Source organism: Maritalea mediterranea (genome assembly GCF_021568695.1).
Taxonomy (GTDB): domain Bacteria; phylum Pseudomonadota; class Alphaproteobacteria; order Rhizobiales; family Devosiaceae; genus Maritalea; species Maritalea mediterranea.
The window spans coordinates 377,063-423,513 of the sequence record NZ_JAKGTI010000003.1 but is presented as its reverse complement, the minus strand read 5'-3'; the positions used below and the strand labels follow the sequence as shown (position 1 = coordinate 423,513).

Genomic DNA, 46,451 nt, shown 5'->3' with positions numbered 1-46,451 from the left:
ACATCAGTCCAATGGCGTACGAAAAACTAGCGGCTTAAAAAGAGCATGGTCGTGTCCACTTTTTTAAGACAAGTCCAAATTTATTAGGACTTTAACCGGAGAGTTTTTAAATCTGCCTACTTTGCTTAATTATCATAATATTAGTTATATATAATATATAAAAGAAAAGTAGGCAGATTTAAAACCTGATTGTCCTACTCTCCCGGTTTCAGAAGATATTTGCCGGCAAGTTTGATTGCGCACCGCTATCAATTTCGCTCCACTAAACGCCATCAGCCTCGACAAATCAAAATAAACGCTCACCAGCGCACGTTTTTCATTCTTGCGCGCAAACAATTCATATTCTCACACGGAATGCGCCACAGCGCATTTATTTCGATCCTGGCGCTAATTCTGGCCGTATTCTCACGACAATTATCAGCCGCTCTCGTTTTCCCCACAATTTCATGCTCATTTTCGGCCTAAATTGAGATCCTTGGCTACGCACCGCCGCATTTTTTAAATCTGCCCACTTTTCTTTTATATAAGATATATAATAATAACTGATATTATTATCTTTAAGAAAATTTGGCGTGAATAATCGTCCGGTTAAGTTGCTCTTCAGCTTGATACCAACCAACCGGTTTACCTGCAAAGCAAATAACAAACAGTAAGCTCAAATAGGCGCCGCCAGCAAACGGTGGTGAAATGTCCTACCCCGGTTCAAAAATTTTTGCGAAGCGCCTGACAGCTTATTTATGGGCTTTCTAAGCGCCATCCAAAGGCGCTTAACGAAAATGCTTTATTCGCGTTGTTGGTTTGGGGCAACTGCCATATCGATTGATAACGGTTGGGCTCTTCCCAGCCCAAGGACGCCACCTGCAAAATATGTCCGACACTCTCAATCACACCACGGATTTGAACTGTTCGGCCATGGCTGTGCAAAACCTTGTTGGATCAACAATTGTCCAACATCCTGGCCATCTGAATTGTACATTTTGACAAGATCACGTCCATACCCACCTGTGCGGCCAGTATAATGGATGCGATAGCCAGTCTGCATGGCCTCAATCACCATCTGTGCGCCCTTTGCTGCGGCAACACGCTCTGCCGCACAACTTGCCTTATTATCGGTTTCAGCAGCATCAATATCCAAGAAGCGGAGTTTGCTGCCTTCTTCCCAAATCGTATCGCCATCCACAACGCAGGTAACTCTGCGCGCAGCCCTGTTGCCGCCGCTACACAAACCAACAGAAGGGCGGCTGGTTAATTCACAGGCCACGCCGTCGCTGTTCCCGTCATGGTGAGGCCAATAACCAGGCGCTCCTCGTTTGGTTTCAAAAAGACCAGCACTGGCAGCAGCATCACATCCGGCGGCAGCCAAAAAGTGCTTAACAGTTTGCGGCGGTGACCACCCCTTAGCGAACCACGAAACGGCAAAAAACGACACTGTCGCAATCATTGAAAAAATCAAGATGGTACGAACATCAACGAGTGACTTATCCGGCACACGGCTTGTGCGGCGATAGAGTTGTGGCATATCTAATCATAACCTGATCTGTCTGGAATTGCGCTAAATATGAGCAAACTCTAATCGGTCATTATCAATAAACCCTTTAGCTCCCTTCGGCAGATCTACCGTGACAAGTAGACCTTCACACGAGCCCAATTTGCTGGCACAATGCCTTCATACTTAAAACCAATTTTTTAGGAATGCTGGCATGGCAAATACTTTGCCGAGACGCTTATCGAAAAACCTGATGGAACTTCTTTACCTCATTGGAAGCGATGTAGAGCCCTATGAGATTTACATTCGCTCAGCAATGTCGCTTGGACGCCAACGCAAGGTACTGGCCCGCCTGCAAAGGCGATTTGGATTTCAATCGGTGAGCGACGTCAAAGCATTTTACAAATTGTACGCAGTTGAGATTTATACGCGCCTTCAGCAGTTAGATAGCTTTGCTATCGATCCTTGCGGTGGACCATTGAGGCGCGATGGCCACCCTGAACTCACCCAACAGGACCTTAAAGATATGGCGGTAATATTGCGAAAACTTTCGCATGCTGGCGCCAAATGACCTGAAAGCAACTACGTGAGTTCAGGGTGGTTTCAATTTTGCACGCTGCGTGTCGCACGTCCTTATGCGACTGAGGCACTCGCGGGCATGCGAATTGAATTTTGACAGTCGAAACTGCGCCTGATATTCTTAATTGGTCCAACCACAAATCATCCCCCTGATTTGGACATTGGACTTCTTTTAAGCCCGCTCGGAACCTCCCTCCCGTGCGGGTTTTTTTTGGGGATCTTTCGCGCCCCTCAAAACACAAACAAGCCAAGGTCTGAGGTCCTAATCCCAAACCTTGGCCCGTGGAGTAAAGATATGTGGTCATATCTTTGATCGCAATTTGCGGCAGGTTGGCTGGTCGTAACCCGCTGCAAGCGATCAGGCAAAAATGCCCACGGGATACTCTCATCAGTGACGCAAGTGTTCAAGTACCTATGAAATAAGCGCATGTTTATAAAGCTGGTTGCGAAATTGTTTTGTGCTTCAAAGAGCCTCCCAGCGTGTTCGAACGGCGGCTGCATTAACCTTACCAGCTATAAGAATAATTTTGTGCGCCACGCTGGATTGACAGGTCCAACCAATCTTGGTTTGTTAAGATTTTATTTATCAAATTTGGGGAATTTTCATGAAAAACATTTCAAGGTTTGTGGCTATCGGACTAACGGTATCTTTCCTCGCGGGCTGTGCATCCGCACCAAAGGATATTGAAGCCGCATATGTTTCACCAGTTCCATACCAATCAATGAGCTGCAATCAGTTGCGCACAGAAGCCGAGGCTGTTTCGGCGCGCGCTCAAAACGCGGCTGGCGTCCAAAAGAAGAAAGCAAACAACGATGCGGCTGCAACAGCAGTTAGTCTGGTCCTATTTTGGCCCGCAGCATTTTTAATTAAGGGGGATAGTGCAGCAGCGGCAGAGGTATCCCGACTGAAAGGCGAGATGAACGCGATCGAAACGGTTTCGAGACAAAAAAACTGCGGGATTGTTTTTAAACCAATAGCCTAAATGGTTACCTATTTGGATTGAGTGCTGGCCGGAAAGTGTTTCGGCCAGCTTCAATTGGCAGATACTCAAAATTAGCCAGCAATTGGATCAACACCCATTCTTAGGATGGCAGCTGAAATTAGAAGCGCGCTGCGATCATTGAGACTTACCAATGGGCGACGAGCTACAAAACGTCGACTGCACAGGAGATGAATGGCATGCAAAACAGCTTTTCGCCTGAAGTTATAAAGGAACTGGGATTCTACGTTTATAGATTAATTGACCCCAGAAATGGCGAAACATTTTACATCGGTAAAGGAAAGGGCAATCGCGTATTCCATCATATCGCGGGCGAGCTGGACACAAAAAACGAAGAGCTTAACGGCAAACAGACGAGAATATACGAAATCAAATTGATGGGATTAGAAGTGCAACATATTATCCAAAGGCACGGCATGGATGAGCCAACAGCTTTTGAAGTAGAAGCCGCACTTATGGACGCTTTTCCTGGCGCAACCAATATCGCCGGCGGCCATGGGAATTCGGATCGAGGCGCAGCCCATTCGGAAGAAATCATCCGTCGCTATAGTGCACCACTTGCGGAGCTAAATCACAAGATCGTTGAAATAACCGTCAATCGCCTCGCCACCGAAAGGTCAATTTATGATGCGACAAGATTTTGTTGGCGCGTAAGTCGAAATAGGGTTGAAAGTGCTGAACTTGTCTTGGCCATTGTTAATGGTCTGATTGTCGAGGTGTTCCAACCCTCTAGCTGGCTTGACGCAGTGCCCGAAAATTTTCCAAATTTTGAATTTAATGAAACCAACGAAGGTAGGCTCGGTTTTGTCGGCGAAATTGCTCCTGAAGACGTCAGGTCGCAATATATCCACAAGCGTGCTCCCAAACGCTCGAAAGGCGCGGCGAACCCAGTCCGCTATTGGAACATGTAATGAGTTTAAAACGAAGCTTTAAGTTCAATTGAAAAATCTTTGGGCGAACGTTGCCATGTAAGTTTTGTTTTGGCTATAACGATAAACCAACAGAGCAAACCCATTTACATCCTAACCGTAAACCCAAATAAAGGGGTGTCACCAATCAAAAAACGTGTTTGGGCGCCATCCACCGACTTGGTCTCGCTCATAAGGAGATGGCGACATTAGAGCTAGCACTAAGCCAAACAAAAAAATTCACCTTCGCCGCTGCAATTCTCTCCACCGATCGCAAACCAAAGGAAACCCACGCTCACGCCAAAACTCGCCACAGATTTCGCCGCTGGACATACCTCCATGCGCAAATCGTTCAACGAAGAAATTCGCACAAAATGCGAGACTGAACCCAGTTACCTCATAAAATGCATTTTCGAGAAGTCGATGAAGCTCGGGTTCACTGGATGGCAAACGATACCTCAGCAGATTTGAACGCAGGTTACGCCACAAATAGGGGTCTCCGCGTAGCCCCCACTGCTGGGGTTCCTCGTCAAATAGTTCACCAACCGATTTGAGCATCATTGGCATTACACCTTCTCATTGAGAAATCAACTTCCGTTCAAAATGGTCCTTTCGGCCCCATTTAGGCGTTCGCACAAACATCAGAATACACCTTCGCCAGAGCAATGAAGCGTACGCCTTTGTTTTTCGGCGTATCGATAATTTCGTCTGAATATGAGCAAAACAATGCCGTTAAATAGGTATCGCAAGTGCACAACTCCACAATGTTTTTTGAGGCGTTTCGCGCTCTCTGCAATTCAAGCATACGGCGTGTAATTTGATGGGCTTCGATAACTTGACGTGGTGAAATCTGTCGAACCAGTTCGTTAGGATGATCAAAGTCAAGCGTACGTAAAGCGTCCAAAAATGAGTGACTGTTTTTACCATTGTCTATAGCGCTAGTGCCGACACGAAATTGGCCAAAGTGTTTATCAAGAAACGCAGTCAACGCTTCAGGGTTGCTAAACCTATTCTGTCGATCTCGAAATTCGTCAATGCGTGACTTATTGGCCAAAATTAGGTTTGCAATAACATTGTCACCAGTCTTGGTGAGCATACCAAGTGAGGCGAGCGCAGATTTCTCATCGGCAGAGACCTGTCCGTTATTTGATTTATATCCGATATCGTGTTCAATCTCATTCCAAACGTGGGCCAACATACTCGTAACTTGAAGTTCACAACTATCATGCTTCAAGTTGGCATTATTGCCAACGAGATCGTTTTCTTTTAAACGAACTTGCAGATGGGATGCCCGATAGAAATTGTTTTCATTGTTTTTTATTCGTGGGTCATCTTCTTTGACCTCAAGTCCAAAATTTTTGTCTTTCGGGTGATGTGAAAAACAATCCCGAGCCAGATCCACAACCTTGTGCCGGTCATTCTCAATGTAGGTCATTACTCGAAGAGCCGCCAAGTCACCCATGGCTATAAACAAACCGCGCTTGGCCCTCAGCGCCTCGATTTTGTGTGAAAATATCTCTGGATGCGCGAGCCACTTTCTAAGCTTACCCTGAACGCTTTCTCTTGATTTAACGCGACCGGTGACACGCGACATGATCCCCTTTTTGGCCAACTCAAATTCTAGGCGTTCGGTGGCCACTCTGACAAGTTTCCCAATCCTGTCGGTTGCTCCGTCATACTCAGCCATACAATCATTAATTAATTCATTAAGTTCTTTTTCATTGAGGTCGGTCACATTCGCTCCAAAAATGCGGTGATGTAACTTAAAAAACTAGCGCGAAGACAAGATTGGTTGCAAGTGTCGCGAATTCAACTAGTTGATTTCCAGCCAACACGGTTGCACTTTGTATTGAAGCGCATCCGTCGAAAAACATTTTTCGCAGAATCCACAATTATGGAACCGACTTAAAAAACATCAATATTCAAGTGAAATATTCACTTTTTCGGGCGAAATCTGAGCTAGTTGGGCAATGTTAATTTTGGCTTCAGCAATGACCTCAGCGAGTGTTCTGCCAGTATAGGGCCCTGCTGTGGTCGTAGGATCAGCAGAGGGCGCTCCATCCCAATGACTTCCATCTTTAAGATAGCTGATCGGGGCATTTAAAGCTTTGGCCAATGCCACAAGATTCTCGGATCTTGGCTCTGTATTACCCTCTTCCCAGTTCCATACGCAGGTGGTGGTCACATCAATCATATTCGCGAGCGCCGTCTTTGAAAGCTTCATATTTTCACGAAGTGTACGCAGGCGGCCAGCAAACGAGAGAGCCTTGGACATCGATATTCTCCTTGGATTGTTTCCGTCAACGAGAATAACCATATAGAGAAAAATTAAATTTATCAAGTAAATTTATCAAGTTTTTTACTTAAGTGAATTTTAAGAATGCATTCCACTCTTTCATTTGCCCGGAGCGAGAGGGTTATAAACCAGATGATTGCATGGTGCTTAAATAAAGTTCACTCGACGCCACTCAATCAGCCTACTTGCGCATCTCAGGCGTTAATGCATATAGTTTTGTATTAGAAACCAACGGGTACCCCGCACAACCCGGCCTTAGTTTAATTTCGAGTTGATTTATGCGCTACTTGTCCGTACCACTTTTAATAATCAGCCTTTTTTTCATTGGTGCTCACTTGGCATATGCGGAGGGTTTTCGTGCAGCCAGCGATGAATGCATCATAATAATCGCTTCGCGCAAAAGCGCAGCTGAAACAAATGAGTTTCTCAGTGACCTGTCCAACAACTTCACTCCGCAGGTCTACTTAACAGACACAAACTGGTTAGCAATCACGGCCGGCGCCGTAAAAAAACACACGGCGCAAGCCAAAATAACGCGGTGGAAGAACGCTGGCCAAATTCCCATGGACAGCTTTTGCTCGAGCGGAAGATCCTTGATTGAAAAAGTCAGATTGAATGACGGAACAATCGATAAGGAATGGATTAACACCTATCTTTTCGCTGGTGTAGATTTCAGCATATTCAGTAAAAACGACTTACGCGCTCTTCAGGCAGCTTTGACACTGCATGGTGAATATGAAGGCCTAATAGACGGTGAATGGGGTCCACGTTCTCAAAGCGCCTTTGTAAGCTATGTAAACAATAATTACACCACGACACCCAGTCGCTTTCATATTGCGATGCTTGCGGCGGAGCTGGTTGATGAAATCGAAAAAGCCAACTGGACGCTACAAACCTTTCCTGAATCAAATCTAAGCCTACTTTTACCCAAGGGCATTGTTTCGCCGGAACGAGAGCCAGATTTTTACGCCTGGTCCAACCCCGACGAAACCTTAAGTATAATCGTAAGCCACGGCCATCCTCGTCTCACCGCCAGTATCCATAAAGAGATATTGAAAGATGCGCCGACGACACGACGCCCTATTTACAAAGTGCGAAACGAATATCGGTGGGTCACCGCAATTACATACGATGACGGCGGACGAGTTTATTTACGCTCTGACCGAAATGCAAAAAATTGGTCGAATGTGTTTTTATTTGCCACAGCTGAACATCGACACGATTTGGCTCTTATGGCGGCAAGCGTTTCAAATACAGATATATCGAATATTTACTTCAACGATGAAGGCTTTCTTTGGCAGCAAATTGAGTTTGCCATTTACGGCTCCGGTGAAAGCAAACCAGAGCAATCAGCAAAAGTTGCAGTTACAGACGAAAGCCCACGTTCATCAGGCACCGGTTTTTACATTAACGAGGCTGGGCAATTGCTCACCAACGAACATGTTGTTGAAAACTGCAGCGCTATTAGTGTGAACGCCTATAGCTATGAAATAACAGCTTTGTCGCCTGAGTTTGACCTGGCGGTTATTTCGCCCAAATTGAGTGCAGCTGACCCCACGAAGATTGCTCGTTTTTCACGTAACGAAGCAAAACTCAATAGCGATGTAACTGTCGCCGGTTTCCCGTATCTCGACCTTTTTCAAGATATCAGCATTACGAGAGGCGCCGTCTCCTCTCTTTCAGGAATACTTGGTGATCCGAGCCAGATACGAATTACGGCACCAGTTCAGTCAGGCAACTCAGGTGGACCGCTTTTGGACAAAGCAGGCAATGTGGTCGGGGTTATTGTTTCAAAGCTCAACGCACAGAAGGTTGCAGAAAATTTTGGCGATACACCGCAGAACGTCAATTTTGCCATCAACGCTGATGTTGCGAAATTCTTTTTGCGAAGCAACCAAATTCAGTTTCACGAAGCCAACAGTGCCGAAGCCCTCACCTCAACAGAAATTGCAGAGCTGGCATCTGAGTTTACTCATCCAATTTTGTGTTATTGAGCCGAGCCGCAAAAAGACCATTTCCGCCCCCCCCCTTTAAGCCCTTGTCTCGCTTTGACAACCCGCCTCTAAAGCATTCAATTGAGCAAATACCTCTCGGATTCAAGCTGGGAGCTTGCATATTCAAGTTCCCTCAGAATACTGGACCGATGGTCTTGATAGCCTTCAACAATCGCTGTTTCGGCTAATTCAAGATCGTTTTCCGCATCCCTTTTCAAACAGTCCAAATAGTACTCAACCTCGCTGACATAGTCATTATATTCGTCGACAGCTGCGTTAAAGGACTGAACATCGTAAACGTAAAATGTGGGGCTCGTTGGAGCAAAACAGTCTGGTTCCCAATCCATATAATAAGCCAGCGTAAAATAATCCAAAGATCCGGAACTCGAGGGACCTATGCTAAAAGCCAACATTAAAATACCGAACGCCCAAATATTAACTCTCAATTAAGTGTACCTCCCCATCCCGTCCAAATTCTGCATGACAAATTAAAGCGGCATAATGCCGCCGGCCGCTCAGAATCTTAGATTTTAGATTACATCATCACCGCATGCTGTCGAATTCAATCAAACTCACAAACCTTCGCATCCGCGCGCATTCCCATATCAGTCGAGCATATATCTAAGCTGTAACAATAATTTACAGCGAGTTGAATATGCTTAAATCACAACAAATCGTGGCCGATCGCGTCGCTGAACTCAAGCTTCAAGGCAAATCTCAAAAAGAGATCGCTTATGTGGCGGGTTTTCAAAATGCCAACATGATCGCAATGATCAAATCAGGCTCTACAAAAATAGCCCTGGAACGGGCACCAGACCTCGAAAAGGCACTTGAGCTACCCAAGGGTACAATAGGGCGCCAATTGCTCCTGGAGGAGCTTGGAAGCGATTTATATGACTATGTGCACGACGTGTTGGATACCAGCCTTTCATATCAAGAGCGTGAGATCATCAAAGCCGTACGTGAAGTCAAAGCCGCGCCCAAGTTTGACGATCGTGCCAAACGTATTTTGATCGAGCTTTTGAAATAACGGAATTGGGCTGCGATCGATATATGACGGTCGCAGTCCATCATCAATGCACGGGGACGCGCCTCCCCTAACCTGCCATGCCGAAGCTTTAAAGCCAAATAGCTATTTCTGTAAAACTGCATTTAGCTAAAAAGCTAAATGGCTATTAAGCTGTTTGATCCAAAAGCAATGCCGCGCCACGCCAAAACGCCGAGCACGTATGCCTGACGCCCCCGTGGAGACCAGCCTCATTCATTCGAAAAATTAGGAATGGCTGACGTTTGATCGGTCGGGATGCATCGACTTTCCGGTAGGGGTATAAATTGCGATCGGAGTTGATTTTATCGCGACCAATATTCCGGGCAACCCTCTTCAATTCGCTTTATAGCTAATTACAGATTTAGCTATTTGGCTGTAAATCTAAGCGAAGCCCTATGGAAAACCGCCCACAGCCAAGGGGATGCCGCTATCGTCCGCCACTTACCTAGCACCAATGCTCCTGCAACAGGACCTACACCGCACATTTAAAAGGCCGGAAATCACTTGCTGCGTCGACCGTTGTGGTATTCACTCAGAGGGCATCTTGGATCAACTGAAACGGACAATACAGCTGAGTGAGGCTTGGCATGGGCGAAAAACCTTGTTTTTCTGAAAAAATCATCGGGGGCCACGTTGTTGACCCACAGACCATGAATGACGTGGCGGTTTTCAGGCGGTCGGAACGCCAGCGACTATACGAACAACGCAAATGCATCTCGCCTGATGCGCGAAACGAAGCGTCAATTGAACTGTCTTCAGCTTTGGATAAGGTCATAGGCGATGTGAGCGGCCTGAAGATCGCGGCGAACTGGCCCATCCGGGGTGAATTTGATTTACGCGATTGGATGAGAGATTGTCACGTAAAAGGCGCAAGCATCGCCCTGCCCGTGGTCAAACAAAAAAATGCCCCCGTCGAATTTCATGAATGGCAGCCTGAGACTAAAATGAAACTTGGTCACTGGCGAATACCGGTGCCTTATAATGAACACCCGATTTCGCCAGATGTCGTTGTCGTCCCCCTGCTTGGTTTTGACAAAGCAAAATATAGGCTGGGAAACGGTGGCGGATATTATGACCGGACGTTGGCACAAATGGATGATCGAACGAAAGTGATCGGTGTGGGCTACACCCAATCTGCCATGGATACAATCTTTCCTATGCCTTGGGATATCGCCATGGATGTGATTGTGCTCGATGATGGTCAGGTATTTTGATTTGATCGCCCGGTGCAGCCTGGTTGAGATCAAAGCTGAACAGGAAAAGGCAATCTTTGAGGACGAGCTTCGGCTTCATCCCTCACCCTGACAGCAGCCCGTTCCAAAGACCATTTTCCAAATCCATAAAGCTACATTTAGCTAAATGTGCAAATACGCAACGCATGCCCAATGCGATACCGGGATAATTATTTGGCCAGCTGTTTGAGCATCGCAGCTTGTTTCATTCAAGATCGAGCAGGCTGAACCGCACAAATCTGCTCATTTCACAAAAATAGGAGTGGCTGACGTTTGAACGGTCGGGATGCACCGCTCGTCATAGGGGTAGATCGAGCGCGCCGATCTGATTTTGGGGTGACCGGAGATCTGGGTAGCTGAACACTCAAATAATTAGCTAATCAGCTAATTGCAGCTTTAGCTATTTAGCTAAAAATACAATCGAAGTCCTAGGAAAAACCGTACATCGCCAAGGGGATGCGGGCATTGCTGGTCAGACCCTTGGCGCCAAAGCTCCTCTAATCAAGCGAATCCGGCCTTGCGCAAAAAATATAGTCCAAATTCTCACTTTTTTGCCCTTGAAACCCAACGTGTTTGATACAATGTGCCAATTCTTCGACAAACACGAGGTGCGCATGACGTTTGCCCAAGTTAAAATTCCGATGCGGCTCCAAGACGGCATTGATGGCTTTGGAAATCAGCTTACACCGTTGAGCTACACAAAGATAACACCTGAACAAAATGGGCTGGATCGGAATTTAAACGCCGGCAAATTCATCGTTAAACCGGAGATTGATTTCAAAGATTATAGACGCACCACGGTCATTGATTTCGTTGACATCGTGATCGCCCCTCAAAAGGGCTCAGTGAATTACAAATCCATCCGCAAAAAGCTAAAAGACCTACTGCAAATTAGCCCACATGTTATTGAGCTCCCGCGTTCATCTTCAGGGCAAAGGTATTTCAGGGTGCGCATTCAGGATCTGAAACGAAAGCGCTACGATCAGCTTAATGAACTGTTTCAAACAAATCTTCCCCTAAATGAGCCGCCACGCTTAGGTACACTCGAACTTTCAATCGATTTTCGGCCCAAAAAGGTCTCTGATCAATCTTTTGTAAAGATGCACAGTGTGCTGGCCCGTCATTTTGTGCCTTATGGCAAGCACCTCACCGGAAGCGATGAGCGCATGAGGATTTATGTGCCAGAAGGACTGCATTGCGAGCAGCTTGCACGATTAAACAGGGGTCAGGAGGATCCATCGAACACGCTTAAGCTGCAGCAGACGCAGCAGAATATAAAGGACGGATACGCCCAACCTTACGCTGAAGAGATCATTCCTTTCGGCTCCACTGTTTATTATGGTCGCGAAGACCCGGACTATTATGCATGGCGCATCATGCACAAAAGGCTCGACAATCAGAATTGGCGTGGAGATGAGACCGAGCGAGAAAAGAAAGAAAAAGAACTGGCCATCAATAAGCAGCGCACGCGCATTGAGGTGACTGTTGGCGAGCTGGGTTTGAAAGAATTGGGCCTCACGCATTTTCATTCATTGAAAGGCTTCAATTTTCAAACGGCTTTCTCAAAGCTATTCAAATTCCAAGTGCCCATGTTTGATGAGATCACACCTGGACCACGAGAGCGACTGAGAAAGCTTTTACAGATGAACACCTCGGTTCGGCGCTACATGCATCAGGGTGTGTTCAGGTTGACGCATTATCCGGCTGAGGTTGATTTGAGATCGCGTTCGTTTCCGCGCCATGTTCCTAAATTGAAGCCTGCGTGTGTTGAGACTGTGAGTTATAGGGAGCTGGATCGAGCAATCGCTATTAGCTTAAGGTCAATAAAGAAGGCCTTTAAATAGGTATGTAAGTACTTAGTTACAGTTATTAGAGACAACAAACAGCGCCAAAAGCCGCAAATTCCCAGTGACTGCGGTTTTTGAGCCAGACAAGCCGCCCAGGCCATTCGAAAAAAGTGACAAATTGGCCGATCTCAGAGTTAATCAGTCGGTCATTTTCGGCCGAACAAGTTAACTGACATTTCGATTGCTCGCCAAAACATTGGCAATCAGCATTGCCCCTTCTTTTACATGTAAAAAATTGCATGTGATGAATTATTCAATGGGTGCACCCCGCTCAAGATCACAAAAGGACAAGAGCGCAAACATCCACCGCCCCACATCAATCCGCCAAGGGCTTGCAACAATCTGGCACTTTTGCGACAATTTCAAATCATATTTATATATCAGTCGGATAAACTTAAAAACGCGGCTTTTAATTATGGCTTCAAATCATTGCATCGTCTATGTCCTCACCAATGAGGCAATGCCAGGCTTCATTAAAATCGGCACAACCAGAAAGCCAATTCTAAACCGCATGCAACAGTTGTTTTCCAGCGGGGTGCCAGTACCTTTTAAATGCCACTACGCAGCGGTCGTCGAACAGCATTTGAACGTGGAGCGCCGCATCCACCGCGTCTTAAGCGTACAAAGGGTCAACGACAACCGGGAGTTCTTTGAGCTGGTTCCAGAAGCCGCCGCCGATATCATCAGATTGGTCGAAATTGAAGATGTGACACCGCAAGCTGATTATGTCGAAACGGAAGACGACACAACCGCCATCAAAAAGCTTGAACAACGGGCCGCCCAGTTCAACTTTAAAATGGTCGGCATCCCCAAAGAAACTATATTGCGCTTTAAGCTGGATGACGAGATAACCTGCCAGGTGATAGATAATCGCAGGGTTCGTTTTCTGGATCAGGAGACGAGTCTGTCCGCCGCGGTGCTGGCAGCGCAAAAACAACGCGGCATCAATTGGAAATCGGCGCAAGGTGCGCAATACTGGACGCATAATGGGCAAACTCTGGTTGAGCTTCGCCAGCAAGCAGAAAATGAAGATTAATTCATTCAAAAAGGTACCTTGGGCATGATGAGCATCGTTGAGACTGAAAAAAGACTTTGGAAAGCGGCCGACCAATTGCGCGCGAATTCCGGTCTACGCCCGTCAGAATACTCCCGCCCGGTGCTCGGCCTTTTGTTCTTAAAGTTTGCCGACACACGCTTTGCCAAAGTGGAAAAGCGCCTCAAGCCCAAGCCTGGCTCGCGGATAAAACCCGGGCGTGACGAATTTATCGCCAAAGGCGCAATTTACCTGGCGCCACAATCACGCTTTGAATGGCTGACCCAATTGCCTGAAGATGCAGATCTGGGCAAAGAGCTGAACAATGCGATGGAGCAAATTGAGCGAGACAATACTGATCTTGCCGATGCGCTGCCAAAATCATTTGCGGACATTCCCAAAGAAACGCTGTTGGAGCTGCTTAGATTGTTGGAGCCCCTCGATTTGAGCGGCGACTCTTTCGGGCAAATCTATGAATATTTTATGGGTGAGTTTGCCCGTGCCACCATGGAAAAAGGGGGCGAATTTTATACCCCGGCTTCAATTGTACGCCTGATCGTTGAAATCATCGAGCCCTATGAAGGTCGCGTATATGACCCTGCCTGCGGCTCGGGCGGTATGTTTGCCCATTCAGCAGACTTTGTCGCACGCCATCAACGCGAACCGAACAAAGCCCTTTCAATTCATGGTATTGAAAAAACCCGCGAAACCATGCGGCTGATGAAAATGAACCTCGCTATGCATGGCTTGAGCGGGCAAGTGCGCGAGGCGAATTCCTATTATGAAGACCCCTATGACAGCGTTGGCAAATTTGACTTTGTGATGGCCAACCCGCCCTTCAATGTGGCGGAGATCGACAAAGCCAAACTCAAAAAGGATGTTGCTGGCAAAGAAGTGGTGGATGCGCGCTTTCCCTTTGGGCTGCCCAAAGCCGATAATGGCAACTATTTGTGGATCAGCCTCTTCTACGGCGCCCTAAATGACACAGGTCGCGCGGGCTTTGTCATGGCAAATTCTGCATCCGACGCGCGAGGGTCCGAGGCGGACATTCGGCAAAAACTTATTGAAACGGGCGTTGTCGATGTCATCATCGCGGTGGGCCCTAACATGTTCACCACCGTCACCTTGCCATGCACCTTGTGGTTTTACGATAAGGGCAAAATTGGCACCCCGCGTGAAGACGAAGTGCTGTTTATCGATGCACGCAATATGTTTCGGCAAGTCACCCGCGCCTGGCGCGATTTTGAGGACTGGCAGATCGAGGCCCTGGCCAACATTGTCCGCCTCTGGCGCCATGACGAACCTGAACTTATTTGGGGGGCGCAGGAGTGGTTGAAAGAGCGCTTTGATGCCGAGGATGGAAATCGCTTGACCTATCGCGACGTTGCTGGCCTCTGCCGCGCGGTCAAGCGCAAAGAGATCGAAACCCAAGGCTGGTCACTCAATCCCGGTCGCTATGTTGGCGTAGCGGAAAAAGAAGATGATGGCGTTGATTTTCATGCTCGCCTGACGGAATTACAAGCGGAACTGGAGGAGCTAAATACTGACGCGGCACGGCTGCAGGACGTGATCGCGAAAAATGTGCGCGAGGTGTTGCAGTGAATAACTGGCCACGATTGATGGTTGGCGAAGTTTGCGATTCGATCGTGGACTGTAAAAATCGCACTGCCCCCAAAGAAGACTTTGAGACGCCATATAAAATGATCCGTACCACGAATGTTCGTGACGGTTGGGTTGATACGACAAATGTCAATTACGTGAACCGAGAGACATACGAAAAGTGGACATCGCGCCAAATTCCGATACGCGATGATGTTTTGCTTACCAGAGAAGCTCCACTGGGCGAAGTAGGCAAAATCCGCACTGACGAAAATCTATTTCTTGGCCAAAGAATAGTTTCCTATCGTGCAGATAGAAAGAAGATCGATCCGGATTTCCTTTTGTATTCATTTCTATGTGATGACGTACAGGGGCAAATTCGCGCTTTCGGCTCTGGTTCTACAGTTGAGCATATGCGTGTTCCCGATGCCAAACTAATAAAGATAGCGGTTCCTCCCCTCCCAATCCAAAAGCGGATTGCCGGGATATTGTCAGCCTATGATGATCTAATCGCGGTGAATGAACGCCGCATTGCCATTCTTGAAGAAATGGCCCGCCGCGTGTTTGAGGAGTGGTTTATCGGTACATCGGATGAAATGGTCGCGTCCGTCGATTTGATCGAGTTTGATCCAAAAGAAAAACTAAACAAGGGGAAACCAATACGATTTGTGCCTATGAGCTCCATCAGCGAAACTCATATGACAATTGGTGCGGTCCAGCGCAGAGCTTCGTCATCCGGCGCAAAATTCAGAAACGGCGATACATTGTTTGCCAGAATTACGCCATGCACTGAAAATGGAAAGACGGGTCACGTAATGGGCTTTGAACACAATGAAGTCGTATGTGGCTCCACAGAATTCATTGTCATGAGGGCACGTAGCGTGCCTCCAGCGTTTGTATATTGCTTGGCTAGGCATTCCGCTTTCAGAAAGCACGCTATTCAGAGCATGGGCGGTAGCGACGGTCGCCAGCGCGTAAAACGTAACGCGTTGGAACAATTTACGTTGGCAAAGCCTGATCCGCTGCAACTCCGAAAATTTGACGAATTCGCGTCCCCTGCTTTTCAGCAAATCTTGCAATTGGCAAAGCAAAACACCAACCTCCGCGCCACCCGCGACTTACTGATCCCCCGTCTGGTCTCTGGCGAAATCGATGTGTCAGAAGCGCCCAAGCCCGTAGCGGCGGAGTAAAGTAATGAGCGAGCCAACAGACATCCTTTATGAGCAGCTCACGCCAGATTATGGCGACGGCTTCTCTGAGGATGCGTTGGTGCAAAAGCCGGCGGTCGAGCTCTTTGCCGATTTGGGCTGGACCACGCTCAACCTGCAACGCGAATTTGAAGATGACACGCTGATGCAGGGCCGCAGCCTGCATCGCGAAAAATCTGAAACACAAGGCTGGTACCCGCGCGAATGGTGGCTGCCTGGGCGGCAGCGCAGCGCGCTAACAAAGCTCAACCCTGAACTGACCCAGGATGCGCTAGATCACGCCTATCGCGCAATTACCCGACCACGCCTCGGCCTCGCACCCTATGCCGCCAACCGCGATGTAATGATGTTATTGCGCGACGGTATCCCCGTTCCCACGCGCAACGCCCGCGGTGAAAGTGAAACCAAAACCGCCCGCGTCATCGATTGGCGCAACATCGAAGAGAACGATTTTTTGCTCGCAGAGGAAGTTTGGTTTGGCTCTGAAACACATTCGCGCCGCGCGGACCTTGTTGGCTTTGTAAATGGCATACCACTGCTATTCATTGAGCTTAAGGGCATGAACGTCAATGTGCAGCATGCCCATTCCGGCAATCTGAAAGACTATAAAGATGCCATCCCACATGTGTTTAATGGCAATGGATTTGTGTTGCTATCAAACGGCACAGACACGCGCATTGGCGCCTTTGACGCGCCCTGGCGCCACTTCCGCCAATGGAAGCGTTTAAGCGAGGATGAACCGGGCCAGGTCTCCTTAGAACGCGCCATCCGCGCCGCCTGCACACCTGCGGCCCTGCTCGACATGGTGGAAAACTTCACAGTCTTTCAGGATGAGAAGAGCGGCCTTATCAAAAAGGTCGCGCAAAACCACCAGATGATCGGCGTCAACCGCGCAATCGCCAATCTGGAAAATCGCCAAGACAATGGTGGTAAAATTGGTGTTTTTTGGCACACCCAAGGATCTGGCAAGTCACTTTCCATGGTGTTTTTTGCCCGCAAAGCCTTGCGCAAAATGCGCGGCGGCCTTTCCTTTATTGTTGTGACCGATCGCACCGAACTCGACGACCAAATCGCCCAAACCTTCGCCGAATGCGGCCTACTGGAGAAACGCACAGAAAGCGTGCAGGCGCAAACGCGCAAACATTTGCGTGAGCTATTGGAAGGCAATGAACGATTTATGTTCACGCTGATCCAAAAATTTGCCAGCGACGACCAGTTAGAGCCACTAGGCGTGTTATCCGAGCGCGACGACATTGTGGTGATTGTTGACGAAGCCCACCGATCTCAATATGCGACTTTCGCCGCAAATATGCGTTCGGCACTGCCTAACGCCAATTTCATTGGCTTTACCGGCACACCACTTATGGCGGGTGAGCAGAAGACCCGTGAGGTCTTCGGTGACTACGTCTCAGTTTATGACTTTGCCCAGTCCGTCAAGGATGGCGCCACCGTTCCTCTTTATTACGAAAATCGCATACCCGAGCTTCAACTCAAGGTCGACGATCTGGATCAAAAATTGGGCGAACTGCTGGACGATGTAGACCTGGATGAAGAGCAGGAAAAAGCGTTGGAGCGCCGCATGGGCAGGCGCTATCACATACTGACGAGAGACGACCGCTTGGATAAAATCGCAGCTGACGTGGTCAAACACTTTCCGGCCCGAGGCTTCCGCGGAAAAGGCATGTTTGTCGCACTGGATAAAGCAACAGCGGTCAGAATGTATGAAAAGGTACAGCATCATTGGGCATTGGAAATCAAGCGCCTGGAGGCTCTAAAGGAGCCATCAGAAGGCGACCTCGACAAGCTCAAATTTATGCGCGAGACCGACATGGCTGTGATGGTGAGCCAAAGCCAGAATGAAATTGCTGATCTGGAAAAATACGACATCGATATCCGGCCCTATCGCAAACGCATTCTCGATGAAAACCTCGATGACCGTTTCAAAGCTGACGAAGATCCGCTCCGCCTGATATTTGTTTGTGCCATGTGGATTACCGGCTTTGACGTGCCTACCTGCTCCACCATTTACCTCGACAAACCCATGCGCAACCATACGCTTATGCAAACAATCGCAAGGGCAAACCGCACAGCCGAAGGCAAATCTGCCGGGCTGATCGTCGACTATGTTGGTATATTCCGTAAGCTTCAAGAAGCTCTGGAGGTATATGTTACCCCTGAAATCGGCGACAAGACACCCATTGAAGATATCGGGGAGCTGATTAATAACCTTACAAACGCTTTGGACGAAGCCGAGAAGTTCGCATCATCACATCACGCAGACTTGGCAGCAATCCAAAAAACCAGAGGCTTTGACCGACAAGCAGCGATCAACAAAGCGCGTGACGCACTCAATCTGAACGACGATGTGGCCAAAACGTTCTTGGCACATGAAAAACATGTTTGGGGACTGTTTACGTCGGCGTTGCCCGATCCGCGCGCACAGGCTGAACAAGCCCGCGTCATGGTCCTACGGTTTCTTTCCAAGTGCCTCAAGGCTGACCGAGGACAAGTCGACATTTCAGACATTGAGTTGGCCATCCAGTCAATGCTGGACGATGTAATTGAAAGCGTGCAAATCACAACTGCAATCAGGGAAAACGACGACGAAACAGGCCGTGTAGATCTAAGCAAGCTCGACATTAATAAATTGCGCACTGATAAAAAAGATGAAGCCGTGCAGACCAGGGCGCAAAAACTGCGCACAGCTGTTGGCGCACAAGTGGCTGCGATGGCATCGCGCAACCCCATCCGTTCAACTCTGGTCGCCAGGTTTGAAGCTTTGGTGGCAGAGTACAATACCGGGAATATGGAAGCCGAAGAGTTTGTAAATCGTCTGCTTGAGTTCTTAAGCACACTGGATGACGAAGAGCGCCGCCATGTGCGTGAAGGATTGGCAGAAGAAGAATTAGCGATATTCGATCTACTGACCAACCCGGGTCCGGAATTGAGTGATGATGAACGGGAACTGGTGAAGAAGGTTGCCAGTGATGTTCTTCACAAGGTTAAGTCCGAGGTGGAGGCGCTTGACTGGCAGCTCCGTGAAAAAGCACGGGCCGCGGTGCGCGCAAAAATCCGAGAAGCACTGGACTTACTTCCAGCTGCCTACGAAGAAACCATTTGGAATCGAAAAGTCGAGCGCACTTATGATTGGATCATGCAAAGCGCCGACAATATCGATATGCAATAATCACCGGTCCGGTATAAGGTTTGGTCAAAACTGCGCCACAAGAAAACATGGTCTCAGCACATCAAAAACGATGACCAAACAAACCACACAACCCATTGATTTCATTGAAAAATGGTAGCGGGAGAGGGACTTGAACCCCCGACACGCGGATTATGATTCCGCTGCTCTAACCAACTGAGCTACCCCGCCCCGAAAGACATATCTAGAAAGATAGAACAAAGCTGTTTCGCTTTGCTGCCGGGGATATAATGCGGGGCGAGCCTTCATGTCAAGCTGCAATCGGCCAAGAAATTTGACATTTCTCAACTTATTTCCCACCCTCCCGCGGCGCGGTATGTTTCTGGAGGCAAAAAAGCGGTGCAACGCATTGAACCATCTTTTTCCTGCCGCATTATAGTTTAACATAACGATAGATTTTGCCAGCAAACTGAGGCCAATATGAAGAAAGAATTTGTACTCGCAACTGTCGCAGCATTCAGCCTTTCGGCCTGCACGACAACAGGGTGGGACTCCAATGCCGTAAAAGGTGGTGCAGGCGGCGCGGCTGCCGGTGCTGTCGCCGGCCTGGTCTATGCGTCGGTCGCCAATAAGGACGCCCGCACAGCCGCGCTGGTTGGGGCAGGTCTGGGCGCCCTCACCGGTGCCAGCGTTGGCGCTTACATGGATCGTCAGGAAGCGGAATTGCGCGCCAGCCTCTCCGACAGCGGCGTCACCGTGACCCGCCAGGGCAACCAGATCATCCTGAATATGCCCGCCAACATCACCTTCCAGACAGACCAGTCTAACGTAGAACCGCAATTCTACAGCTCCCTAAATTCAGTGGCGGCTGTCTTGCAGAAATACCCAAAGACACTGGTTGATGTTTATGGCCACACCGATTCCACTGGCTCTGACCAATATAACCTGGAGCTGTCCAACCGGCGCGCCATGTCCGTGGCCAATTATGTGTCGGGCCGCGGTGTAGACCCACGTCGCATCTATGTGACCGGCTACGGCGAGTCTCGCCCAATTGCCTCAAACGCCACAGAGAGTGGCCGGGCGCAAAACCGCCGGGTGGAAATCCAAATCTCACCATTAACCTAGCGGGTGAGCCTAATCGATTGATCAACGCCCTGCACCCCGCGTGCGGGGCGTTTTTTGTTGCGATCAGGCACGCCAAAGTACTGCGCGGCCCATCAGACGCGCAGATGCGGATGTGAGGCGATCAAGCATCTCCTCTTTGCGCTAAAAAAATGAGACCCTGATCGCCCCACATTATGGATTTTTGCCAAAAACAGACCGTTTTCGGGGTGCTGACCCAATAGCCCCTGCTCTTGCCCAAAAGGCAAAAGCAACCTTCGGTGTCCGGTAAAACCGACATCTGTCTCCGCGCGCCCCGCGTCCGAAAGCACGACCCATCTCTTCTTTTAAAGGATATCCCTTCGCTCCCCCTGCCCGTCAGCAGGCCGCAAAGCTTCAAAGAAGATGAAGACATCATATCATGGGCGGAAAGACCGCTGATAAGAAAAAGTTATGTGGCTGATTTTATTGGATTTTGGCTAAAAAAGTGGGAAATATCCTCCGTTTTTCCCTTATATATGCGGTGCCAAACCACCCCCGCTGCATGGACCCCGGATCAAGTCCGGGGCGGCCCTGGTGGCGTGGTTGTCTCGGTCACCAGCATAAAGGAAGAAGAGAGACGAGCACATCGGACTCGGCCAACTTTTGGCCGGGCCGTTGTAGGCCGGGGCGCAGCATTGAATGGTCGTGGAACCAAGCAGAGTTCGCCGCTCCATTGGCTTCTGTTGGAGGTCAATAATCGACTGATTACTGCAAGTGACAGCTTTGAGCCCATACCTACCGAATGTTGCTCAATACCCGGATGGCTGTTCTCAATTGTCAACTGCTTGCCATACCGGCAATCATTGCGCCAAGCGCGACAAGATGGACAAGCATGAGCGCCTTATCATTCCATAGTGCGCCGACGGCGAACCACCCCACAACACCAATGAGAAACAGGTAGAGGTTCCAAGGCGTCCAGCCAAATCCTGTCGCGGTGTATCCCATGATCTGAACGGCGGATGCGCCCCACTTAACCGAAAAGACAAGGCGTTCGCGCGGTGATACGAGGGCCACGGTATCAGACTGCACGGGTTAACCCTCCGTCGATGCGCAGGTTTTGTCCTGTCATGTAACCACCATCTTCTGAGGCGAGCCACGCAATGAGAGAAGACACTTCCGAAGCGAAACCGTAACGTCCCATGGGTATACGCGCCTTGCGGTCCTCGGTTTCAGGCAAGCTGTCGATGAAGCCAGGAAGGACATTGTTCATGCGAATGTTCTCTGACGCATATTTGTCCGAAAAGAGCTTCGTGAATGCGGCAAGCCCGGCGCGGAAGATACCTGACGTTGGAAAAATTGGGTCGGGTTCGAACGCCGCAAACGTTGAGATGTTGATGATTGCCCCGCCGCCAAGCGCCTGCATCGTAGGTGTGACAAGCCGGGTTGGACGGATTACGTTCATAAGGTAGACTTCCATCCCTTGATGCCAATCGTCGTCGCTGATTTCGAGCACTGGTCCTTTTGGTCCATGGCCCGCAGAGTTTACCAAGACATCGATGCGGCCCCATCGATCTTTCGCACCCTCGACTAAAGCGTTAAGCGCTTCACCATCAAGGTTGGAACCAGTTACGCCAAAGCCGCCAAGTTTGTTGCCAAGTTCTTCGCCCTTGCCGGAGGAGGATAGGATACCAACTTTGAACCCATCTTCCGCCAATTTGCGAGCCGCATCCGCACCCATGCCGCTGCCGCCTGCTGTAATCAATGCCACTTTTTCTACTGTCATTTTTGGTATCCTTTCGAGTTTCGGCCAATTATATAGTGTGGGAAATGAATAAATTCGATTGAGAGATTATGTTACATGACAATAGAAATACTATCGCAGGATGACTGAACTCCCGCCACTTAACAGTTTGCGTGCTTTTGATGCAGCGGGCCGTCGCCTCAGTTTCCGCTCCGCTGCCGAAGAATTAGGTGTCACGCAAGGCGCCGTTGCGCAACAAGTGCGCCAACTCGAAGCACATCTCAATGTGGTCTTGTTTGAACGGGTGCCGAAGGGGCTGAGGTTCACATCGGCTGGACGCAGCTTCCATAACCGTATCACTGCGGTTTTCGCAGATATTCGATCTGCAACAGCTGAACTTAAACCAGAGCCGGACAAAGTCGTTATCAGCGTCACGCCAACCTTTGCTGCAAAATGGCTGATCCCCAACCTACCAGAGTTCACGGCAGTTTGCCCAAATATCGATTTGCGGATTATGGCCACGGAAAAAGTTTCTAGCTTCCATAGCGACGGAATAGACCTCGCAGTACGCCAAGGATCTCCGCCGTTTGGCGCATCTTTGGATGCAATGCTTTTGTTCAAACAGTCGCTAATCGCAGTGGCCGCGCCCAAGTTTGCGGATAAAGGCGATAATCTTCTTGATTCAGAAACTCTCGCTAACGAGCCGAAAATCCATGACACTCACGATCTATGGCCAAGCTATCTTGCACATTTGGGTGTGCAGGACCAGACTACTCGGCACCTTCATCTGAACCAAACGTCGCTTGCGGTCGATGCAGCCATCGCAGGGCAAGGTGTAGCCTTGGTAAGCCGTTTTCTGGTGACTCATGACCTTGAAGCCGGACGTTTAGTCGAGGTTGGCGCAGCCTGGGACGCGGATAAAAATGACTTCTATGTCCTCATGCCGCGAACTGCCAAAAACAATGAGTCGGTGGCTAACGTCGTGGCTTGGCTCATGTCACGCTCTGCTGATGATATCTGAGAACGTTGATTGAATGCGGTAATTTGGATCATTCTCTCCAACGGCAGCAAGGTCCGCAAAGCTGCCATTGCCACCCCCCATCCACTTAACCTCCCAGTAACCACACCACTAGATTTACACAACGCTTTACCCAAATTTCAGACCAGCGCTTCACCCTGAATGATCAGCAAATGAGGGGTTTGGGAAGGTTAGGTGACGGTGGAGATATCGGTGTTCTTATCGTCAGTGATTGGTTTGGCCATCGTGCTGGCAGCGCTTGGATGTGGTTATCTTGCTGGGCGCAAGTTCACACGCGCGGACCGGTGCAAGTCTGAGATCGAGCGCCTCACGCAGGCGCTGGAGCTGGCGAAGGACGAAAATGCGGTGATGAAAATGATCGCGCGTCATGCGAGTGATGGGCTGCTCATTCAAGATATCAACGCTTATATTGAATGGTCCAACCCCGCCTATTCCCGTGTGACAGGATATAGTGCCGAAGAATTGCGGGGACGAAAGCCCCAAGAGCTGCTGTTGCCGCCCGAAAATGCAATGTCTGCCGAAAGCATTGCAGCGTTCAAATATGACATAGATTCTGGCATTCTCGACTCGGTGGAGACCGTTCGCAATGTGCGCAAAAACGGCGAATATTTCTGGAACCAGTTGAGCTTTGCCGTGGTCGAATATGAAGGCTCACGCGATCCGAAAATTATCGTCATTGCCCGCGATGTCACCGAGCAGATTGAACGCGAGGAAAGTTTGAAGCGCGCCAAAGAGGAATCTCAGTTCAGGGCGGAACATGATGTGCTCACCGGCCTGCCCAACCGCATGAAACTTGACAATTTCCTCTCTGATGCCCTGCAAGAGGCAGGCGCCGAAAACGGCGAAGTGGGCATTTTGCATATCGATCTGGATCACTTTAAGGAAGTGAACGACGTGCTCGGGCACGCGGCAGGCGACGCCGTTTTGGTGCACGCCGCCAATGTTATGAACACCCACACACGAAGTCACGATCTGGTTTCCCGGTTTGGCGGCGATGAGTTTATCATTGTTTGTCCTGGCGTTTCAGGTTTTCCGGTTCTTGAAAAAATGGCCAAGCGGATGATCGCTGATCTGCGCAAGCCAATCCCGTGGGACGATAAAAAAATTGTCCTCGGGTCGAGTATCGGCATTGCCTTGTCCAATGAAGGCACGCGGGAGAAGGAAGAGCTGATCAAGCAGGCCGACGCCGCGCTTTACGAAGTGAAAAATAGCGGTCGAAACGACTTCCTCTCCTACACCGATAAGATCGGGGAAATCGTGTCGCGCCGCACCGAGCTTTCCGCCTCATTATCTGAGGCGATTGCCAGCAATCAGCTTGGGGTTGTTTTGCAGCCGCAATTCGACCTTTCCACCAGAACAGTCACCGGCTTTGAGGCGCTCATACGGTGGCATCACCCGCAAAGGGGTTTGCTTGCAGCAAATGAATTCCTAGGTGTTGCTGAAAAGAATGGCCGTCTGGTGGAGGTGGATGCGATCGCCCGAAAGGGAGCGCTTGATGCGCTGTGTACATTACATGACGCCGGTTTTCCGAATTTGCGCATGTCGATGAACGTTTCTGCCCAAATGCTGAACCGGCCCGAATATGTTGACGAATTGAAGTGGGAAGTTGAACAGCGCGGCCTCAACCCCAAAAATCTCGCCATCGAGGTGCTCGAAACGATCCTGATTGAAAACAACGACAATGCAACAACACGGTCAATAAACGCGCTGTATGAGGCTGGGTTTGCCGTTGAGCTGGACGACTTTGGCACCGGTTATTCCGGGCTGACCAACCTGGCGCGGCTGAAAATCCACGGTGTTAAGGTTGACCGCGCGCTGGTGCAGGAGACACCCCACGATCAAACCGCACAAGTGATTGTGAAATCTGTTGTCAATCTTTGCAAGGATCTGAATTTAAATGTCATTGCTGAAGGCGTTGAATATCTTGAACAGGCTGATTTCCTGCACCAGATCGGCGGCTCGGTTATTCAAGGCTATGGCGTGGCGCGTCCGATGTCGTTAAATAAAGCAGTCCGGTGGCTGCGGACCAATGATATGAACACTGTGCTGACCGCATCAAGTGATCTTTATTCTTCCGTGAGTTGAGGGAAAGGACCTGGCGCAGCAGCGCCGCTTGAGGCTCAACAACACACTGTCCTTTATCCCTCCCCCTGAGGGGAGAGATAATTCAGGTTTAAGCCGCGGCGCTGATGGCGCGGTCGATCCAGCCGCCGCCCAACACTTGGCTGTGCGCGCTGTCGTCAGCGTAAAAGACGCAGGCCTGGCCGGGGGACACACCATGTTCACCGGCCACCAGCTCCACTTCCACTTCGCCATTTTTAACGCTCAAGCGAGCGGGCTGTGGCGGACGGGTAGAGCGCACTTTGGCCTCGATGTTGATCGGCCCCATCTCCTCAATATCATCAAGGCTGATGCCACCAAGCCAATTGACCTGCTTCAGTTTTACCGAACGGGTGGCCAATGCTTCATAAGGCCCGACAATCACGCGCTTGGTTTCCGGCTCCAGCTTGACCACATAAAGCGGTTCGCCGGCAGAAATGCCCAAACCCCGGCGTTGGCCGATGGTGAAGTGAATAATGCCTTTGTGCTCGCCGAGTACGCGGCCATCCAGATGCACAATCTCGCCCGGGTCAATGGCTTCGGGGCGCAGCTTTTGGATGATCTGCGCATAATTGCCATTGGGCACAAAGCAAATATCCTGGCTGTCGCTCTTTTCGGCCACCACCAAGCCCATATCGCGGGCAATGTCGCGCACTTCATCCTTGGTCATGCCGCCCAGAGGAAAGCGCAGATAATCGAGTTGCTCTTGCGTGGTGGCGAACAAAAAGTAACTTTGGTCGCGGCTGTGATCGATCGGACGATAAAGCGAATATTGCCCATTGCTTTGCCGCGATTGAATATAATGGCCGGTGACCAGCACATCTGCATTCAATTCGCGCGAAGCTGCCAGCAAATCCTGAAATTTCACGGTCTGATTGCATTTGACGCACGGGATCGGCGTTTCGCCACGCAAATAGCTGTCGGCAAAATCATCAATCACGCTTTCGCGGAACTTGCTTTCATAATCGAAGACATAATGGGGAATGCCCAAAGAGGCCGCCACCCGGCGGGCGTCGTGAATGTCCTGCCCGGCACAGCACGCGCCCTTGCGGTGAATCGCTTCGCCATGATCGTAAAGTTGCAAGGTGATGCCAATGACATCATAACCTTCGCGCGCCATAAGCCCGGCCACAACCGAACTGTCCACGCCGCCCGACATGGCCACCACAACGCGGGTGTCCTTGACGGGTTTATCAATACCCAGAGAATTCATTTTTCCATCCTAATTGGGGTTAAGGGCCAACGGATAAGCATGGGCTTTTAGCAGCCAGCGCGACCATATTCAATCATTTTGATGCCGCCGCCCGGCAAGAAATGCCCAATGGGACGGCCAATTCTGCCGCCGGGCAACAAGTGAACAAGTCGCCCAACCATCTAATTTTATTTTTATTTAATAATTTCATAGACTTATCGAAACAAGTAAAACTGGCCCATTATTTGCATCCAGACCTACGGATATCTCTATTTAAAGTGGGTACGGTCGTGCAAATTGGTCAACAACAAACATCAATGATTGATTTTCTCGGTGGCAAAATGAGCGCTGAAGCCTCTATGGAAGGTGAAGGCAGCTCTGGCTTCGAAGCGATTTTGGGCGCGCTTATGGGCGGCGACAAAAGCAATTTACGTGCCGCTGTGAGCCTGCAGGGTGAGCTTGGTCCGTTAAACGCCAATGGCGAGTTGGCGCTGGACACCGCAAAGATCAAGGCGGCACTTGAAAAGCTGAAAGAGGCATTAGAACCCCTCGCGGCTGCTTTTGATGCCTTGCTGGTGCCCGACCCGCAGCAGATCAACAAAGCCCAGGAGGCCTTTGCCGAATTGGCCGCCACCATCAACAACCACCCCAAACGCTATGATGTCGCCAGCACGCTGCCCATGGGCATGTTTGCCGACCAGTTTGGCGCCCTGCGCCAGGCGGAAGGCGACAAGGGACCCGGCAATCTGATGCAATTGGGCAAACTCCTGTCACGGTTGGACACGTTGCTGGGCGATTTTACGCCCCAAATGCCGGGCCAGAAAACCAGCGCCGGCCCCCAAGCAGCTGCTGGAGAGCTGGCCCCACTCCTCGTGGATAGCGAGCAGCCTATGTCGCAAAGCGACAATGCCAAGCTTTCGCTCAACATTCAGCAAATGATGGAGCGGCTGGACAAATTGTCAGAAAAGCTACCCGAACCGGCCCAGGCCGCAATAGCGAAGCTGATCGATAAGAAGACCGATCAACTGGCAGGCCTAAATGGCAACGCAGGCGATGGTGAAGCGAATGGCGACCCCATGGCCAAATTGCTGACTGGTGGTGAGATTGCCGGGACCAAAAAGGCGCTGCAAAACGGGTCCAGCTCTAATCTGATCAACGCCGCGCTTGAAAGCGGTGGCGGCGAACAAAAGGCAGAGTTTGGCCAAAGCCTGAAGGCGGCGGCAGAAAACAAACTGATGGCGGATCAGCGCTATACCAACCAGCAGGCCGCGGCCAACTTCGCCCAGTCTGCCAAGCTGGCCAGTGAGCTGGACACCACCGAGACCGCCACCGACAAGATTTTGAATCTCCAGCGCAGCGAGCAGCAACAACAGACCCATATCCAGATTGATCGAGCGGCCCATCAACAAGCGCCACAAAAGCAGATCAATCTACCCGCCATGGCGTTTGAAGTTGTACGGCAGATCCGCAATGGCGCCCAACGGTTTGAAATTCGCCTTGATCCCCCTGAAATGGGCAAGATTGATGTGCAGCTCGAAATGGATGGCAAGAATGTAACGGCGCGTTTGACAGTGGAACGCGCCGAAACGCTCGACCTCTTGCAACGCGACCAGCGCGCCCTTGAACGGGCCTTGCAACAGGCTGGTCTGAACACCGATAAGGCCAATCTGCAATTCTCGCTGAAAGACCAGAACGACGGCCAGGGTCAACAGCCCGGTCAGCAAGAGGATGGTCAACTTGCCGGACTGAACAGCGACAATGACGCCGAAGGCGCCACAACGGCCAACATTAATGACAACCCATCTCTGGTGTTGCGCGGCACAGCGCGACCGGATGGATTAAACCTTTGGGTTTAGGAGGATAATATGGTTTTACCCGCACAATCTGCTGCGGCAGGCGTCGGCAATGGGACAGGACAGTCAGAACTGGCCAGCTCACGCAAAACCATTGCTGAGAATTTCGACACCTTCTTGTCGATCCTGACCACGCAATTGAAAAACCAGAACCCGCTTGACCCGCTGGACACCAACCAGTTCACGTCGCAGATGGTGGAGTTCACCGGCGTTGAGCAGCAACTCAAAACCAATGAGTTTTTGGAAGCCCTGATCTCGACCAATCAGCAAAACATCTCCTCTCAAGCTGTGTCTTATATTGGCAAGCAGGTCACCGCTTTCTCTGATAAGGCAGACCTCAAAGATGGCAATGCGACTTGGACCTATGGCATGACGCGCGATGCGGCCGAGGCCACCATCACCATCAAAAACAGCGCTGGCGCGGTGGTCTTTACCGAAAAGGCCCCATTAGAATCAGGTGAAAATGATTACACTTGGGATGGCAAGACCAACGATGGCACCCTCGCCCCCGAGGGCAAATATTCCATCGCGATCGAGGCGTTGGACAGCAATGGCGGCAAAATTGACCACTACACCATGACAGCCGGAATGGTGGAGACGGTGGACTTTGCGGGCGGCGACCCCATTCTGGTCGTAAATGGGACAAAAGTGGAAATGTCTGCGGTGGCCAAGGTGGGCTTACCTGCATAACGATCGCCACCAAACCCGCTAAGTGAGCGCGTTTGCGGCATTTTTCTCAACTCTTAATCAAATCTGACCAAGGCCTTAGGCAAATTTTAAGAGCATCAGGCTAGTCTGGCTCTATTAGTTTTTGGTCAGGTTTGAGTAGTGAGTAAAATGACCGCACAGATGCGTCCTCGAGTAAAATATGTCATCGGGCCAGATGGCAGCCCGTTAACAATTGCCGATCTTCCCCCAACCGATACCAAGCGTTGGGTGATCCGTCGAAAAGCAGAAGTCGTTGCCGCGGTACGTGGTGGTTTGCTGAGTCTCGAAGAGGCCTGCACCCGCTACACCTTAAGCGTTGACGAATTTCTGAACTGGCAAGCCTCCATCGACAAGCATGGCTTGGCCGGTTTGCGCACCACTTGGGTGCAACATTATCGTGAATCTTAACACAGTGAGTTAAGCCCGGCAGATTTCGCCCGGCTGCTTAACGAACGCCTTAAAAAGCCCGCCATTTTTGGCGGGCTTTTTGTTGATAAATCCACTTTTTTCCCAAATTAATGCACTTTGCCCGAATGGTTAATACAATGTTTACCTTCTGCTAGGTAATTTTTGCCCAGTGGGGTTTTGCTTCAGTTCCCACCGAATCAGACATTTGTAATGCGGGTGGTATAGTGAATAGTTTTTCAGCGATTTTGGCGAGGATGGGATTGGCGCGGGTGGCAGCAATGGCTGTGACGGCGGTGCTCATGATCGGCTTTTTCGCCTTTCTGATCTTTCGTGTGTCCACGCCTCAAATGGCGCCAGTCTACACAGGCTTGTCCTTTGATGACTCGGCAGCGATCACAAAAGAATTGCGGGCCATGGGCATTCCCTTTGAGATCAAGGGAGATGGTGAAGCCATTTCCGTGCCCCGTGACCAGATCACCACCATCCGCATGCAACTGGCCGAAAGTGGCCTGCCCAGCCGCGGCCAAGTCGGCTATGAAATCTTTGATCAACAAAACACCCTTGGCGCCACAAGCTTTGTGCAAAATGTGAACCATTTGCGTGCCCTTGAAGGCGAGTTGGCCCGCACTATCTCCTCTTTGGCACGGGTCAAATCTGCCCGCGTGCATTTGGTCCTGCCCGAACGTGAACTGTTCCGTCGTGAAGCCAAGCAACCCTCTGCTTCCATCGTTTTGGAAGTACGGGGCGTGCTCTCTACCGGCGAAATCCGCTCCGTCCAACACCTCGTGGCTTCAGCGGTTGACGGGTTGAGCCCCAACATGGTGTCCATTGTCGACAATGCCGGCAAGTTGCTGGCCGCCGGCTCCCAGGGCGATGAAGAATCTATGCTGACCACCGCCATTGAGGAGCGCACCCTGGCTGTGGAAAGCCGCTTGCGCAACCGCCTCGAGGACCTTTTGGAAAATGTGGTGGGTGCCGGTCGTGCACGTGTGCAAGTCAGCGCCGAACTCGATATGAACCGACTGACACGTACGTCTGAAAGCTTTGACCCAAATGGCCAAGTGATCCGTTCAGCGCAAACCCGCGAACTGGCCAACGAAGCCCAGGGTCCGGCCAATAATGGCCAGGTTTCTGTGGCCAATGAATTGCCAGGTGCGACGCAGAACGCAGGCGAAAATGGCGGCAGCTCTGAGCAGTCCTCAACCACCGAGGAAACCATCAATTATGAGATCTCCAAAGTAACTGAAACTGAAATCATCGAAGCTGGTGCAATCAAGCGTTTGTCGGTGGCAGTGGTTGTTGACGGTGTTTATGAAGCCACACCTGAAGGCAATGCAACTTATGCCCCACGGCCGCAGGACGAAATCAACCAGATCCGCAACTTGGTCAACTCCGCCATCGGCTATGACGCAGATCGCGGCGACCAGGTGGAAGTGGTCAATATGCAGTTTGCAGAGCGGCCAGAATTAAATTTTGAACCATCTGAATCAAGCATTTTTGACTTTACCCGTGACGATCTGTTTGCCGCCATCGAGATGGCTGTTACATTATTGATTGCCCTAGCACTGGTGTTCTTCGTGATGCGGCCTTTGGTCAAACGGGTGCTGGAGCCTGAAGATCAAACGCCTTTATTAATGGCCGCCGCCGAAGCAGCCGCCGCTGAAAAAGCCAGAGCCGAAGCAGGCGATGGCGACGACGGAAATTCACGCGGCAACACCGCCAAAGATGCCTGGTTGGACGAAGTGCAAAGCATGGGACATGCCCAAATCCAGGCAATTGAAAAAGTAGGCGCGCTTGTTGAAGAGAACCCCAAACAAGCCTCCATGATTATCCGTAACTGGTTGAACCAAGCAGCATAAATATGGCCGAAACACCGAGCACAGAACTGGCGAACCAACAACAACAATTGGTTGTTGAAGCAGATGCCAACCAGCGGGAGCTGGCGGGAGACGAGAAGGCTGCCGTCTTGCTTTTGGCGTTGGGACCAGACTATGGCAAACCGATTTTCAAAGAGTTGGATGATATTGAGATCCGTCAGCTCTCGCGCGCCATGTCACAATTGGGGCCGATTACCCAAGACATGCTCGACACGCTTTTCGTGCAGTTCATCACCAGCCTGACCACCAATGGCGATCTGGCCGGCAATGTGGATTCCACCGAGCGGTTGCTGCTGTCCTTCCTGCCGCAAGAACGGGTGGACATGATTATGGAAGAAATCCGCGGTCCGGCCGGTCGGAACATCTGGGAAAAACTCTCCAATGTGCAAGAAGACGTGCTGGCGAGCTTTTTGAAAAACGAATATCCGCAAACCATCTCGGTGGTCTTGACCAAAATCTCCACAGAGCACGCCTCGAAAGTGTTGGCCAATTTGCCCGATGATCTGGCCCTGGATGTTATCCAGCGCATGCTGGCCATCGAACCCGTGCAAAAAGAAATCGTCGAGAAGATCGAAAACACCTTGCGCACAGAGTTTATGTCGACCCTGTCGCATACGCGCCGTCGCGACAGCCACGAACAAATGGCTGACATCTTCAACGCCTTTGACCGCCAGACAGAAGCCCGCTTCCTCACCGCCTTGGAAGAACGCAATTTGGAGTCTGCCGAGCGCATTAAGGCTTTGATGTTTACCTTCGAGGATCTGGGCAATTTGGACGGCACCGCCATCCAAACCGTGTTGCAGCAAGTGGAAAAACCATTGCTGACTCTCGCCTTGAAAGGCGCAAACGACGAAACCAAAGAAAAGTTCTTGGCCAATATGTCTGCGCGCGCCGCCAAGATGATGCGCGACGATATGGATGCCATGGGACCTGTGCGGCTTAAGGATGTGGATGAGGCCCAATCCGGCATGGTCAATCTGGCCAAAGATCTGGCTGCCAAAGGCGAAATCGTGATCGCCAAAGGCGGCAATGAAGAAGAGATGATTGGATAGATGATGGCGCAACCCGCAAAATTCAATTTTGATCTCGACCTGTCCAAGGCCACACGCGACACGCAATTGATTGAGGATCGACAACTCAACCAAATGCTCGAAAGAGCTCGCGCTGAAGGGCATGCCGCCGGCTATGCCGAAGGGGAGGAAAGTGCTCAAACCCAGGCGCTACAGCAATTGGTGGCCGCGACCCAAAGTCTGGCAGCACAAGGCAATGCCTTTAATGCCGCCATGGACAATGCGCAAAAAGAGCATTTGGCCAATGCCGCCCAAATGGGCGCAAGCGTGGGCAAAAAATTGGCCAGCCACCTGGTGGCGGCCCAGCCAGACACAGAAATAAAGGCGCTGTTGGCAGACTGCCTATCCACCTTGACGCGGCCAGGCCATGTGGCCATACGCTGCAATGAAGAATTGAGCGAGCACATCAAGCAAATTGCCGAAGAACATGCCGCCAATGCAGGCTTTGAAGGCCGCCTTATTATTCTAGGCGAGCCGGACATTCCAATGGGCGATTGCCGCATTGAATGGTCTGATGGCGGGCTGGTGCGTGAATTTGATGCCATCGCCCAGCAGATTGAAGACAAAGTGGCCCAGTATGTCAGGGCAAAAACCGGGCGGGATCCCCACCCTGAAACGGCCAATACAACCGCGCAGCAGCAAGAGACAATTCAAGATGAATTGCCCAATGCTGACATGTTGATTGGAGAGGAAGTTTAAATGAGCGATACGGACGATCCAGTTGAAAATGATGGCCCATCTCTTGCCGACATGGCGAATGAGCTGGAGGAAATGCAGCAACGTCCCGACGATAGTGCGCGCGACGAAGGCGGCAACGACGATAAAAACGCGGCGGATCTTGAGGCCGTGTTTGACGTTCCTGTACGCATCTCAGCCGTTTTGGGCCGCACCCGCATGCCGGTCGCCAAATTGTTGCAGATGGATACAGGAACCATTGTGGAGTTGGATCGCCAAGTGGGCGAGGCCATTGATATTTATGTAAACGATCGCCTGGTGGCGCGTGGTGAAATTGTATTGGTCGAGAACAAGCTCGGCATCACCATGACCGAAATTATCAAGGCGAACTAGGGGTGACAAAATGCGACTTCTGATTATTGGTGCACTCGAAGGCCAATTGAGCGAAGCGACCAAACTGGCCATGCAAGGCGGGGCAAAAGTGGCCCATGCTGAAAGCATTGACGTGGCCATGGCGAGCCTTAGGGCCGGGCGCGGCGCTGATTTGCTGCTGGCCGATGTGATGGCCGATATTCCCGGTTTGTTGGCGGCACTTGAAGCCGAACGCATTCACATTCCCGTGGTGGCCTGCGGCACCGAAACCAATGCCGCCGCCGCCGTGAACGCCATTCGCGCCGGCGCCAAAGAATATATCCCGCTGCCCCCGGACGCCGAGCTGATCGCCGCGATCATTCAGGCGGTCGCACAGGAAAATTCCGACTTTATTCACCGCGACCCTTCAATGGCCAAGTTGGTCAAGCTGGCCGATCAGATTGCCCCGTCTGATGCCAGCGTGTTGATCACTGGCGAAAGCGGCACCGGTAAGGAAGTGATTGCCAAATATGTGCACGCCCATTCCAAGCGCGCGGCAAAGCCGTTTATCTCGATCAACTGCGCGGCCATCCCCGACAATTTGCTGGAATCAGAACTATTCGGCCACGAAAAAGGCGCCTTTACCGGCGCGGTGGGTCGCCGGATCGGCAAATTTGAAGAAGCCAATGGTGGCACATTGCTGCTGGACGAGATTTCCGAAATGGACATTCGCCTGCAAGCCAAATTGCTGCGCGCCATCCAAGAACGGGTAATCGACCGTGTCGGCGGCAACAAACCAGTGCCGGTGGATATTCGCATTCTCGCCACCTCCAACCGCGATCTGGCGCAAAGCGTGAAAGATGGGCAGTTCCGCGAGGATTTGCTGTTCCGCCTCAATGTGGTGAATTTGAAAATTCCCGCCCTGCGCGAACGCCCCGGCGACATTCCGGTATTGGCCGATCACTTCATCAAAAAATATGCCCAAGCCAATGGCGTGGACGAACGGCCATTGTCACAAGAGGCGCGTGAAGAATTGCTGCGCGCCCCATGGCCGGGCAATGTGCGCGAACTGGAAAACACTTTGCACCGCGCCGTTTTGCTGGCCACCGAAGATGAGATTGATGTGCAATCCATCCGTCTGCCGGATGGCACCGGACTGGCCGAAGCGGCAGAAGCCAACAATATTGCCGCACAGGCCGCGCAAACGGCGGAGACCGCCGCGCGCGCTTTGGTGGGCCGCACCGTGGCCGATGTGGAAAAGGAATTGATCCTCGATACGCTTGACCATTGCCTGGGCAATCGCACCCATGCTTCCAACATTCTGGGGATATCTATCCGAACCTTGCGCAACAAGCTCAACCAATATGCTCAAGATGGGGAACTCATTCCCGCGCCCGGTGAGAATCGCGGCAGCGCAGCATAATCAAAGGCCATACCCTAAATGAGCGACAGCCAAACCACGCAACAAGCTGACCAAACAGCCCCTTCACGCAGCCTGCCTTCGATCGGCCGCATGATTGAATTGTTGCGTCAGGGCGATTTTGCCCTGGCCTTTGGCATCATCTTCATCCTTGTGGTGCTGATCATGCCGATGCCCGCCATCATGCTCGATATGCTGTTGGCGGTTTCCATCGTGTTCTCTGTGCTCATTATGATGACCACCTTGTTTATCCGCACGCCGCTGGAGTTCTCGGCCTTCCCCACAGTGTTGCTGATCGCCGCCATGATGCGGCTGGCGCTTAACCTCGCCTCGACCCGGCTGATCCTGGCGAATGGCCATTTGGGCACCGACGCGGCAGGCAATGTCATTGAAGCCTTCGGCAACTTTGTGATGCAGGGTAATTTTGTGATCGGGATCATTGTCTTTGCCATCCTGATCATTGTGAACTTTATCGTGATCACCAAAGGCTCCGGCCGGATCGCCGAAGTGGCGGCCCGCTTCACCCTTGATGCCATGCCCGGCAAGCAGATGGCGATTGACGCCGATCTTTCCGCTGGCCTTATCGACGAAGACCAGGCCCGCAAGCGCCGCAAGGATCTGGAAGATGAAAGCTCGTTTTTCGGGGCGATGGACGGTGCCTCAAAGTTCGTACGCGGTGACGCGATTGCGGGCCTATTGATTACCTTCATCAACATCATTGCGGGCATCATCATCGGGGTCGGACAACAGCAATTGTCGCTCAATGAAGCGGCCAACAATTATACTTTGCTGACCGTGGGCGATGGCCTTGTCTCACAAATCCCGGCGCTGATCGTGTCCACTGCGGCAGGCTTGCTGGTCTCTAAAGCCGGCGTCACCGGCAGCGCCAACCAGGCCCTGGCCGAACAGTTCACCGGCTACCCGCGCGCCTTGGGCATGACCGCAGGTGTCATGGCCATCATGGCCATTCTGCCGGGCATGCCGGCCCTGCCCTTCTTGGCCTTGGCAGGCGGCATGGGCTATCTCGCCTATCGCTCCCGCAGCATAATCGACAAGAAAGAAGCTGATGTGCTGGCCGAAACAACGGCCAAAGAGGTTGAGGAAAAAGAAACCGCCGCCAAGGAACCGCCCATCCGCGACGCGCTGAAGATGGACGAATTGAAGCTGGAGCTGGGCTATGGGCTTTTGTCCATGGTGAAAGAGGACGAAACCGGCACCGACCGCCTGACTGAGCAGATCAAAGCCCTGCGCCGCCAGTTGGCCACCGATATGGGCATTTTGATGCCTTCTGTGCGCATTCTCGACAATATGCAGCTTGAGCCCAACCAATATGTGGTGCGGATCAAGGAAGTAGATTCCGGCGGCGGTGAAGTCTATCCCAGCCAATATATGGTGATGGACCCGATGGGCAATCAGATCGACCTGCCCGGCACCCACACCATTGAGCCCACATTCGGCCTGCCCGCCACCTGGATCGATAGCGGCCTGCGCGATGAAGCGGAGATCAAGGGCTATACCATCGTCGACCCGGCCTCGGTGATCTCCACCCATTTGACCGAAATTTTGAAGGCCAATGTGTCTGACCTGCTGTCTTACGCCAATGTGCAGGAACTGTTGAACAATTTGCCAGCAGACCAGCAAAAGCTGGTGGACGATATTGTGCCCAACCTGATTTCCGTATCCGGCATCCAGCGTGTGCTGCAAATTTTGTTGGCAGAACGCGTTTCCATTCGCGACCTGCCCACCATACTCGAAGGCATCGCCGAAGTGGCTGGCAGCGCCGCCAGTGCCAAGCAAATGGCCGAACATGTGCGCACCCGCCTCGCCCGACAATTGTGCGCGTCCAATTCCGGGCCCGATGGCAATTTGCCCATCATCACACTCTCCCACGGGTGGGAAAGCGACTTTGCCGACGCCATGGTGGGTGAAGGCAGCGAGCGCCATCTGGCCATGGCCCCCTCCCGCCTGCATGAATTTATTCAGGCAGTGCAGCAGGCCTTTGAAGAAGCCGCGCAAGTGGGTGAATTGCCTGTACTGATCACCTCACCTTCCATTCGCCCGCATGTGCGCTCCATCATCGAGCGTTTCCGGCCACAAACGGTGGTGATGAGCCAGAACGAAGTGCATCCCCGCGCCAAGCTGAAAACCATCGGGAGCATCTAAATGATCAAGGGCACCTGCCATTGCGGCCAAATCTCCTATGAGTTTAACGACACCCCGCCATATGCCAATCGCTGCAATTGCTCGATCTGCCGCCGCTTGGGCACTTTGTGGATTTATTCAGACGCCAGCAACATCAAGCTTAAAGGCCTGAACGACAGTACCAGCATCTCCTACTCGCACGGCGATATGGAACTGGACTTCCGCACCTGCAACACATGCGGCACCTCAATCCTGTGGCAGCAACTGGCTACCCCGGGCGAAAGCCGCATGGCCGTCAATCTGAACATGGCCGATCTCGACGTGATCAACAGCATCCGCGTCCGCCATTTCGACGGCGCGGATACGTGGACGCATCTGGATTAGGGCATATTCCGGTTTCAACTCATTGCAGAACCGCGATCTTTGAGCAGCGCAAACGCCAGGCGCACATCACTCCAATACAAGCAAATACTGCCAGTGTGACTGAAATTAAGCTGTATAGTCCGACAAAACCATGGCGGCTGATCAAAGCCATGCTGACGAAAGGCGAAATGATCTGCCCCAGAAAGACCGACATGGTGAGCAAGCCGCCGGCACGACCGCGATGTTGGGCTGGGGTAACTTTTAAGGCGATGGCGACAAAATTGGGCATCGCCGACGCAAAGCCCCAGCCCACCAGAATGGCCCCAGCAAACGCCAGCCAGAAACTGGCAGCGACCATCAACACCATGAACCCTGTGGCCATAATGCCATAGCCCAGCCCCAGTGTGCCCGCCGCGCCAATACGCCTGTGCAAACGCGCATAAAGCAGCGCCGCAATGCCGCCGGATATGGTGAGTGCGCCAAGCACATTGCCGGTGGCCAGCGCCGGGTCCAGCCCCAGGCTTTTCAGAAAGAAGGGCAATTGGGTGGGCATGACGAAAAAGATCAGGCTGGTCAGCATCTGCAACAGGATCATGCCAAGTAAGACCAATTGCCAACCCGGTTGTGGCGCAGGCCGAGCGTTAGCAGCAGCAGCCTGTTGCGCGGCGCTCAAGCGCGGTGGATCGACGATCACCCGCCACATCAGCGGCAAAAACAGCGCGGCCAGCCCATAGAGCAAAAAGGCATATTCCGGCGCAATTGCCGCCAGCAGCCCGGCCAGAAAGATGGCGACAAAGCCACCAAAATTGCGGGCGGAAACTTGCAGCCCCATCAATTGCTGGCGCTGGTCGCCTTCAAAATAGTCGCCGATCAGGGCGGTTTGCGCCGTCATGATCAACGCCACGGCCACGCCCATCACCAGGCGAGACGCAAAAATACTATTAAGATCCGGCAGGATCACGCCCGCCAGACCACTAAGCACGAAAAGCATAACGCCCGATAATAAAAGCATTCGTCGCCCGACCCGATCAGCCAATATGCCGATAAAGGGGGCAAACAGCACCACGCTGATGGAGGGCGCAGGCACCAACAGGCGGGTGAGCAACGCCACATGCGGATGATCGGCAAAGCGCAATTCCAACCCGGCCAGTGCCGGGCTGATGGTGGCATTGGCCATGGTGGTGAGCGTGGCAGCCAGCAACAGGGCGATGCCGCGTGGATCACGCAATACGGAAGTGGATAGGAGGGAAAAGGGCATAGCTAACTCCTTCAAAAATGAGCCATGCCCTTTGATCTACAACCTCAAGTCAAGTTGAGGTCAATCCTTTTCTTGGCGCTTATTGCGCGCCAACCGGAATCCGAGATCGTCTATGTCATAGGTCGGTAGGCTGCGCCGTCGGTTCGTGGCCAGGCATCCGCGCTCCGGATCGTTCCAACCGCCGCCGCGGAAAAAGCGATAGCTGCCATAGACTTCGGGGTCATAAACGTCGAAACACCATTCCCACACATTGCCCAGCATATCGTGCAAACCATAGGCGTTGGCTATCTTCTGCCCGACGGGTTGCGTGCTGCCGCCTGAATTTTGCTTAAACCAGGCGATCTCTTCGATCGGCCCATAAAGCGGCGCGGTTTGCCCGCCCAGTGCAGCAAACTGCCACTCCGCATCGGTGGGCAGTCGAAACCCGTTCGCGCCCGCATCAGCAACGACATGATCCCTATTGGCGCCAATCTGATAGACCGGCGCCAAATGAAAATGGCTGGAGATTTGATTGCAGAACTGCACCGCATCATACCAGGAGACATGCTCAACCGGGCGACCTGCGCCGGTGAATTTTGCCGGATTATGGCCGGTGATCTGATGGTAAAGCGCTTGCGTGACGGGATATTTGGAAAGGCAGAAGGGTTTGAGCTCAACTTGCCATTTGGCCTGAAGACGATCATCGCGCAAATCCACGCGACCGCCCTCAAGCCCAACAAAGTCAGCTAAAACATTGTCCAAATCCAAAGGGGCCACAGTGCGCTTTTCCTTTCATCAATCCGCTCCTAACACGCCGTATAATTGACAGAGAGACCGCCAAGGGAGGTTTCCTTATAGCGGTTGTCCATATCTTTGCCGGTCTCATACATGGTCTTGATACAGGCATCGAGAGAAATCACGTGCGTGCCATCCCCATTGAGCGCCAATGAGGCCGCGGCGACCGCTTTGATGGCGCCAAGGCCGTTGCGCTCGATGCAGGGCACCTGCACCAAGCCGTTCACCGGATCGCAGGTCATGCCCAAATGATGCTCGAGCGCAATCTCGGACGCGTTTTCGATCTGCTCATTGGTGCCGCCCAACACGGCACATAGAGCGGCGGCGGCCATGGCCGAAGCCGAGCCGACTTCACCCTGACAGCCCACTTCCGCGCCGGAAATTGACGCATTATGTTTGATCAGGCCGCCAATGGCTGCGCCAGCCAACAACATGTCATAAACCTTCTTCTGGGTCGCGCCGGGCACATGGTCCAAATAATATTTTGTCACGGCGGGGAACACCCCGGCGGCGCCATTGGTGGGCGACGTCACCACCTGACCGCCAGCGGCATTTTCCTCATTCACCGCCATGGCATATAGCGAAATCCAGTCATTCACCGCATGGGGCATTTGCAGATTGGTGCCGCGCTCGTCAAGCAATTTGCGGCGCACGCCAGCCGCGCGACGACGCACCTTTAGCCCACCAGGCAAGGTGCCATCGCTGCCCAAACCGCGCTCAATGCAATTGTCCATAACCTGCCAGAGCTTTTTCAACCCCAATTCAAGGTCCGTCTCACTCATATGCGAAAGCTCGTTGGCCCGCTTCATTTCAATTATGCTTTTGCCACTCTTTTTGCCCATCTCCAGCATCTGATTGGCATTTTTAAAAGGATAGGGCACCGAGACCACATCGGTCACGGGCAATTGTTCGGACGCTTCATATTCGTCCGCTGTCATGACAAAACCGCCGCCGATAGACAAATAGGTTTGGCTATAGCGCACTTCCCCAGCTTCGTCTTTCAGGCTCAAAACCATGCTGTTTGGATGCGCCAGGTCCTGCGTATCATAATCAAAGACAATCGCATTTTCAGCTTCGAGCCCGATTTTCAACCCAGACGTTGGCTCGATCTCTTTGCCAATACGCAAAAGTTCAAGCTTATCTTCAGCCTCCGCCCGATCAAATGTTTCTGGTGAAAAGCCCAAAAGGCCGAACAGCACCGCCTGGTCCGTGGCGTGGCCCTTGCCGGTAAAAGCCAGTGAACCTTGCAGTTGGCATTCAATATGGCAGCGGTCGCCGCGATCAAAACGACCTTTGTTTTTTACAAGATGTTCCAAAAACTGTTTCGCCGCCACCATGGGTCCCATCGTATGAGACGAGGACGGCCCAATCGAGACCTTAAAGACGTCAAAGACGCTAACGAACATATCATCTCTTCCCTAGCTTATTGCAATACTCAAAATTGGAATGCAATTTTGGATGCATTAATTTTTCACTAGGAGTAACGCCGAAAAAGAGGCAGTGCAAAGGAAAATGCACTGCCTCTTATCTAAACTTTCGTTGGTGTCGCTTTGCTAGCTGCCCATCAGTATTTGATAGACAACACCAAACAGCATCGCACCACCGATGCCAAGGGCCAGATAAGTGGCGAAAATCTGCTTTTTCACCAGTGAGAACACCGCGGTCATGGCCGGTATGGAGCTGACCGAACCAGCGATCATAAAGCTCATGGCCGCACCCGCGCTCATGCCTTGGTCCAACAGCCCATCCACCAGCGGCACCGCCGCATAGGAGTTCAAATAGGCCGGAGCACCAACCAAGGCGGCCAACCCGATGGGCAAAATGCCCTCGCCGCCAACAAATTGCGCCACCAATGACGCAGGCACATAGGTCACCAGCAGCGCTTCGAGCACATAAGCAAAGGCGAGCCATTTGCCGAGGAAGGTCAGGTTGCTCAACCCTTCTTTCTTGAACACGCCCACGCGGTCCTGCTCTCGCCAAAAGGCCCATTTGGGTGTGCCTTTAAACTTGGACGCGCCGCATGTGGATCTGCGATAGTCAGCTTTAAGCGGATCGGCCAAGGCGCCGCGCTGGCCGACAAATTTGAGGCCAAAGCCCCCCAAAAGGCCAAGTGACACCGCAAACACGGCCTTGGAGATGGCAAATTCCCAACCGAGTACGGACCCGGTGATGACAAAGGTGGGCGGGTCAATCAAAGGGGACGACAGCCAAAAGGCCATAACTGCCGAAATGGGGGCCCCCACGGTCAACAAGCCGGCGATAAAGGGGATCACCTGACATGAACAGAAGGGCGCCAACCCGCCCACCAAGGCAGCCATAAAGATCATTTGCACTTCGCGCCCCTCAAAGGCTTTGCCAATAACGCCTTCAGCGCCAGTGGCTTTGAGATAGCCGATCAGCAGCACCGCCACCAAAAGAAAAGGCAAAGTAGACAAAAAGGCTTCAAGGGCGAACCGCACAATAGGCCCAAAGTTAAACCAATCCAGCACGGCCACGAGCGCCAGAATGATGGCGATCATCACCGGCACCTGCGTGAAAAATTTGAAAAGACTGCCAGGCGTGACCGGCTGACGCGCAGAAATATCAGACATTGTTTTTTTCCTTGAAAGCTGTCGCCGAAGGTCCACCAACCAGCGAGGCGTCGGCGCAGCATTGATCGGTGATAAAGCTGCCCACATGCGCCAAAAAGTCAAAATTGGCGCGATTGACGATAGTGCGGCCCTGCTTTTCCTGATCAATCAGGCCTGCCGCCGCCATAAATTTGAGATGGTGGTTCAGCGTGGAGGCAGGAATGCCCGTGCGCGATTGGATATCGCCCACCAGCAACCCGGCATCACCCGCCCGCACCAGACACAGCAACACTTGCAGCCGGGGTTCCGACCCCATGGCCGAAAAGGCCTGTGCTGCGCGTTCAAGTTCAACAATCATGGTTGTTTTCCAATCAAATATTATTTCTATATTTCTAGATATCTCGAAATTTAGGCTCTGTCAAACTAAATTTGTGGTGCATTTAGATCACGTTGAAAAAGGAAGTGGCGATCAAGCTGGCCTGAAGCGTGAAACGCCATTGCCCAAATCCCGAGCTTCTGAAATTCTGACCGGCTCGCCTGAGCACAATCCTGTTCGACATCAGCCTTTGGCCTTGCACAATGTTACGTCGTTTTTTTAGCTATTATGCGCCCTATAAGGGCCTGTTTTTTCTTGATTTTGGCTGTGCCGTCCTAGCGGGCTTGTTGGAGCTGGGCTTCCCCGTCGCGGTGCAAGCCTTTGTGGATCAATTGCTGCCCAGCCAGAACTGGACGCTGATTTTTGCCGCAGCCGCCGCGCTGCTATTGGTCTATTCCGTCAATACCGGCCTGATGGGCATTGTGAACTATTGGGGCCATGCGCTGGGCATCTCCATTGAAACCGATATGCGGCGGCAGGCCTTCGACCATATCCAAAAGCTCAGCTTCAGCTATTTCGACAATCATAAAACCGGCAATCTGATCACCAATGTCACCAAGGATTTGGAAGAAGTGGGCGAGATTGCCCACCATGGCCCGGAAGATCTGTTTATCGCCATCATGACCTTTGTGGGCGCATTTGCGCTGATGTTTATGGTGCATTGGAAACTGGCGCTGATTTCAGTGTTCGTGGTGCCGATCATGACCTGGACCATTGGCCATTATGGCACCCGCATGACCCAGAATATGCGCACCCTGTTTCGGCAGGTGGGCGATTTCAACACCCGCATTGCCGAGAGCGTGGGCGGGGTGCGGGTGGTGAAAGCCTTTGCCAATGAGGACCATGAGCGGCATTTGTTTGAGCACAACAATGCCAACTATCGCAGCACCAAGCTCAGTGCTTATCGCTATATGACGGCGAGCATTGCCCTCACCTATTTCAACACCCGCTTTATCATTGTGCTGACAATGCTGGCCGGCACTTATTTCGTAACCATTGGCGAATTGAGCTATGGCGGCTTTGTCAGCTTTTTGCTGCTGGTGAATCTGTTTTTCCGCCCGATCGACAAGATCACCTCGGTGCTGGAAAGCTACCCCAAAGGCATTGCCGGGTTCCGGCGCTTTACCGAGCTGATCGACACGCGCCCCGACATTGCCGACCGCCCCAACGCCAGAGAATTGGGCGATGTGAAAGGTGAGATTGCCTATAACAATATCCGTTTCGGCTATGGCAATGATCGCCTGTTCGACGACCTGTCGTTTGAAATCAAGGCGGGCGAGACCGTGGCCTTTGTTGGCCCTTCCGGCGCGGGCAAAACCACCCTCTGCTCGCTGCTGCCGCGTTTCTATGAACTGGATGGCGGTACCATCACCATTGATGGGGTGGATATTCGCGATGTCACCCAACAATCCCTGCGCGCCCAGATCGGCATTGTGGCGCAGGATGTGTTTTTGTTCGGTGGCACCATCCGCGAAAACATCGCCTATGGCAAACTGGACGCCAGTGATGACGAGATTATGGAAGCGCTGAAACGCGCCGCGCTCAACACCTATGTGCTATCCCTGCCCGAAGGGCTGGACACTGTAGTGGGCGAGCGCGGGGTCAAACTCTCCGGCGGGCAAAAACAACGCCTGGCCATTGCGCGGATCTTTTTGAAAAACCCGCCCATTCTGGTGCTGGACGAAGCCACATCTGCCTTGGACACGGCCACCGAAGTCGCCATTCAAAACGCGCTCAATGAGCTTTCAAAAGGCCGAACCACGCTGGTGGTCGCCCACCGCCTCGCCACCATCCGCAATGCGGACCGGATCATGGTGGTCAGCAACAACCGCATCATTGAACAGGGCAGCCACGAAGAACTATTGGCGAAAAAAGGCGCCTATGCAGAATTGCATTTCGCGCAGTTTGGGACGGGGTAGAGCATTGAAGATTTAGTCAACTTCCCCATTCTTTTTTGAGGAAAGTATTCGTGGTGCCCGAATTGCACGGAGAAGAGCAGCGGTTTGCCGGTCTGTTCCGTGAAGTCTTTTGTACCTGCGATAGGCACGATCCGCGTGTAAAACTTCACGCTGCGGCATAAGGGGAATGACAAGCGCACTAAAGCCGAAGAACCAGATATAGGGTCGAATGTCCACCGGTCCGAAGAAGTTGGACGCCACAAATAAAATCAGCAGCAAAAGATCAACCAACCAGTCCTTTTTGATCTTCCCGCCCTTCCGCAGTGAAAGCACAACAATACCAAGGACTGCACATCCCAACATATTGTTGATCGGCCGAATATCCGCACCCCAGTCAAAGAATATCGGCACCGAGAAATAAATATGCGCGGCCGACCAAAAAGATAAAATGGCAGCGAGAGTTAAAAGACAGAACAAAAACTTATGCCGGAAAATCATATTCTAAAACCAAAATTATCGTAAAAAATACATCCCAAGTGCGGCCACTTATGTGGGGATAACCGCGAGCGGTTTAACACGTTGTTTGCATTTTAAGAAGTCTACCTCCGTTTTTACTGATGATTGTTTCCACCCAATATTTAGGTTACAAATCCAACTATAGGCTGGCGCATTAGGGAATCATTGGGCGCCAATTTTAGAAAGTGCGATCAATGACCGATTCTCCAAACCCAAGATCTGCCATGCAGGACCATGACGCCTATCGCGAGGGCACGCACGATTTTCAAACGGACATCGACATATTGGCGCGCAGCGATCTTATCAAGACCGTGCTGGAGACCATCGCCCAGGCCACCGGCGCACGCTTCACGGCAGTTGCCCGCGTCACCGATCGGCGTTGGGTGGCCTGCCGCACGGTTGACGACATCAATTTTGGTCTGGCGGAAGGCGATGAAATTGAAATCCAGTCCACTTTTTGCCAATCCGTGCGCGACACTGGCGACCATGTGATCTTTGATGATGTGGAGACCGACGAAGTTTATTGTGGGCACCCCATCGCCAAACAATTTGGCATTGTCAGCTATGCTTCCATCCCAATATTTCGGCGCGATGGCAGCTTTTTCGGCACCCTTTGTGCCATCGATACTGAACCGCGCGACCTGAGCAACCCGCGCACCATCGCCATGCTGGAAATGTTTTCGAATATCGTCAGCAAAAGCCTTGAGAATGAAGAACGTCTGGTCTCCCGCGAACTTTTGATCGAAAAAGAACGCGCCATGGCCGAGCTGCAGCAGGAGTTTATCGCTATTCTTGGCCATGATTTGCGCAGCCCAGTCTCAGCAATTGATGCCGGTCTACGTCAGCTGGTCAAGGAAGAGCTCCCTGAAAACGCGCAATATATTACCCGCTTGATGCGCCCCCCGCTGCTGAGGGTAAATGAGCTGATCGACAATATGATGATGCATGCGAAACTGCGCTTAGGGAAAGGCTTTCACATCGAACCTATGGACGATGCGCCCATTGTCGAGCAATTAAAGCACATTTTGGCAGAGCAAAGACTCGCCGCCCCAGATCACCAAATTCAAGAGGCCTTTGCCGTTGAGCGGGCTGTCAGTTGTGACACCGCTCGCGTTGGACAGGCAGTTTCCAATCTCTTGTCGAATGCCATCGCCCACGGCAGGCCGAATGCGCCGATCCGACTGGAAGCTGAGACGAAAGATGGCTTGATCTATATTTCCATTTCGAACCATGGTGACCCCATACCGCAGGAGATTCAACGCAGCCTGTTTGCCCCCTATAGCCGCGGCGAAACCACCAGAAGCGACGGGCTTGGCCTGGGTTTGTATATTGCGCGCTCGATCGCACAGGCCCATGGCGGCGACATCGAACTCAGCCGCGACAACGAAATGACGACATTTTGCCTGTTCTTTCCGATTGATAATGCGTTGACCCAAGGACACTCCAACGAAATCCGCTTAGCTTCCGCAGATAGGGTCTAGCGGTCCCGCAGGGCAATACAATTGGCATGGCCCATCATTTGGCTGCAGTGAAGCCAACATATTCCACGTCTGGTCAACGACGACCGAAAAGAGCCACCAAACTCATTGCAGCGAGCATATTATTCGCAGAGCTTTCGCCTTCACCGTTGCTAAGGTTGCTTGCTATGAGCGCGATCCAGA

At 51.7% G+C, this 46,451-nt stretch carries 39 protein-coding genes and 1 tRNA gene (1 of these 40 cut by a window edge); 26 read left to right on the top strand and 14 right to left on the bottom strand.

Annotated features, from left to right (window positions below; all coding sequences use genetic code 11):
• Positions 1–880: 880 nt before the first annotated feature.
• Positions 881–1,519 carry an excalibur calcium-binding domain-containing protein gene (locus L1I42_RS14920; RefSeq protein ID WP_236115497.1) on the bottom strand — a complete coding sequence of 213 codons (639 nt, stop codon included), beginning with the start codon at positions 1,517–1,519 and terminating at the stop codon, positions 881–883.
• Positions 1,520–1,700: 181 nt separating this feature from the next.
• On the opposite strand from L1I42_RS14920, the gene L1I42_RS14915 reads away from it, so the two are divergent.
• From L1I42_RS14915 to L1I42_RS14905, 3 genes are all read left to right on the top strand, one after another.
• A complete protein-coding gene (locus L1I42_RS14915) occupies positions 1,701–2,057 on the top strand; it encodes a hypothetical protein (RefSeq protein ID WP_236115495.1) in 357 nt (118 codons plus the stop codon).
• A gap of 613 nt (positions 2,058–2,670) precedes the next feature.
• Complete coding sequence (locus tag L1I42_RS14910; protein WP_236115494.1) at positions 2,671–3,048, top strand: hypothetical protein; 378 nt, start codon at positions 2,671–2,673, stop codon at positions 3,046–3,048.
• 197 nt (positions 3,049–3,245) lie between these two features.
• Complete coding sequence (locus L1I42_RS14905) at positions 3,246–3,977, top strand: LEM-3-like GIY-YIG domain-containing protein (protein ID WP_236115492.1); 732 nt, start codon at positions 3,246–3,248, stop codon at positions 3,975–3,977.
• Between the two features lie 619 nt (positions 3,978–4,596).
• Here the strand turns inward: L1I42_RS14905 and L1I42_RS14900 are convergent.
• Both L1I42_RS14900 and L1I42_RS14895 read right to left on the bottom strand, forming a co-directional pair.
• Positions 4,597–5,709 carry a RelA/SpoT-related domain-containing protein gene (locus tag L1I42_RS14900; protein ID WP_236115490.1) on the bottom strand — a complete coding sequence of 371 codons (1,113 nt, stop codon included), beginning with the start codon at positions 5,707–5,709 and terminating at the stop codon, positions 4,597–4,599.
• A 180-nt stretch (positions 5,710–5,889) separates the two neighbouring features.
• Positions 5,890–6,249 (bottom strand): helix-turn-helix domain-containing protein, encoded by a 360-nt coding sequence (locus tag L1I42_RS14895; protein WP_236115488.1) that lies wholly within the window; start codon positions 6,247–6,249, stop codon positions 5,890–5,892.
• A gap of 299 nt (positions 6,250–6,548) precedes the next feature.
• On the opposite strand from L1I42_RS14895, the gene L1I42_RS14890 reads away from it, so the two are divergent.
• From L1I42_RS14890 to L1I42_RS14855, 8 genes are all read left to right on the top strand, one after another.
• Positions 6,549–8,264, top strand: coding sequence for a S1 family peptidase (locus L1I42_RS14890; protein ID WP_236115486.1), 1,716 nt, complete (start codon positions 6,549–6,551; stop codon positions 8,262–8,264).
• Positions 8,265–8,919: 655 nt separating this feature from the next.
• Entirely contained in the window at positions 8,920–9,294 is a 375-nt protein-coding gene (locus L1I42_RS14885) for a hypothetical protein (protein WP_236115484.1), read from the top strand.
• A gap of 605 nt (positions 9,295–9,899) precedes the next feature.
• The gene (locus L1I42_RS14880) at positions 9,900–10,526 is read left to right on the top strand and encodes a 5-formyltetrahydrofolate cyclo-ligase (RefSeq protein ID WP_236115483.1); all 627 of its coding nucleotides are present in this window, start codon (positions 9,900–9,902) and stop codon (positions 10,524–10,526) included.
• 632 nt (positions 10,527–11,158) lie between these two features.
• A complete protein-coding gene (locus tag L1I42_RS14875; RefSeq protein ID WP_236115481.1) occupies positions 11,159–12,388 on the top strand; it encodes a hypothetical protein in 1,230 nt (409 codons plus the stop codon).
• Between the two features lie 184 nt (positions 12,389–12,572).
• Complete coding sequence (locus L1I42_RS14870; RefSeq protein ID WP_236115479.1) at positions 12,573–13,427, top strand: GIY-YIG nuclease family protein; 855 nt, start codon at positions 12,573–12,575, stop codon at positions 13,425–13,427.
• A 24-nt stretch (positions 13,428–13,451) separates the two neighbouring features.
• Positions 13,452–15,026: a type I restriction-modification system subunit M gene (locus tag L1I42_RS14865; RefSeq protein WP_236115478.1), complete on the top strand. Its 1,575-nt coding sequence runs from the start codon at positions 13,452–13,454 to the stop codon at positions 15,024–15,026.
• Complete coding sequence (locus L1I42_RS14860) at positions 15,023–16,213, top strand: restriction endonuclease subunit S (RefSeq protein WP_236115477.1); 1,191 nt, start codon at positions 15,023–15,025, stop codon at positions 16,211–16,213. Before L1I42_RS14865 ends, L1I42_RS14860 begins: the two co-directional genes overlap by 4 nt.
• A gap of 4 nt (positions 16,214–16,217) precedes the next feature.
• Positions 16,218–19,418, top strand: coding sequence for a type I restriction endonuclease subunit R (locus L1I42_RS14855; RefSeq protein WP_236115475.1), 3,201 nt, complete (start codon positions 16,218–16,220; stop codon positions 19,416–19,418).
• Positions 19,419–19,530: 112 nt separating this feature from the next.
• Here the strand turns inward: L1I42_RS14855 and L1I42_RS14850 are convergent.
• Positions 19,531–19,607: transfer RNA gene (locus L1I42_RS14850), tRNA-Met, on the bottom strand.
• Positions 19,608–19,856: 249 nt separating this feature from the next.
• On the opposite strand from L1I42_RS14850, the gene L1I42_RS14845 reads away from it, so the two are divergent.
• Positions 19,857–20,501, top strand: a complete 645-nt coding sequence (locus L1I42_RS14845) for a YiaD family glycine zipper/OmpA-like lipoprotein (protein WP_236115474.1) — start codon at positions 19,857–19,859, stop codon at positions 20,499–20,501.
• 795 nt (positions 20,502–21,296) lie between these two features.
• Here L1I42_RS14845 and L1I42_RS14840 read toward each other — a convergent pair.
• Complete coding sequence (locus tag L1I42_RS14840; RefSeq protein WP_236115472.1) at positions 21,297–21,548, bottom strand: DUF6552 family protein; 252 nt, start codon at positions 21,546–21,548, stop codon at positions 21,297–21,299.
• The gene (locus L1I42_RS14835; protein ID WP_236115471.1) at positions 21,538–22,242 is read right to left on the bottom strand and encodes an SDR family oxidoreductase; all 705 of its coding nucleotides are present in this window, start codon (positions 22,240–22,242) and stop codon (positions 21,538–21,540) included. Before L1I42_RS14835 ends, L1I42_RS14840 begins: the two co-directional genes overlap by 11 nt.
• Positions 22,243–22,342: 100 nt before the next feature.
• On the opposite strand from L1I42_RS14835, the gene L1I42_RS14830 reads away from it, so the two are divergent.
• Complete coding sequence (locus L1I42_RS14830; protein ID WP_236115469.1) at positions 22,343–23,221, top strand: LysR substrate-binding domain-containing protein; 879 nt, start codon at positions 22,343–22,345, stop codon at positions 23,219–23,221.
• A gap of 192 nt (positions 23,222–23,413) precedes the next feature.
• Positions 23,414–25,324: a putative bifunctional diguanylate cyclase/phosphodiesterase gene (locus L1I42_RS14825; protein ID WP_236115468.1), complete on the top strand. Its 1,911-nt coding sequence runs from the start codon at positions 23,414–23,416 to the stop codon at positions 25,322–25,324.
• An 88-nt stretch (positions 25,325–25,412) separates the two neighbouring features.
• Here the strand turns inward: L1I42_RS14825 and mnmA are convergent, their stop codons facing one another.
• Positions 25,413–26,552 (bottom strand): tRNA 2-thiouridine(34) synthase MnmA, encoded by a 1,140-nt coding sequence (mnmA, locus tag L1I42_RS14820; protein WP_236115466.1) that lies wholly within the window; start codon positions 26,550–26,552, stop codon positions 25,413–25,415.
• Positions 26,553–26,848: 296 nt separating this feature from the next.
• Between mnmA and L1I42_RS14815 the strand changes: the two genes are divergently transcribed.
• The 10 genes from L1I42_RS14815 to L1I42_RS14770 all read left to right on the top strand — a co-directional run bounded on the left by L1I42_RS14815 (position 26,849) and on the right by L1I42_RS14770 (position 37,419).
• The gene (locus L1I42_RS14815; RefSeq protein WP_236115464.1) at positions 26,849–28,387 is read left to right on the top strand and encodes a flagellar hook-length control protein FliK; all 1,539 of its coding nucleotides are present in this window, start codon (positions 26,849–26,851) and stop codon (positions 28,385–28,387) included.
• A 9-nt stretch (positions 28,388–28,396) separates the two neighbouring features.
• Positions 28,397–29,074, top strand: a complete 678-nt coding sequence (locus L1I42_RS14810; protein WP_236115462.1) for a flagellar hook assembly protein FlgD — start codon at positions 28,397–28,399, stop codon at positions 29,072–29,074.
• A 147-nt stretch (positions 29,075–29,221) separates the two neighbouring features.
• Positions 29,222–29,500 carry a CtrA inhibitor SciP gene (sciP, locus tag L1I42_RS14805; RefSeq protein WP_236115460.1) on the top strand — a complete coding sequence of 93 codons (279 nt, stop codon included), beginning with the start codon at positions 29,222–29,224 and terminating at the stop codon, positions 29,498–29,500.
• 224 nt (positions 29,501–29,724) lie between these two features.
• On the top strand, positions 29,725–31,359 hold the full coding sequence (gene fliF, locus L1I42_RS14800; RefSeq protein WP_369413106.1) for a flagellar basal-body MS-ring/collar protein FliF: 1,635 nt from the start codon (positions 29,725–29,727) through the stop codon (positions 31,357–31,359).
• A gap of 2 nt (positions 31,360–31,361) precedes the next feature.
• On the top strand, positions 31,362–32,429 hold the full coding sequence (gene fliG, locus L1I42_RS14795) for a flagellar motor switch protein FliG (protein WP_236115459.1): 1,068 nt from the start codon (positions 31,362–31,364) through the stop codon (positions 32,427–32,429).
• Positions 32,430–32,432: 3 nt separating this feature from the next.
• Entirely contained in the window at positions 32,433–33,146 is a 714-nt protein-coding gene (locus L1I42_RS14790) for a FliH/SctL family protein (RefSeq protein ID WP_236115458.1), read from the top strand.
• A complete protein-coding gene (gene fliN, locus L1I42_RS14785) occupies positions 33,147–33,515 on the top strand; it encodes a flagellar motor switch protein FliN (RefSeq protein WP_439651509.1) in 369 nt (122 codons plus the stop codon). It abuts the gene before it with no gap.
• Between the two features lie 10 nt (positions 33,516–33,525).
• A complete protein-coding gene (flbD, locus tag L1I42_RS14780; RefSeq protein WP_236115456.1) occupies positions 33,526–34,896 on the top strand; it encodes a sigma-54-dependent transcriptional regulator FlbD in 1,371 nt (456 codons plus the stop codon).
• An 18-nt stretch (positions 34,897–34,914) separates the two neighbouring features.
• Positions 34,915–37,056, top strand: a complete 2,142-nt coding sequence (flhA, locus tag L1I42_RS14775; RefSeq protein ID WP_236115454.1) for a flagellar biosynthesis protein FlhA — start codon at positions 34,915–34,917, stop codon at positions 37,054–37,056.
• A complete protein-coding gene (locus L1I42_RS14770; protein ID WP_236115453.1) occupies positions 37,057–37,419 on the top strand; it encodes a GFA family protein in 363 nt (120 codons plus the stop codon). It abuts the gene before it with no gap.
• Positions 37,420–37,438: 19 nt separating this feature from the next.
• Here the strand turns inward: L1I42_RS14770 and L1I42_RS14765 are convergent, their stop codons facing one another.
• The 5 genes from L1I42_RS14765 to L1I42_RS14745 form a co-directional block, all read right to left on the bottom strand.
• Positions 37,439–38,656: an MFS transporter gene (locus L1I42_RS14765; protein WP_236115451.1), complete on the bottom strand. Its 1,218-nt coding sequence runs from the start codon at positions 38,654–38,656 to the stop codon at positions 37,439–37,441.
• Between the two features lie 60 nt (positions 38,657–38,716).
• Positions 38,717–39,412 carry a formylglycine-generating enzyme family protein gene (locus L1I42_RS14760; RefSeq protein WP_236115449.1) on the bottom strand — a complete coding sequence of 232 codons (696 nt, stop codon included), beginning with the start codon at positions 39,410–39,412 and terminating at the stop codon, positions 38,717–38,719.
• 29 nt (positions 39,413–39,441) lie between these two features.
• The gene (locus tag L1I42_RS14755; RefSeq protein ID WP_236115448.1) at positions 39,442–40,836 is read right to left on the bottom strand and encodes an L-serine ammonia-lyase; all 1,395 of its coding nucleotides are present in this window, start codon (positions 40,834–40,836) and stop codon (positions 39,442–39,444) included.
• A gap of 147 nt (positions 40,837–40,983) precedes the next feature.
• A complete protein-coding gene (locus L1I42_RS14750) occupies positions 40,984–42,021 on the bottom strand; it encodes a permease (RefSeq protein ID WP_236115446.1) in 1,038 nt (345 codons plus the stop codon).
• A complete protein-coding gene (locus L1I42_RS14745) occupies positions 42,014–42,358 on the bottom strand; it encodes an ArsR/SmtB family transcription factor (RefSeq protein ID WP_236115444.1) in 345 nt (114 codons plus the stop codon). Before L1I42_RS14745 ends, L1I42_RS14750 begins: the two co-directional genes overlap by 8 nt.
• 221 nt (positions 42,359–42,579) lie before the next feature.
• On the opposite strand from L1I42_RS14745, the gene L1I42_RS14740 reads away from it, so the two are divergent.
• Positions 42,580–44,295 (top strand): ABC transporter ATP-binding protein, encoded by a 1,716-nt coding sequence (locus tag L1I42_RS14740; RefSeq protein ID WP_236115442.1) that lies wholly within the window; start codon positions 42,580–42,582, stop codon positions 44,293–44,295.
• Between the two features lie 12 nt (positions 44,296–44,307).
• Here the strand turns inward: L1I42_RS14740 and L1I42_RS14735 are convergent, their stop codons facing one another.
• Positions 44,308–44,772, bottom strand: a complete 465-nt coding sequence (locus L1I42_RS14735; RefSeq protein WP_236115441.1) for a hypothetical protein — start codon at positions 44,770–44,772, stop codon at positions 44,308–44,310.
• A 212-nt stretch (positions 44,773–44,984) separates the two neighbouring features.
• Between L1I42_RS14735 and L1I42_RS14730 the strand changes: the two genes are divergently transcribed.
• Positions 44,985–46,271: a GAF domain-containing sensor histidine kinase gene (locus tag L1I42_RS14730; protein ID WP_236115440.1), complete on the top strand. Its 1,287-nt coding sequence runs from the start codon at positions 44,985–44,987 to the stop codon at positions 46,269–46,271.
• A gap of 73 nt (positions 46,272–46,344) precedes the next feature.
• Here L1I42_RS14730 and L1I42_RS14725 read toward each other — a convergent pair whose 3' ends face one another.
• A protein-coding gene (locus L1I42_RS14725) for a hypothetical protein (protein WP_236115438.1) crosses the window boundary here: on the bottom strand, positions 46,345–46,451 show its 3' portion. The gene runs 163 nt beyond the window's last position; 107 of the gene's 270 nt are visible here — the last part of the coding sequence; its start codon lies off the right edge, out of view — the gene reads right to left on this strand; its stop codon occupies positions 46,345–46,347.

Coding starts and splice junctions, on each gene's coding strand:
- L1I42_RS14770 (WP_236115453.1), top strand. CDS start 37,057: ATGATCAAGGGCACCTGCCATTGCGGCCAAATCTCCTATGAGTTTAAC.
- L1I42_RS14910 (WP_236115494.1), top strand. CDS start 2,671: ATGAAAAACATTTCAAGGTTTGTGGCTATCGGACTAACGGTATCTTTC.
- L1I42_RS14875 (WP_236115481.1), top strand. CDS start 11,159: ATGACGTTTGCCCAAGTTAAAATTCCGATGCGGCTCCAAGACGGCATT.
- L1I42_RS14810 (WP_236115462.1), top strand. CDS start 28,397: ATGGTTTTACCCGCACAATCTGCTGCGGCAGGCGTCGGCAATGGGACA.
- flhA (WP_236115454.1), top strand. CDS start 34,915: ATGAGCGACAGCCAAACCACGCAACAAGCTGACCAAACAGCCCCTTCA.
- L1I42_RS14865 (WP_236115478.1), top strand. CDS start 13,452: ATGATGAGCATCGTTGAGACTGAAAAAAGACTTTGGAAAGCGGCCGAC.
- L1I42_RS14750 (WP_236115446.1), bottom strand. CDS start 42,021: ATGTCTGATATTTCTGCGCGTCAGCCGGTCACGCCTGGCAGTCTTTTC.
- mnmA (WP_236115466.1), bottom strand. CDS start 26,552: ATGAATTCTCTGGGTATTGATAAACCCGTCAAGGACACCCGCGTTGTG.
- L1I42_RS14755 (WP_236115448.1), bottom strand. CDS start 40,836: ATGTTCGTTAGCGTCTTTGACGTCTTTAAGGTCTCGATTGGGCCGTCC.
- L1I42_RS14730 (WP_236115440.1), top strand. CDS start 44,985: ATGACCGATTCTCCAAACCCAAGATCTGCCATGCAGGACCATGACGCC.
- L1I42_RS14830 (WP_236115469.1), top strand. CDS start 22,343: ATGACTGAACTCCCGCCACTTAACAGTTTGCGTGCTTTTGATGCAGCG.
- L1I42_RS14885 (WP_236115484.1), top strand. CDS start 8,920: ATGCTTAAATCACAACAAATCGTGGCCGATCGCGTCGCTGAACTCAAG.
- L1I42_RS14880 (WP_236115483.1), top strand. CDS start 9,900: ATGGGCGAAAAACCTTGTTTTTCTGAAAAAATCATCGGGGGCCACGTT.
- L1I42_RS14835 (WP_236115471.1), bottom strand. CDS start 22,242: ATGACAGTAGAAAAAGTGGCATTGATTACAGCAGGCGGCAGCGGCATG.
- L1I42_RS14905 (WP_236115492.1), top strand. CDS start 3,246: ATGCAAAACAGCTTTTCGCCTGAAGTTATAAAGGAACTGGGATTCTAC.
- L1I42_RS14740 (WP_236115442.1), top strand. CDS start 42,580: ATGTTACGTCGTTTTTTTAGCTATTATGCGCCCTATAAGGGCCTGTTT.
- L1I42_RS14815 (WP_236115464.1), top strand. CDS start 26,849: ATGATTGATTTTCTCGGTGGCAAAATGAGCGCTGAAGCCTCTATGGAA.
- L1I42_RS14745 (WP_236115444.1), bottom strand. CDS start 42,358: ATGATTGTTGAACTTGAACGCGCAGCACAGGCCTTTTCGGCCATGGGG.
- sciP (WP_236115460.1), top strand. CDS start 29,222: ATGACCGCACAGATGCGTCCTCGAGTAAAATATGTCATCGGGCCAGAT.
- fliN (WP_439651509.1), top strand. CDS start 33,147: ATGAGCGATACGGACGATCCAGTTGAAAATGATGGCCCATCTCTTGCC.
- L1I42_RS14920 (WP_236115497.1), bottom strand. CDS start 1,519: ATGCCACAACTCTATCGCCGCACAAGCCGTGTGCCGGATAAGTCACTC.
- L1I42_RS14890 (WP_236115486.1), top strand. CDS start 6,549: ATGCGCTACTTGTCCGTACCACTTTTAATAATCAGCCTTTTTTTCATT.
- L1I42_RS14895 (WP_236115488.1), bottom strand. CDS start 6,249: ATGTCCAAGGCTCTCTCGTTTGCTGGCCGCCTGCGTACACTTCGTGAA.
- L1I42_RS14915 (WP_236115495.1), top strand. CDS start 1,701: ATGGCAAATACTTTGCCGAGACGCTTATCGAAAAACCTGATGGAACTT.
- fliG (WP_236115459.1), top strand. CDS start 31,362: ATGGCCGAAACACCGAGCACAGAACTGGCGAACCAACAACAACAATTG.
- L1I42_RS14735 (WP_236115441.1), bottom strand. CDS start 44,772: ATGATTTTCCGGCATAAGTTTTTGTTCTGTCTTTTAACTCTCGCTGCC.
- L1I42_RS14845 (WP_236115474.1), top strand. CDS start 19,857: ATGAAGAAAGAATTTGTACTCGCAACTGTCGCAGCATTCAGCCTTTCG.
- L1I42_RS14790 (WP_236115458.1), top strand. CDS start 32,433: ATGGCGCAACCCGCAAAATTCAATTTTGATCTCGACCTGTCCAAGGCC.
- flbD (WP_236115456.1), top strand. CDS start 33,526: ATGCGACTTCTGATTATTGGTGCACTCGAAGGCCAATTGAGCGAAGCG.
- L1I42_RS14765 (WP_236115451.1), bottom strand. CDS start 38,656: ATGCCCTTTTCCCTCCTATCCACTTCCGTATTGCGTGATCCACGCGGC.
- L1I42_RS14855 (WP_236115475.1), top strand. CDS start 16,218: ATGAGCGAGCCAACAGACATCCTTTATGAGCAGCTCACGCCAGATTAT.